The sequence below is a fragment of the Kitasatospora sp. NPDC101155 genome (genome assembly GCF_044768305.1).
Classification (GTDB): domain Bacteria; phylum Actinomycetota; class Actinomycetes; order Streptomycetales; family Streptomycetaceae; genus Kitasatospora.
In genome coordinates this window covers 1-54,376 of record NZ_JBIWPN010000043.1, presented here as the reverse complement: position 1 = coordinate 54,376, position 54,376 = coordinate 1, and the positions used below count along the sequence as shown (strand labels likewise).

Below are 54,376 nucleotides of genomic sequence, written 5' to 3'. Positions count from 1 at the left end.
CGAACGCGCCGAGCGCGTCGCCGGTCAGGCCGGACAGGCCGTCGGCCTCCTGCTGTCAGCCGCCGGCTGGATCGAACTGCTTTACGGCAACGGAGCCGGAATCTGGTTCGTCCTCATCGGCCTGTTCATGTGGTCCTCCGCCACGGCCGAGGTCCGCCGCGCCGCGCTGGTGGCCGCGCTACGCGGCGTCCGGATCGGCCAGGCCATGATCCCCGCGACCGCCGCGCCCGACTGGCTCACCGCGGACCGCCTCCTCGCCGACCCCGCCGCCCGCGCCGCTCACCAGCCGGTGGTCCCCCTGGTCGACGTCGAGGGCCGAGCGAGCGGCCTGCTCGACCTGCGCCGCCTCACGGCGGTCCCGCCCGCCCACCGTGGCGAGGTCCGGGCCCGCGAACTCGCTACGCCCCTGTCACGCTGCCTGACCGCCGCACCGCAGGACGATCTCGTCGAGGTCCTGGACCGTGCGGCCGCTCCGCCACCGGTCCTCGTCCTGGACGACGGCCGACTGGCCGGGATCGTCACCGTCGACGTCCTCGACCGGATCGCCCGCAGACGCCTTGCCGCGACTGGGACCACCCCGCGCTGATCCCGGCGTGCGACCGGTCGGCGATCTCCACGGATACCGCGGGGCGGGGCGCAGAACCGGCATCGGAGCACATGCCCGCCACCGCCGACGGCCTTGGCCTGCCCGGGAATTCGTGTCGCGCGAGCCGGGTCGGGGCCCGAGGCGCCGCCGGACATGGGGCCGGGTGACCCTGGCCCGCGGAGGCCACCGGGCCGACCTACGGGGCGGCCGAGGAAGCCAAGCAGTGACCCGCGATTGGCACGCGCGGCGGCTCTGCGTCAGCGACCGCGCACGATCACGACTGGACACGGCGCGTGCTGGGCGCAGTGCTGGCTGACGGAGCCCAGCAGGGCGCCGGTGAAGCCGCCGACCCCACGGCTGCCCACCACCAACAGCCTTACGTCGTCAGCCGCGGCGGCCTTCAGTAGCGCCTGAGCCGCAGTACCCTCCTCCACCCGGGTGGTGATCTCCACCGGGGCCTCGGTGCCCACCGCCTTCTCGATGCTCTCGGCCAGGACCTTCCCCGCGATGTCCGCGAGCGCCTGCTCCTCGACAGCCGGGACCTTGCTGCCCCACCCGGAGAACGGCGGCTCCCAGGCGAGGACGGCCTCCACGCCTGCGCCAGTCAGCTCCGCCTGCCGAACCGCCCAGCGCAGTGCCCGCCGGGACTGCTCGGAGTTGTCCACCCCGACGACGATCCTCCCCCGAGTCTGCTTGCCGGTCATGGCTTGCCCTTCCCGTCAATCCGAGGGTGTCCTGGCAGTCATCGGAAACGCGGGCTGCCCGGCGCGCCCCGGCACCTTCTCCTGGCAGCATCGGCCGGATCCATCTGACCCGCACGCCGACGTCGGGTAGCTACTCAGGCAGCCGAGCGGGCATCGTGTGCCCGCTGAGTCGGGTCAGCCCGGCCATGTGCCCGGAGCTGCCGCCTCGACGCTCCGCAGCCGCTCCTCTGGACGCGGCGGGCCGGTCCGGCGCCCGCCCGCCATGACCTGTTCCAGCAGCGGGCGGGTCCCGGGCGACGCGGGCTCCTCGCGCAGCGCGACCGTGTCGGTGAAGCCCGGGCCGCGGAAGCCCTGCTTGGCACCGGGCGCGGTGACCTCGGCCGAGGACAGCTCCATCATCGGCCGCCCGTCGCACTCGACCAGCTTGTACGCGGCGTCCAGGTACTTCGGCGTACTTCGGCAGCTCGGCGGCATCCGGCAGCACACGGCCGCCCGGCCCGTGGGCTGCGTGCCGGACGGTTGGCGCCGACCGGCTCGGGACCGGTCTTGGCCGGCTCCCTGCTCATCCCTCCGCGCCGGGCCCAGCACGCCCCGCGTCCCGCGCGGGAACCCTGGCGTGGTCCGGCGGCTTTCGGAGCGGTCCGGACGGCGGCTCCGTGCCAAGGATGGCGAGCACGACCTTCCCGTCCACCGTCTCCTCCGCCATGAGCAGCGCGGCGAGTTCGTCCAGGTGGCGGCGGTGTCCGCGCAGGAGAGCCACCGCCCGCTGCTCGGCCTGGCGCAGCAGCCGGGCGACTTCTTCGTCGACCGTGCGCTGGGTCTGCTCGGAGTAGGGGCGGTGCAGCCGGTCGTCGGGGTACTCGCCGAGGTACTGGGGGGTGCCGGCTGCGTAGCCGACGGGTCCCAGGGCTGAGGAGAGGCCGAACTCGCGGACCATGCGGGTGGCGACCGAGGTGGCGTTGGCGAGGTCGTTGGCGGCGCCGCTGGAGCCCTCCCCGAAGACCACCAACTCTGCTGCCCGGCCGCCGAGTTGGACGGTGAGCAGGTCCTGCAGGTAGCCCTGACTGTAGAGGTGCCGTTCAGCCTCGGGGAGTTGCTCGGTGGCGCCGAGGGTCGTGCCGGCGGGCAGGATGGTGACCTTGGCGACCGGGTCGGCGTGCTCGCACAGGGCGGCCATCAGGGCGTGGCCGGACTCGTGCACGGCGACCGCATGGCGCTCCTCCGGGAGCAGGGCGTTGGAGGACTCGCGGCGGCCGAGCAGGACCCGGTCGCGCGCGGTGTCGAGGTCGCGCGCGGTGATGACGGTGCGCTCGGCCCGTACGGCGTTGATGGCGGCCTCGTTGACCAGGTTGGCCAGGTCCGCGCCGGAGAAGCCGGGGGTGCCCCGGGCGATGCGGTCCAGGTCAACGTCGGCGGCGAGGGTCTTTCCGAGGGCGTGGACGGCGAGGATCGCCGAGCGCTCGGCCTGATTCGGCAGCGGGACGGTGACCTGCCGGTCGAAGCGGCCGGGCCGCAGCAGGGCCGGGTCGAGGGAGTCGGGGCGGTTGGTCGCGGCGAGCACCACGATGCCGGTGCTCTGGTCGAAGCCGTCCATCTCGGCGAGCAGCTGGTTGAGGGTCTGTTCCCGTTCGTCGTTGCCACCGAGCCGCGCGCCGCCGGCGCGCCGGCCGCCGACCGCGTCGATCTCGTCGATGAAGATGATCGACGGTGCGCGCTTGCGGGCCTCGTCGAACAGGTCGCGGACCCGGGAGGCGCCGACGCCGACGAACATCTCGACGAACGCGGAGCCGGTCACGGAAAGGAACGGCACCTCGGCCTCGCCGGCGACGGCGCGGGCGAGCAGGGTCTTGCCGGTGCCGGGCGGGCCGACCATGATCACCCCGCGCGGCCCGTTGGCGCCGGCGGCGGCGTAGCGGCCGGGGCTGCGCAGGAAGTCGACGACCTCGCTGACCTCCTGTTTCACTCCTTCGTAGCCGGCGACGTCGGCGAAGCGGGTGTTCGGCCGCTCCGCCTCGATGATCTTCGCGCGGGACCGTCCGACCGTGCTCAGGCCGCCGCCCATCGCTCTCGTCGCCGTCCGCCCTGACCAGAGGAAGAGCCCCAGGAGGATGAGCATCGGCAGGAACGCGAGCAGGGCGGTCAGCGCCGATCCGCCGCTGGTGGTCTTCGCCGTGATCACGACGTGCTGTGACTGCAGCTGCCGGGTGAGCCCGCCAGTGTCCAGCGCGGTCGGGATCTGGGTGGTGAACTTCGTGCCGTCCTTGAGGGTGCCGCTGACCGCGCCCTTGTCGGTGATCTCGACGGTCTTGACCTGGCCCGCGTCCACCCTGCCGGTGAAGTCCGTGTAGGCGTAGCGCGTCCCCGTTCCGGACGGAGCCCGGGACAGCAGGACGAACAGCGTCACGGCCACGGCGATCGGCAGGATCCACCGCCGCCAGCTCGGTGGATCCTGCGCCGACTTCGGCGCGGGCTTCGGCGGGTCGGACGGTGGCCCGGATCCGGCCCGCCCGGTCGGATGCCGGGCGGGGAAGCGACTGCGCGTGATCATCACGTACCTCCGCCCCCATCGTCCGCCACCGGGAACACCGCAGGCAGGGCCGACCGGACCACCCGACCGGGCCCGCCGACCCTGCCGCACTCCGGGAATGTGGCACTGGGCCGAACCGCCGGAGGGTTTCCCGTGGACCTGCGGATGGGCGAGCACCTCATCCGGGTCGAGGAGTCCGAGGAGGACGGGGCCTACGTGGTGAAGGCCGAGCTTCGGGGGATCGACCCGGACAAGGACGTCGAGATCACCTTCGAGGGCGGGGTCCTGACCGTCCACGCCGAACGCAGCGAGGAGAAGAAGGAGAAACAGCGGTCCGAGTTCCGTTACGGCTCCTTCACCCGCAGCATCCGGCTACCCGAAGGCGTGAAGGAGCAGGAGATCACGGCCAGTTACGACAACGGCGTGCTGACCGTGAAGGCCCGATCGGTGAGGTCGAGAAGCCGACCCGACGGATAGAGATCTCCAGAGGAACCTGACACACGACCAGAGCGGGGCCTGGCCGGACCGCTTCCGGGGCCGGCGGGGCCCGCTCGTCCGCCCGCCTCAAGCTGTCGGGAGGTGCTCTGGCCGGTCGCGCTCGGACATGCCGTTCCCCAAGTTCGCGGGCCGGTCGACCCGATCCGACCGGACAGCGACGGTCCGATCCTCGGCCACGCCGCCTCGCTCAGCTGGGAAGCCGCTTGGACCAGCGCGGCTCGACCTGGCTCCACTGCGCGTCCCACTGGGCGTAGCGGTGGTGGTCCAGCACGCGGGCCGAGCCCTTCCAGGCGGCCAGGCACAGGAGTGAGACGGTTCCGGCGGTCATGGCGGCGGCCGTCCAGGCGGCCGCGGCGGCCTGGCCGCGGGTGATGGGCGCGGAGGCGACCGCGTCCTGGTGGTCGACCCACAGCGGGACGGGGGTACCGGCCCGTTCTCCGGGCCACACCCGGACGGTGGCGGAGTGGGTGGTGCCGTCGGCTGCCGTCCAGGCGGCGGTTGCCGGGACCTGGCTGTAGTCGTTGTTCGAAGGCACGGGCGCGTCGGCAGTCAGGTGCGCGGTGACGGTGTGCCGGGCCGAGGACTGGACGTGCCCGGCGTGCATCTGGGCTCGGTAGGTCAGTAGGCCGGCACTGACCGCGGCGGCGGGAAGGCCGACGACCATGACGACGAGCAGGATGCGGGCGAGCCACCACTGGATGCGGTCCGAGGTCCGCCGTACCGGGTTGTCCCGGCTCGGATGCGTGGACATGGCGTCCGCCTCCCACCGTTCCTGGGGCATCGCCTGAGCTGTCTTCCATCCTTGACCTCAGGCCCTCGCCGGTCATGGTCCAGGTGGCCCATATCGGACCGAAAACCGGCCCTGAACGGACAGGGCCGACTGTGCGAACAAGACCTTGTCACGCGCTGATAGGGCCGGTGGGTCCCTGTCCGCGTGGCAGTCCGTCTGGCGACGGGGGCTACGCTCGTCCGTCTTCCGGCCGGTTGCGGACGTGGGCGGGTGTGTAGGTGCGGCCCTCGCTCCCCCATTCGCCCCACGGTGACCGGTGGCCGGCATCGATCGCACGCAGGCTGGGGCGGCCGATGTGGGCGAACACCAGCCGCCGCACGCCCCGCCGCTGGGCTTCGGTGGCGACATCGCGGACGCTCATGTGCCCGCCGACGCCGCCGCCGCGAAAGCGGATCGGCCGATCCCAGCCGGCGGCCTCGGCGAGCATCAGGTCGGCTCCGTCGGCCCAGGCGGGGAACTCGCAGAACTCCGGTGCCCACACGGCCACCAGGCCGTCAGCCTCGATCCGGTAGCCCCAGGCGGGATGCGAGGTGTGCACGACCGGACACGCCCGGACGGCCAGCCCGTCCAGGTCGAGGTTCCCCGTGTGGGGGACGAGTCCGTGCTCGGCTGCCATCCGGCGCAGGGCGGACCGGAGTTCCGCGTGTTCGTCCGTCACCAGCCAAGCGTCCAAGCGCACTGGGGGTTCGGCGCCCGGGCCGTCGTCGAAGGCCACGGCACTCGGCCCGTGGCGCAGCAGAAGTCCGGCGGGCGCATACCGGGGGGAGTTCATGGCGCCCACGCCCAGCAGCGTCAGGCGCGGGCCCTGTCCGCGCGACCTGCGGGCAGGGGATGTCAGCATCGCCGTGCCTGCCAAGCGGCGTGGCGATCCGGGGCAGGGGTACCGCGCGCGGTCACTTCGGGTGGTGGGCGGCGGAGTACGGCCCGGGCATGCCGCGTGTCGCGGCGGCGCTGATGTCGATGTGGCTGTCGTCGGACATGTAGTGGAGCGTCTGGTGGACGGCCACGACTCCGTCGACGCCGCGGCACAGACGCTCGATGATGGGGACGAGGCCCTTGCGTTCGACCGTCCCGGTCAGGGTGACGACCCCGTCGTCGACGGTGACGTCGACGGCATCCGGCGGGAGCCAGAGCGTGTGGTCGAGGATGTCCTCGACGATCTCCTTCCGCAGCATGTCGTCCGGGCGCAGGAACGGCCGCAGCAGGTCGCGGCGGCTGAGGATGCCCACCAGGCGGCCGTCGCGGTCGGTCACCGGCAGATGCTTGACGCCGCGGCGGTCCATCAGCCGGGCGGCCTCCACCAGGGTCCATTCGGGCCGTGTCGTGACGGCCGGGCTGCTCATCAGGGTGTCGGCGTTCTCGGCCTCGGCACGGGACCTGCCGTGGGGAGGGAGCCAGCGCGCCTCGGGGCGGCCGGTGGCGTCCGGTCGGTGGGCCTGCGCGCGGATGAGGTCGGCCTCGGAGACGATGCCGACCGGATGGTCGGCGTCGTCGACGACCGGGACGGCGCTGATGTCGTTCCGGTCGAGCAGGTCGGCGATCTCCTTGAAGGCGGTGTCGCGATGCGCGACGACCACCTCCCGGGTCATCACGTCCTGGACGGTGCGGTGCATGGTCTTCGCTCCTTCTCCGGCACGGACGCCGTCGGCTCAGTCGTGGGGGACGACAGCGAGCGGGCAGGGCGCGTGGTGGATGGCAGCCTGGGTGACCGGGCCGATCCGAGGTGCCAGGGTGGTCCGGTACCCGCCGCGGCCGACCATGAGCAGACGCGCTCCGGTCGCGGCGTCGACGACGGCCCGGGCGGGGCTGTCGTGGCTGAGCCGCTCCACCACGTCCACCGCCGGGAACTTCTCCCGCCAGGGGCGCAGCGTCACGCTCAGTTCGTGGCGGTCGGCCTGCTGGACGGTCTCGTCGGGCGAGCCCTGCCAGGTGGTCAGGGACGGGCGGCGGCTGGTGGCGTGGACGGCCAGCAGTGAGGTGTGCCGTCGGTCGGCGGCGTCGAAGGCGAGTTCCAGGACGTGGTCGTAGCCGGAGCGCTCGCTCACAGCGACGGCGACTGGCCCGGACTGAGCGGCCGGGGTCAGGGTGCCGTCGGGGTGGTCGTGGGCGCGGACGAGCACCACTGGGTGCTCGGCGCGGGCGACGGTGTACAGGGCGAGCGAGCCGATCAGGTAGCCCCCTCCGGTACCGATGTCCTGTGAGCCGAGTACCAGCAGTTGCTCGTCGCCCGCGGCGGACAGCAGGGCGGCGGGAGTGGCGGCGGGCAGCAGTTCGGTGGTGAAGGGAACGTCCGGGTAGTGCTCGCGCAGCTCGCCCTCCGCGTCCCGGAGGATGCGCTGTCCAACAGCGGTCCCCGCTTCCCCGCTCGGGAGGTGCGGCGCCGCGCCAGGGCTGAGCAGCCACAGGTGCAGCAGCCGTACGGGCAGTGCGCGCAGTTGGGCCTCCCGCGCTGCCCACCGGGCGGCCGACAGGCTTTCGGCAGAGCCGTCAAGACCCACGGTGATCTCCGGTCGCATGCGAATTCGCCTCCTCCTACGAGGTGCCCGAGCCGACGAGGCAGGGCGGCGGACGGCTGGGCTGGCCGCCTCCCCGTGCCGACCGAGACGCCAGCCGGCCTGCTTCTCATCGTGGCCCTGCGGATCCCCCTCGGCATGGGCCGGTGGGCCCATACCCGGACGGTGATGGACCTTGCCCGGGGCAGGTCAGAGCCGGCGAGCTCGTCCGGCCCGGGTGGCCCGCCCCATGGTCACCGGCACACCGGTTCAAGCGGGCGGCTCGCCCGGCACGACGACGACGGGCAGGTGGGCGTGATGGACGATCTCGGTGCTCGTCGAGCCGAGCGCGAGACGGCCCCAGAGGCCGGCGCCGCGGGATCCGACCACAAGCAGGCTCGCGTCCTGGCTCGCGGCCAGCAGGACCTGCGCAGGGCGGCCGCGCTCGCAGTGGACCTCGACCTCGACGAACGGCTCGCCGACCTGTCGGCGCAGTTCCTCGACGGAGTCCGTCACCTCGCGGGCGACCACGTCGTGCAGGTGGGTCGGCGGCTCGCCGCTCGTGCGGGGCCAGACGGGCGTGCCCAGGTCGGACGGGTCTTCGTGGCCGGAGCCGTAGGCGCGTACAGCCCGCACGGCAACGCCGCGCACCTGAGCCTCGCGCAGAGCGAAGAGCACGGCTTGACGGGCGGGCTCCGAACCATCCGTGCCGACCACGACAGGCCTGGCGGGGCCGGCGGGGCCCGGTGTGGGAGTGCTGCTCACGGGGACCTCCAGGGCGTGCGTCCACTGTGCGGACTGCCCGGCTCGGCGGATCCGGATGCTCCGAGGGGGTGCGGTCGCCGAATCGCCCGCTCGCTTTCATGCTCCCCCGCCGCTGCCGCCGCGGCACGTCCGTCCCCGGCGCACGGGGTCCTTCCTGGAGTCAGCGGACGGCGGAGCGTCGACTCGGTCGCTCGCGCGCGTCCGGTGGCAGGAGGATCGTGGAAAGCGGGCCGCCCGGCGCGGGGTCCGGGGCCGGTTGTGGTCCTCGTATCCGGAGGAGGGCGGGTCATGTACTTCGTCGACCGTATGGACGCGGGGCGTCGCCTCGCCGAGCGGGTCGGGCACCTGACGGGCGAGGACGTGGTGGTCCTCGGGCTCCCCCGTGGTGGTGTTCCGGTGGCGGCCGAGGTCGCGAAGGTGCTGCACGCGCCGCTGGACGTGATCGTGGTGCGCAAGCTCGGCGTGCCGTTCCAGCCGGAGCTGGGCATGGGCGCGATCGGCGAGGGCGGGGTCCGCATCGTCAACGAGGCGGTGATGCGCGCGACGCGCACCTCCGAGCGGGACCTGGCCGCGGTGGAGGCGCGGGAACGGGTCGAGCTGGACCGCAGGGCACAGCGGTACCGCGGTGACCGGCCCCGCTCCGAGCTCATCGGCCGCACCGCGGTCGTCGTGGACGACGGCATCGCCACCGGTTCGACCGCTCTCGCGGCCTGCCTGATCGCCAGGAACCAGGGCGCGGCCCGCGTGGTGCTCGCCGTCCCCGTCGCCCCGCCGGGCTGGACCCGCGGGCTGATGGACGCAACGGACGAGCTGGTGGCGCTGTCGACGCCCGGGGAGTTCTACGGGATCGGGCAGTTCTACGAGGACTTCGCGCAGACCACCGACGCCGAGGTGATCGCCTGCCTGGACGAGGCCGCCGTCCGGATGGGCGGCGGCCAGCCACCCGACCCCGCCTCGCGGCTGCCCGCTCGGTCCGTTCCGGCGAGGGCCGACGACCCGGAAGTCGTGGTGGACTCCGGGCCGGTGCGGCTCGGCGGCCAGCTCACCGTCCCCGAGGGGGCAACGGGGATCGTGGTGTTCGCCCACGGCAGCGGCAGCAGCCGACACAGCCCGCGCAACCGGTTCGTCGCGGGCGAGCTGAACCGGGTGGGCCTTGCCACCCTGCTGTTCGACCTGCTCACCGAGGAGGAGGCGTTCGACCGGGCGAACGTCTTCGACACCGCGCTGCTCGCCCGACGCCTGACCGACGCCACCCGCTGGCTGCGCGACCGCGACGACGTCGGCGACCTCGCCATCGGCTACTTCGGCGCCAGCACCGGAGCCGCCGCCGCGCTGTGGGCCGCGGCGGAGCCGGACTCCCCCGCCCGGGCGGTCGTCTCCCGCGGCGGGCGGCCCGACCTCGCAGGCCCCCGCCTACCGGCCGTCACCGCACCCACCCTGCTCATCGTCGGCGGCGACGACCACGTGGTCCTCGACCTCAACCAGCAGGCCCAGGCACGACTGCACTGCGAGAACCAACTCGCCGTCATCCCGGGCGCCACCCACCTCTTCGAGGAACCCGGGACCCTCGAAGAGGCCGCGAACCTGGCCGCACAGTGGTTCACCACCCACCTCGCCCCGGTGTCAGGCCCCGCCCGCTGAGGCCCATGCCCCGATGCCCACCCGATCAGGAGCAGGGCCGATCGGCCGGTGCGGATCTCGACCCAGTCGCCACCGGGGGATCTCGGACCCGCCGATTCCCTCGGCATCACTCCGGGTTCGCGGACGGACCCACGGTGGCCGACCGGCTCCTCGGCACCCGCCGCGCCGAGGGCCGGCGGCGGCACAGGAGGTGCAGGCTGAGGGCCGCACAGAAGAGGGACACGAGCAGGACCTGGGCACGCTCGGGAACACCGACCACCCGCGCGTCAGCCAGCACCATCGCGATCTCCCCGAGCCCCAGGGCCCCCACCGCGAGCCCGGCTGCCAGGGTGAACAGGCCGAGCGGATGGTGGCCCGGCAGCCGGAGCAGCACGGCGCCGAAGAGGACGGCGGCGATCACCGCGGCCGTGAACTCCAGCAGACCGGTCAAGGTGTGCGCCTGGGCGAGCTGCGACGAGAGGGTGCTCCGGTCCAGGGCACGGCAGACCGGGTCGGCCGACGGCGCGCACGGCATCGGCCACACACCGTCGGCGGCCGAGCCCAGCCCGGTGACCGCGAGGGCGATCGCGCCGGCCACCGCCCACCGGCTCCCGCGCACGCACGAGGCCGCGAGGCCCGCGGCGAGAACGACCAGGCCCACCCCGCCGATCGTGTCGCCCACGCGGAACACCACGGCCCCGGACTGGCCCGCCACGGACAGCTCGCTGACGTACGACCGGATCACGCTCAGCCGCGAGCCCACCACCCACTGCAGCGGGAACGAACTGTAAGCAACGGATGCGAACAGCCCCACCCCCGCGGCCACGGTCACCCAGGGGCCACCCCGGGCACACGGGGCGCTCGCCCGCAGCGACGACTCGTCCATGATCGCGGCTCCCGTCCGGCACGCTCACCCAACACTCACCACCCTAGGAGGTGGACGGTCCAAGGTCGTTGCCCGCAAAGGAGTGGGAGGTTGGGGGTTCTGGTCGGTGAGCGGGAGGTCCGGGCCGATCAGGTCGATCCGGATGACCGGCCGGGCGGGCCGGTTGAAGACGGTCGGGTCGGCGGCCTCGGCCCGGGAGAGGCCGCAGTCGGGCAAGTTCAACGCAGCTGGTGATGGTGACGCGCCGCCCTTCGGCGCCAGTCAGGCGGGTGCGTACGTCAGGCAGTCGATGTCGCTCTGGTGGAACCCGACCGTGATGCCGGTGGCGCGGCACTCAAGGCCGACGTTGTGACGGCAGTCCGACATCTTGCACGCACCGACCCTGCCGTTGACGGAGGGGTCGCCGCCCTTGGGTGGGGCCTGCAGGTAGGTGTCGCAGTGCGCGTGACGGGCGTCGCCCACGGTGATGGCCAGGGCGTGGCAGGCGAGGCCCTGGTTGTAGGCGCAGCCTTCGACCGCGCATCCGGTGATGACGGGCATTTCCATGGCGAGGGTCCTTCGGTCGTGGCCTGCCCAGGTGGCGTCACGCGGTGGCCGGTGTGGGCACGCGAGCCTTCCGTTCGAGCATGAGCAGTGGTGTGATCGGCGGCCACTTGCGTTAGCCCAGCGGGAGCCGCGCTGCGGCTCTCCGTCTCGCCGCAGCGTGACACGTGAGCGGCGGCGGGGTCGGCATCCGGTCTCCTGTGGCAGGCTCCGCCCGCGAGGCGGAGCCTGGAGAGGGGCGAACGAAACGGTCGTCCGCGCGGGACGTCCGTCCGCGTCGCTTCGGGAGCTTGGCCGAGATGGCCGGGCAAGTCGGCTGCGATGGGTCTGAAGCCCAGGAGCGGCCTGCTGCCGGGAGCGTGTCCGGGGCAGGAGGAGTGATGGTTGATCCCGTGATCGTGGGAGTGGACGGCTCCGGACGGAGTCTGCGTGCGCTGGTGTGGGCCGCGAGCGACGCGGCGCGGCGCGAGTGCCCGTTGCTGATCGCCCATGTGCTTCCGGCCTGGGAGTTCGATTTCCCGTTCTTTCCCCCGGGTCGTGCCCAGGGCCTCAATCGCCGGGGCGCGGAGATCCTGACCGAGGCGGTGGCGATCGCCAAGGAGAGCCATCCGGGCCTCGAAGTGGAGTCCGACCAGGTCGCGGGCTCCCCAGCCGAGGTTCTTCGTGCGGCGACCGAGCGGGCGCGCTGCATGGTGCTCGGCGCCCGCGGCGAGGGAGGGCTCGGCAACCTGCTGATGGGCTCGGTGAGCCTCCAGGTCGCCGGCCACGCGGCCTGCCCAGTGGTCGTGGTCGGCGAGATCACCACCGGTCACGGACGCATCCTCGTCGGCACCGACGGCTCCGAGCACTCCACCGCCGCCCTGGAGTTCGCCTTCGAGGAGGCGTCCCTGCGCGGCGACCGCATCCACGCCCTGCGGGCGTGGAGCATGCCGACCACGCCGGAACCGTCCGAGGCCGAACCCGACCCGGACGAGGTGGAAGCCGGGCAGCGCCGCCAGCTCGACGACCAGCTCGCGCCCCTCCGGCAGCGGTATCCCGGCGTCGAGGTCGAGACGACCCTGGTCCGGGGGAAACCGATGGTCGAACTCGTCCGTGCCTCCGACCGGGCGGACCTCGCCGTGGTCGGCTCACGCGGCAAGGGCGGCTTCCACGGCCTGGCCCTCGGCTCGGTCAGCCACGGCCTGCTCCACTACGGCATCTGCCCGGTCGCCGTCGTGCGCCCACGGCCTCGGCACACACCGCCGGCGTGATCGCCAGCCCTTTCCAGAACAGAGCTGCTTCCTCCACGCTCCACAGCCTCAACGGTCCTCAGCATCACCCGGGCCATAGATCCCACCGAACGGCCTGCCCTGTCGCCATCGTCCCCTCCCCCTCCGGCCACGATGCCTGATTTGGCCGCTCGCCCCGCCCGTATCGTCGTCTCAACTGCATCTCGACGGCGTCCCCGCCGGGCTGCTCCTGGCGGTCTGCGGCGTCCTTGTCGGTCTCGACCCCGACCGGGGGCGCGTCGGCATGGCCCGTTGGAACAGATCCTCCTGACGGACCGCCAGTACGGAGCACCCCGGGGAAGGCGATCCGGGCAGGCCCGCCGAAGCGCTGATCAATGCCCGCGACGATGCCCAGGGGTCCGCACGCTCCCACGGCAGGCGATGGCCGGAGGCCAGCCAGTGTGACCGCGACCAGGCGGTGGACGGCGTCGGGGGTCGGGAGGCTGGCGGCGGCGGTGAGGGCTCGACTGACCGGACCTTCCTGGGGACGTACAGCGGTTCGCGGCACCGAGTCGGCCACCCGGGTACTCGTCGGAGTGCGGGCGAGTACCCGCGCCGGAATTCGGGGGACACGCCACCCCAGTGACCTGACCCACCAGCCGACCGGCACACCCCAGCCCCGGCCGAACCCAGGAGCCCCTCCCACCATGACCGAGACGACCCGCGCCCTGCCCCGCCACACCGCACTGGCCACCGCCGTGGCCGCCGTGCTCGTCCTTGCCGCCTGCGGCAGCAGCCACACCAGTGGAGCCGGGCCCGCTCCCGCCACCGCAGCCGCCCTGGCATCGGTCAGCCCGGCCCCGCACAACCAGGCCGACGTCACCTTCACCCAGAACATGATCTTGCACCACCGTCAGGCCATCGAGATGGCCCAGATGGCCCAGACCCGGGCCTCTTCCAGCGACGTGAAGGCTCTCGCGGCGAAGATCGAGAAGGAGCAGGCCCCAAAGATCGAGACCATGTCCGGCTGGCTGACGTCCTGGGGCGAGAAGGTCCCCGAGAACATGCCGAGCACGGCCTGCAGTGGCCCCTCGAGTATGCCCGGCATAGCGGGGCCTTCGTGCGTGCCCGGCATGATGGACAGCCAACAGATGAACCAGATGATGCACGCATCCGGCCACACCTTCGACACCATGTTCCTGACCATGATGATCCAGCACCACCAGGGCGCGATCGAGATGGCCCAGGCCGAGCAGGCCCAGGGCGCCTATGACCCCGCCAAGTCGCTCGCCGCCGGCATCGTCACCGCCCAGACCGCCGAGATCGCCCAGATGCAGAAGATGCTCGGCACCGGCTGAGCGTGTCTCGCGCAGCATGTGGGCATCCTCGGCAGGCTGATCGCTGGAATCGGACAGCACCAGATGACGGTGCGTCCGGCGGCGCGCGTTGGGGTCGGCGAAGACTCAGGACCTGGTGCAGGTCTTCGCGGTCGACGAGGTGCAGGCGCTGCCGGGTGGCGAAGGCCGCCGCGGGGTCGGTGAAGCCGTTGAGCGCCACAACGACCGGGACCGCAGCCCCGTGCACCGGCCGGGCAGTGCCGTTGAACCTCTGCACGGCCTCCGACCTGATTTCTTCGGGGTGGTTTGGGGCCTGGCGCAGGTTCTGTGACTGGTGACACTGGGTGACGGATCCTGGGCGTTGGCGGGGTCTGGAGATCGTCCGGAACTGGTCGGCCGAGCCACCTGGACGGCTGACAGTCGGCGGCTGTGTCGCAATCGTGGTCGTGGCTAGGTGAGTTGCTGTTCCCGTCGCTGCCTCAGGTGGAGGTCGTCGGTGTCGAAGCGTCCGGTGCGGTGGTGCGGATCGCTGCCCGCGTAGCACTTCCCGGTCATCGCGCAACCAGGACCCGAAACCGTTGACGACTTCCATACGCGAGCTTCGCGGCCAGCCGCTCTCGCCGGGGCGGTGACGAGGGCGCAACCCAGCGGCGGATCGACACGCTGGGGGCTGGGGGGAGAGAACAGCGTGCTGACGGTGGTCGGCTACAGGAGGATCCGGAACTCACACCGGACGTCGGCGGAACGCGGGTCAGCCCGGTCCATCCCGTACGGCCTGGACCTGCGCGCGGGCCAGGATCTCGCCATCGCCTGTCGGGGGAAGATCGACCAGTTCGACCTCAGCGGCGGTGAATGCGTCGCGGGCGCGGCCGGGCGCGAGGTCCAGTTGCAGGTGGTAGTCGCGGGTGTGGCCGTCGGGGACGTCGGTCCGGTACTCGCGGACCCCGTTTCCGACCACGTGTCCGCGCCCGGTCAGGTCGTCCATCGTCGGGGCGACCCGCATGAGGCGGCGTACCCGTACCCCGTCGGGCGCGATGATGCGCAGGGCTAGTTCCCTGGCCGTCGCGCGGCGGGTGCCCTCCAGGATCTCGGCCAGCTCCCGGGCCAGGCCCTGGGACGGCAGCGCGACGATGTCGACGGTGCCGCCGAGCGCTCGGGCGACGGCGTTGCCCTGGGAGACTTCCCAAGCTGTCCCGAGGCCGCGCACATGGCAGGTGAACCGGCCGGAGCTGGAGGCCAGGGCGGCGGCCAGTTCCTCGGGGCTCTCCGCCTCGTCGCGCATGTCCATCAGCAGGACGGCCGTGCGCACCGCGTCCGCGTGGCCCGAGAGCAGCCGGTCCGCCGTCCGGATCCAGCGGCCGAAGGCCGCCTCGCGAACCGGCTCCAGAGAGGCGAGCGCGGTGCGGGCCGCCGCCTTGGCGGCCGGAGTGGCGCGGACCAGGCGCAGGGTGTCCGGGTAGAGCGGCCCGGCGTACCTCGAACCCGCGATGACGGCGAACCTGGCGCTCTCGTCCAGGTCGTCCACGGCCCGCGCGACGGCCTCGGTCGAGGCCCGGAACTCCTCCTCGGGCAGCGCCGTGGAGAGCCCGATCAGGAACACCAGTGCTCTCGGCGCCGCTACGGCTGTCTCCCGTGCGGGGGCGGTCAGGGTCAGGATCGCGTTCGCCTCGACGGCGTCGGGGGCCAGGTACTCGTTCTGGAACACCTCGATGCGGTACCCCGGCCCGGCCTGCGGGTGAGCGTGGTCGAGGGACGCGGCGCGCAGCCGCTCGGCGACGTCGTCGGCGAGGAGCGGGCGGTCGTCGGGGTCCTTGGCGAGCAACTGTGCGGTCAGGAGGGCTAGTTGCGCCGGGACGTCCGGGCGCAGTGCCGTGAGGGACGGTGGCGGCGTGTACAGGTGCTCCAGCATGACCGCCCAGGCATCGCCGCGGGCGGGGAACGGCGGACGCCCGGTGAGCAGCGCGAAGAGCACGCAGCCGAGGGCATAGAGGTCGGCCCGGCCGTCGACCCGCAGGCCCCGGCACTGCTCGGGCGCCATGTATTCGGGCGTGCCCATGATGACGCCCGGTGCGGTCAGGGCGGAGGCGGTCCGGAGGTGGCCGGCCAGGCCGAAGTCGCACACCTTCACCCGGTCGTCGGCGAGCACCATGACGTTGGCGGGCTTGATGTCGCGGTGCACGATGTCCGCCGCGTGCGCGCTCGCGAGCGCGTCCGCGATGCGGGCGGCGAGGTCGACCGCGCGGGGCAGCGGCAGTCCGGTGGGATGTTCGCGCAGCAGCGCGCGCAGGTCCTGCCCGTCGAGGAGCTCCATGACGAGGTAGAGGCGCCCGTCCTGCTCTCCGCTGTCGAAGACCTGGACGATGCCCGGGTGCTGCAGTGCGGCCATGACCCGCGCCTCGCGGTGGAACCGGGCAACTGCCTCGCCCTTCCCGGCCGCCTGGTCCGCGGGCAGCAGCTTGACCGCGACCTGCCGCCCGAGCCGCCGGTCCGCTGCCCGCCAGACCTCGCCCATGCCACCCCGGCCCAGCATCGTCTCCAGCCGGTAACGGCCGTCGACCTCAGGCATTGGGCCACCCGTCGGCGCGTGCGGCCGCGACCGCTGGGGATCCGCCGGACAAGGTCGCGGTCACGTCCTCTCCCTCCGCTGCGAGCAGGCCACGTGGAACGAACCTACGGCGAGGATCCGCCCGGGAGGCGGGTTTCCGAGAACCAGGTGCACCGAGGGGTGGCGCCGCGAGCAGGACCACAGCCACTTCGCCGCGCCGTGGCCAGGCCCGGCGGATCACGCCTGCGTGGGGTGGTCAGCTGTGGTCGACGACCTGGGTGACGGTGAATCGGTTCAGGCTGTCAGGGCTCAGCCGGTGGCCCTCGACCACCAGGTATTGGTCCGCGCCGACCTGCAGGATCCGGGCGTCCTTCGCGGCCGGCGCGAAGTCCGGGTGGCCGCCGCGAGCCGCCTCCAGCGCGAACGCCCGCGCCTGCTCGCGCGACATCGGCCCGGAGGTCCTGATCTCGGCGCCGTAACGGTTCTTGGTCAGGCCGATCTCGGCTACCACGATGTGGTCGTTCATGGGAATCCTTCCAGTCATTTCTGGCCCGACCGACAGGGTGCCGGCCGATTGAGGGGGTGGTTGGAATACGGCATATGGCAGGCGGCCGGTGGACCGAGATGGAGCCCGCGGAGGCTTGCCCCCACCACGGGTCGGTGGTCAGTTCGTCAGCAGGTAGGTCGCCAGGCTGATCACCCCCGAGACCACCGCGATCACGGCGAGGGCCTTGAACAGGGCCACGGCCGCTCGCCTCAGCGCCCGCAGCAGGCGTCCCTCGCGCCAGCGTGCCGCCCGCCGTGGAGCGACCATCTCGATGGCCTGCGCGACGCCAATGGGGCCAGCGACCGCGGCGAACAGCCCGGTCGAGATGCCGAGCACCCGGACACCGGTGTAGGCGACGCCGACCCGATAACAGTCGTCCTCGGACTCGACGTACTGCACGGGCAGCCGGGCGCCGACCCGCAGACTGCCGTCGTACGGGACCGGACGCGCCGTGATCGTGCCCGAGTCGGAGGTGAACCGGCCGTAGCAGGTGGTGTGCGCCCCTTTGCCGGTGCCTTCGGCGAGGCAGCCTGTGACGGTCAACAGGCCCGGCTGACCGGCGAGTCGGAGCGGGTAGGCGATGGTGAGCACGCAGACGGTGGTCAGGGCCGCACCGGCCAGCATCACGGCGAGACCCGCGAACGCCAGGACCGGCGCGGCGCACCACCGCCCAACCCTGGACTTCGGGTCCCTCAGGTACACGGGTCCGCCGTTCCGCATCCTTGATCGCGACCGACCTGCTCCATCACGTTCCCGGTCACCGCACGTCCGCCTCTGCCTTCCAGGGCCGGCGGCGCGACCACCGGGCCGCGACCGCGCAGCCCAACAGCGCCAGGGCGCCCAGGAATCCCGAGAACACCAGCCCGGCCACTCCGGGGGTGCCGGTCCAGGCCCACCTCACGACGTTGGTCGTCCAGGCCACGATCACGCCGCAGACGAGCCAGAGGGTGCGGCGCCTGGGCCCCCGATCGACGAGTGGGACCAGGGGAAGCAGGTCGTCGGACGGCGGGATCGGGCCGGCTCCGGGGGGCCAGCCCGGTGGTGTCCAGAGGGACGGCGTCCGACCGTCCGTCCAGAGGACCGGGGAGGAGGCCTCCGGCCGCAGGTCGGGGTTGCGCATCCATTCGGCCCGGTGCCGAGCCGCCGGGTCCGGGTCCAGGACCAGCACGGTCCAGGAACCGGATCCGGCGACCGCCGGTCGGTGTTCCACCGGCCGGTAGCCGTACAGCTGCGCGACCCACAGCTCGCGGCGGAGCCCCGTGCCGGTGTTGGTCGTCGACACGACCACCCTCGGCCTGCCGTCGAGCCGGTCGGCCAACCAGGTGAAGTCCATGCCCACAATCGAACCAGCCACGCAGGGCCCGAAATGTTCTTTTGACGGTACTCTGACGGCCTCGCTTCAGGCCGCGGTCATCCGACTGTCCGTCAGCTGCCGGTGCAGACCCCAGAGGTCGAGCTGCGCCCACTGTCCCGTGACCTTGCCGTCCCTGACGTGGACGATACGGATGGCGTCGAAGGAGACCCGCCGGCCGGTAGCGGGAACGCCCATGAACTCGCCGATGTGAGAGGCCTCCACGCGGAAGCGGATGGTGACGGCGTCCCGCCCCTCGACCACCTCCTCCTCGGACATCTCCAGTCCCTCCCACGGCTCGACCATGTTCCGCGCGTAGTGCGTGAGCGCAACCTGGAAGTCGGTGAGCCAGCCGGTCAGTCCGAGGCACTTCTCGGTCCACCGGGCGGGATCGATCAGACGGGTGGCCCCCTCGATGTCGCCCGCCAACAGACAGTCGTTCCAGGCCCGGTAGATTTCGAGCGGTGTCGCGTTGGCCGGCGGCTCCGGACGGAACGAGGCCGTCTGCCGCCAGATCCGGCCGTCCTTCATCACCATGGTGCCGACTGAGTCCTTCCTTTCACCAGCGACCACCATGACCGCCCGGTAGCAAATCGTGTCGCCGTGCTCGGCGTACTCCACCATTTCCATCAGCTTCGGCCCAAGGGCGAGGTACTCGGAGAACGCCTCGCGAATTCCGTCCGCGCCGGTGAAACTACGGTCGGAACGGACGAGCACGGCGTCCTCGGTGTAATGCGCGACAACCGATTCGAGATCGCCGGCGGCCACCGCCGCGAGCTGCTTCTCGAAAACCGCCCGCGCATCCGTGGTCGTGATTTCCTTCATTCGAGATCCTTTCGGGTCGGTGCGGGAATTCGCACGGTGAACCAGGTGTCGCCGGGAGCCGAGCGGGCGGTGAGCGATCCGCGGTGCCGCTGGGTGACGATGCGGTAGGAGAGGTGCAGGCCGAGGCCCGTCCCCTTCCCGACGTCCTTGGTGGTGTAGAAGGGCTCGAAGATCCTCGTGAGCGCGTCGGCGGGGATGCCGCCACCGGTGTCCCCGATCTCGACGGTCAGACAGGTGCCCTGGAGGCCGGTCCGGACGGTGAGCGTCCCCGTGCCGTCCATGGCGTCAACCGCGTTGTCGATCAGGTTGGTCCACACCTGGTTGAGCTCGGTCGGGTGGCCGACCGCGTCCGGGAGGTCCGGCGCGTACTCGCGGACGACCCGCACGCGGGCCAGCTTGGGTCGCAGCATGGTCAGGGTGGCCTCGATGCCGGCGACCACGGAGAACCGCCCCTCCGGGGCCCGGCCGAGGTTGGCGTAGTCGCGGGCCGCAGCCACCAGCGCGGAGATGCGCGGGCCCGCCGTACGCAACTCCCCCGTGAGCGCCCGGGCCTCCAGCAGGGCGGACAGCTGCTCCAGGGCCACCGGAAGAACGCCCGGGCACAGCCCGTACAACCGGCGGGACAGCCAGCCCGTACCCAGGCCGCGTTCGGCCATCACGCAGGCGAGGCCCATCGGCCTTGCGGCGCCCTGCCGTTCGGCCCAGTCGAGCACCTCGTCCTCCAGGTCCGCCGACGCGACCGGATCGGACTCGGCGGTGAGCGGTGCCCGCTCGATCTCCGCCGCGAGCCGGTCGAGCGCCTCGGCCTCCCGGGCGACGGCCGCGGCGCCCCAGCGCCGCGCCGTACCGGCGAGCCGGTCGATGGCCGGGCCCAGCTCCTGGGCGGCGCGCGCCACGGCCGCGGCCGGGTTGTTCAGCTCGTGGGCCAGACCGGCCGCGAGCGTGCCCATGGCCGTCACCGTCGCCCTTCCCCGGGCCTGGGCCTCCGAGGAGGCGATCCGCCAGGCCAGGACGGGCAGCAGCACCCGGGCCACCCCGGGGCAGCGCACCAGCATGTCGAGGAAGACCTGCTTGGGATAGCAGGCGACGACCGTGCGGCCCGCCGCGGTGACGGTGGCCACGTAGGCGCCGTCGGTCAGCAGTGCGAGCTCCCCGGTGAACCGGTGGGCGGCCGGGGGCTTGGCGTCGTGCTCCCCGGCGGCGGGGCGGGCGCGGTGGCGGGTGAGCAGTTCCTCGCGGCCGTCCACCGTCTTGGTGACGAGCAGTTCGCCGTCGAGCAGGACGTAGAAGTGGGTGGCCTCGTCGCCGTCGCGGAAGAGGGTCTCTCCGTCGTCGAGCACCCGTTCCTCGGTCACGTCGGCGAGCCACTCCAGCTGGCGGCCGGTCAGATCGGCGAAGAGCTCGATCCCACGGAGCCGCTCGCCGCGGTCCTGGGCCGTCGTGGTCACCGCGATCCGATCAGCGGCAGGCGTCGCTGTGACAGCAGCCGTCCCGGTTGCCGGGGCAGCCCGGCCAGGACGGAGATCGCGTGCGCGATCGAGACGAGTGTGGCGTGGTGGTGCCAGCCGCGGTAGGAGCGCCCGGCGAAGTCGCGGATGCCGACGCCGTCGCAGACGTCCCGCAGGTCGCGGGAGACCCGCCTGGTCAGCTTGGCGATCCGGAAGAGCGCCGACGAGGAGAGGTGGCCGATGTTGGAGAGCCAGAGCTCCGCGGGCCGCACCTGGTTCGGGTCGGTCCACGCACCGATCAGGAAGAGCGGCGGCATGCCCACGGCGCGGTCGTGGACGGCCGGCAGCGCGACCCGGACCCCGACCACCTTGGCCACCCTGCGCCTGGCGTGCCGACTGTCCCGCCACTCGACCGCCGTACTCAGGTCCCGTACGGACGCCAGGAGGTGCTCCGTCGGCAGCCGCCGCCCGTCACCGGCGGGCAGCCTCGGGTCGGCGGAGGTCACCTGCAGGGAGGCGTCGACACTCAGGACGAAGGGGATCCGGCGCGGCACGAACGCCCTGAGGACCTCGACGAGGTCGTCGCCGGTCGCGGTCATCACCACCGGACGAGGCGTCAGGCTCCAGTCACGGGCGATCGAGACGACCGAATCGACGGCGCACTGCACCGGCGTCTGGGATCTCACGTGATCGGGGACGGCGGCTCTTCTCCGCTGCTCGCTGCCCGGGACCCAGGTGGCGGGCAACGCGAGCTGCCAGTCCACCGGGCAACTCGCCTCCTCGGAGGCCAGCCAGACGCCGGCGCTCTGCTGACAGTTGGCCATCCGACCGAGGCCGGGGACGAACTGGCGCTCGACGCCGACGGAGTGCCGGCCCGCCTTGGGCACGGCGAGCGGCTCGACGATCCAGGCGACCGGCTGGAGCTGCCGGTCCACGAAGCGGGCCAGGGACTGGCGCACCGGCTTCCACTCCCACGGGGAGGTGGTGATGAACTGCTGGAGGCTCTGCATCGCGCCGGCGTCGGCGGCCTCGGCGATGCCCTTCATGGTCTTGCGCCCTTGCGCGGACAGCAGCCCCCGGACGTACAGCTCGCCCCATCGCCGCTGGTCACTGCGCGGTACCGAGGCGAGCAACTGCCCGCACATGCGGTCCACCTGATCCTGAGAAAGGTCCTGCGGATCGAAGCCATCGAATCCGACGTCCACACCCATCCCTCCTCGAAGCAATGCGTGAATACCACGGCCCGGCGGAATTGCTCGCCATTCCGGGCATGACAGAGCGGGAGAAATCGTCAATCCGGACGGACTTCCCGAAAAACCATCTGCACTGCTGAGCTCGACCGCCCATTAGAGCAGAGAAGCGACTCCGGCAGAACTGTTCGACGGCGGTTTAGCGAGTTCCATATGCGGGTGCGCGCCGACCGGGCGCGACCGGGAAAGCCGTACCCACGGGTAATTGTTGGCACAGCGTACGGACAATTTCCGGTCGGGCCGGTTCTCCGGTCAGGTCCGCGAGAGCGCCGCCTCCTCCAGGTCGAGCTCGTGCATCACCCTCCGCAGCACCTCGTCGTGGATCCGACCCTCGCGACAGAGCCGGACGAAGACGCTGCGCTCGGTGGCCAGCATCTCCCTTCGCAGCCGCCGGTACGCCGCGGTGGGCGGCTCGGCCCGCGGCGAAGCGCCGTCCGAGCCGCCCGTCCGGATCCGCTCCCAGGCGGTGGAACAGCGGTGCTCGGCCAGGTCCCGCAGACGGTCGAGCACGTGGCCGGGCGCGTCCTCGTGACCGCTGGTGATCCTCTCCTCCACCCGGGCCCAGGCCGCTCGGACCGCTACCTCCTGCGCCATGGCCTCGGCGAGGTCGTCCTGGCGCTCCTGGCCCTCGTCCCGCAGGCGCAGCCGCCGCGCCACTGCGGGGAACCCGACGCCCTGGACCAGCAGGGTGCCGAGCACGGCCGAGAAGGCGAGGAAGAGCACCAGGTCCCGGTCCGGCAGGTCGGGCGGCACGGCGAAGGCCGCAGCGAGTGAGACCACGCCGCGGGTGCCGGCCCAGCAGATCGCGGCGGGGTGCTGCCACGGGGGCGCCGGGTCGCGCCCGCGCAGCCTCGCCGACAGCCGGCGGGGCAGGTAGGTGGCGGGGAAGACCCAGACGGTCCTGGCCAGTAGCATGGCGGCGAACACCACGGCCGCGTACCAACCGAGCGCCGCCAGGTCGGTGGTGTGCAGGGCCCGGAGCACCGGGCGCAGCTGCAGGCCGATCAATGCGAAGGACACCGCCTCCAGCACGCAGGTGGCCAGCCGCCAGGTGGCCTTCTCCTGCAGCCTGGCCTCGTGCGAGGCCCCGGCGAAGTGGTGCCCGAGGTACAGACCGGCGGCGAGCACGGCCAGCACTCCGGAGGCGTGGAGGGACTCCGCGATCGCGTAGGCGCCGAAGGGTACGAGCAGCATCACGGCGTTCTCCGTGACGGCGTCAGCCAGCCAGCCTCGTAGCCGGCGGACCGGGAGCGCGAGTGCCAGGCCGACGGCGAACCCTGCCAGCGAGGTGTACGCGAACTCCGCCGCACCGTCGAGGAAGGTGGTGGTGCCGCCCAGGGCTACCCCGAGGGTGAGCCGAAAGACGGTCATGCCGGTGGCGTCGTTGACGATGCTCTCGGCCACCAGGATGGTGACGATTCGTCGTGGCAGTCCGAGCCGCCGGGCGATCGAGACGGCGGCGACCGCGTCGGTGGGGGCGAGGATCGCGCCCAGGACGAAAGCGTCCGCCCACGGCATCCCGGGGACGACGGCGTGCGCCGCGGCGCCGACGACCGCGGTGGTGAACAGGACGAGCCCGACGGAGAGCAGGCCGATCGGGCGGGCGTTGGCCCGCAGGTTCAGGTAGGAGCTCTCCACCGCGTCGGAGTACACCAGCGGGGGCACGAAGACGATCAGCGCGAAGTCCGGGTCGAGGTGGTAGTCGGGGACACCGGGGACGAACGAGATCAGCAGTCCGGCGACGACCGCCGCGATCGGTGGGGAGACGCCGGTACGGTGGGCGGCGGCGGAGACCAGGGTCGCGCCGACGACCAGGAGCAGGATCTCAGCCACGCCCGGCCTCCCCGCCCTGCGGACGCAGCCAGAGCGCGCCGAGCGGCGGCAGCACGACGTCGGCACGGGCCGGCAGGCCCTGCCGGGGCCGTGCCTCGACCGTGACCGCACCGAGGTTGCCGACGCCGCTGCCCCCGTAGCACTCGGCGTCGGTGTTGAGCACCTCGCTCCAGTCGCCGGCGCGGGGGAAGGCCAGTGCGAACTGGGCGCGGACCACCGGCGAGAAGTTGTACACGCAGACCAGGGGTTCGCCGTCGGCGTCGTGGCGGATGAAGGAGAGCACGTTCTCGTCCGCGTCGTCGGCGTCGATCCAGCGGAATCCGCCGGGTTCGCCGTCGCGCTGCCAGAGTGAGGGGACGGTGCGCTGGAGCCGGTTGAGGTCGCGGACCAGGTCGCGCATGCCCCGGTGCTCGGGTGTGTCGAGCAGCGGCCAGTCCAGCGATCCGTCGTGCCACCACTCGGACGGCTGGGCGAACTCCTGTCCCATGAACAGGAGTTGGCTGCCGGGGTGGGCCCACATGAAGGCCAGGTAGGCACGGACGGAGGCGAACCGCTGCCACCGGTCGCCGGGCGGCTTGGCGAGCAGTGAGCCCTTGCCGTGGACGACCTCGTCGTGGCTGACGGGCAGCAGGTAGTTCTCCGCGTGGGCGTACATCATCGGGAAGGTCATGCCGGTGTGGTGGTGGCGCCGGTGCACCGGGTCCTGGCGGAGGTAGCCCAGGGTGTCGTGCATCCAACCCATGTTCCACTTCTGGTCGAAACCGAGCCCGCCGGCCTCGACCGGCCGGGTGACGCCCTCCCAGGCGGTGGACTCCTCGGCGACGGTGAGCACGCCGGGAAGGCGGCGGTGGAGGGTGGTGTTGAGTTCCCTGAGGAAGGTGACCGCCTCCAGGTTCTCGCGGCCGCCGTGGGCGTTGGGCGTCCACTGGCCGTGGCCGCGCGAGTAGTCGAGGTAGAGCATGGAGGCCACCGCGTCCACCCGCAGGCCGTCCACATGGAACTCCTCGCACCAGTACAGGGCGTTGGCGATCAGGAAGTTTCGCACCTCGGGGCGGCCGAAGTCGAAGACCAAGGTGCCCCAGTCGGGGTGATCGCCCCGGCGCGGGTCCGGGTGCTCGTAGAGGGGGGTGCCGTCGAACCGGGCCAGCGCCCAGTCGTCCTTGGGGAAGTGCGCGGGCACCCAGTCGACGATCACGCCGATGCCGGCTCGGTGGAGGGCGTCGACCAGGTGCCGGAAGTCGTCCGGGGTGCCGAACCGGGCGGTCGGGGCGAAGTACGAGGTGACCTGGTACCCCCACGAGCCGCCGAAGGGGTGCTCGGCGACGGGCAGGAACTCGACGTGGGTGAAGCCCAGGTCGCTGACGTAGGCGGGCAGTTCATCGGCGAGCTGGCGGTACGTCAGGCCCGGCCGCCAGGAGCCGAGGTGGACCTCGTAGACGCTCGTCCGCGCCGGACGCGCCGACCGGGCCGCCATCCAGGCGGCGTCGGTCCAGCGGTGCCAGGAGGTGTGGATCCGGGACGCTGTCCCCGGCGGGCACTCGGCGGCGAAGGCGAACGGATCCGCCTTCTGCCGCCAGCTGTCGTCCGCGCCCAGGACCTCGTACTTGTACAGGTCGCCCTCGCGCGCCCCGGGCACGGACAGCCACCAGACGCCCGAGGAGCCCATCGGCAGCATCTCGGTCCCGGCGCCGTGCCAGCCGTTGAAGTCGCCGATCACCCGTACCGCCCGGGCGCCGGGGGCCCAGACGGCGAAGTCGGTGCCGTCGGCGCGGGGGTGGGCTCCCAGCACCTGCCAGAGCCGCTCATGCCGACCCTCGCCGATCAGGTGGAGGTCGAGTTCCCCGATTGTTGGCGGAAGCTGGTCGAGTCGCGGGGTCACCGTGAAGTCCTCGTCAGGGATCGGATGGTGAAGACGTGGGCGACCTGGCCGGCGAGTGGGTCGAGCCGGACGCGGTTCTCATCGCCCCAGCGGTAATCGGCTCCGCTGAGCTCGTCGTGGACGTCGAAGGCGGTGCCCGGCTCCAGCCCGAGTTCGGCGAGGTCCAGGGTGAGGGTGCCCTGTTGGGCGCGGTGCGGGTCCAGGTTGAGCACCACCAGGACGGCGTCGTCGCCGAGCCGTTTGGAGTAGGTGAGGATCTGCCGGTTGTCGCATGAGTGGAAGCGCAGGTTGCGCAGGTGCTGGAGGGCCGGGTGCCGCTCCCTGATCTGGTTGAGCGCCGTGATCAGCGGGGCGAGCGTGCGCCCATCGGCGCCGTCCCAGTCGCGCGGCCGGTACTGGTACTTCTCGGACTGGGCGTACTCCTCGCCACCGGGCACGGCTGCGGCCGCCTCGCACAGCTCGTAGCCGGCGTAGACGCCCCAGGCGGGGCCGGCCGTCGCGGCCAGCACCGCCCGCACCGCGAAGGCGGCGCGTCCGCCGTGCTGGAGGTAACCCGGGAGGATGTCGGGGGTGTTGACGAAGAGGTTGGGCCGCAGGTAGTCGGCCGCCTCCTCTCCGTCGAGCCCGGCCAGTTCGCCGAGGTACGACTCGATCTTCTCGCGGGTGTTGCGCCAGGTGAAGTAGGTGTACGACTGGTGGAAGCCGACCCGAGCCAGGGCGTGCAGCATCGCCGGGCGGGTGAACGCCTCGGAAAGGAAGAGCACGTCCGGGTCGGTGGCGTGGACGTCGGCGAGCAGCCGCTCCCAGAAGCCCAGCGGCTTGGTGTGCGGATTGTCGACCCGGAAGATCCGCACACCCCGGTCCATCCAGTGCCGGAGCACCCGTAGGCAGGCGTCGTGGATGCCGTCCGGGTCGGCGTCGAAGTCGATCGGGTGGATGTCCTGGTACTTCTTGGGCGGGTTCTCGGCGTGGGCGATGCTGCCGTCGGCCCGGTGGCGGAACCATTCGGGGTGTTCGCGGACCCAGGGATGGTCGGGAGAGCACTGCAGGGCGAAGTCGAGGGCGACCTCCAGACCGAGGCGGCGGGCGGTGCGCACGAAGTGCCGGAAGTCCCGGTCGGTGCCGAGGTCCGGGTGCAGGGCGTCGTGCCCGCCGGCGGGCGATCCGATGGCCCATGGGGATCCGGGGTCGTGCGGTCCGGCGGTGAGGCTGTTGTCGGGGCCCTTGCGGTGGGTGGTGCCGATGGGGTGGATCGGCGGCAGGTAGACGACGTGGAAGCCCATTGCGGCGACGGCGGGCAGCCGGCGCGCCGCGGTGCGGAAGGTGCCGGATCGGGGCGGCCGTACGCCGGCCGGGTCGAGGACGGCGCCCTCCGAACGGGGGAAGAACTCGTACCAGGAGCCGTAGAGCGCCCGCTCGCGCTCCACTCGCACCGGGAACTCCGGCCCGACGGTGAGAAGTTCGCGCAGCGGTCCGGCTCCGGCCGCGGCCGTGACATCGGGCGCGAGGGCGGCGGCCAGCCGTTCCACGGCGGGGCGGGCGGTGTCCCGTACGGCGGCCGCCGCCCAGGCCAGTACGGTCTGTGCGGAGGTTCCGACGGCGAGCGGTCCGAGGGCGGCGCGGGCGAGCAGGGCGGCCCCCTCCTCCAGGGTCAGTTCGACGTCCACACCGGCCGGGACCTTGACCTCGGCCGCGTGCCGCCAGGTGGCCCGCGGGTCGCTCCAGGCCTCCACGCGAAAGGTCCACTCCCCCAGCTGGTCGAGGACGACCTCGGCGGTCCAGCGGTCGGTGCCGCGCAGCTTCTCGGCCATCGGGATCCCGGGGCGTTCGAGGCCGTCCGGGTCAGTGAGCACCACCTGGGCGCCGATCTCCTCGTGGCCCTCGCGGAAGACGGTGGCGGAGACCTCGAACGGCTCGCCCGGCACCGCCCTCGCGGGCCGGCGGCCCTGGTCAACCGACGGCCGCACTTCGGTGATCGGGATCCGCCCGACCGGGGACGGGAGTTGGTGCGGGCGGAGCTCCTTCGCGGGCAGGATCGACTCCACGGTCATCGGACTTCCGGCCTTTCCCTCATTGATCGGTAGACGTCGTGGACCTGTCCGGCGATCGCCGCCCAGGAGAAGTGTTCGGCAGCCCGGCGGCGTCCGGCCCGGCCCATCCGGCGGGCCCGGTCCGGGTCGGCCAGCAGCTCGTTGATCCGTAGCGTGAACTCCTTGGCGAAGAGCTCCGGCTCGGCGGGTTCGCCGTCACCACCGAGTGGGACCAGCAGGCCGGTCTCCCCATCGGCGACCACCTCCGGGATGCCACCCACGGCGGTGGCAACCACCGGGGTCTCGCAGGCCATCGCCTCCAGGTTGACGATCCCCAGCGGCTCGTAGACCGAAGGGCAGGCGAACACGTCGGCGTACGAGAGGAGTTGGCGCGCGGCCGAGCGGCTCAGCGGCTCCTCGACGTACACCACGTCGGCGCCCAGCCCGCGCGCCTCGCGGACCGCGGCGGCGAACTGCCCGGCGATCTCCGGGGTGTCGGGGGCGCTGACGCACAGGACCAGTTGGGTGCCGGGGGCCAGGTGCGGTGCGGCGCGCAGCAGATGGGTCAGGCCCTTCTGCAAGGTGAGGCGGGCGACGCAGGCGACGGTGGGCCGGTCGGTGCGCACGCCCAGGCGGCGCAGCTCGGCGGTGTCGGGGTCGGGGGCGAACTCGTCGGTGTCGACGCCGTTGTGGATCACCACGACTCGGTCGGGGTCGAGTTCCGGATAGCAGCGCAGGACGTCCTCGCGCATCGCGTCGGACACGGCGATCACCCGGTCGGCGCCGAGGAGTGCGACGCGCTCGCAGAACGAGGAGAGCGCGTAGCCGGCGCCGAGCTGTTCGGCCTTCCAGGGGCGCAGCGGTTCCAGGCTGTGCGCGGTGACCACGTGCGGGATGCCGTACAGCAGTTTGGCGAGGTGGCCGGCGAGATTGGTGTACCAGGTGTGGCTGTGCACGACGTCGGCTCCGGCGGCGGCCGCGGCCATGGCGAGGTCCGTGCCGAGGGCTTGGAGGGCACCGTTGGCTCCCGCCAGGTCGGTGGGCGCCCGGTGGCCCATGATGTGCGGAGCGGGCCGGGGACCGTCGAAACACTGGACCCTGAGGTCCACCAGCTGCCGCAGCTGCCGGGCGAGTTGCTGAACGTGGACGCCGGCTCCGCCGTAGACGTACGGCGGGTACTCGCGGGTGAGGAGGTCGACGCGCATCATGCCGCCCTTCCGTTCGGGGGCGTCTCGCCCAGCCAGTGCAGCAGGTCCTTGAGTCCGGAGAGGCTCGCCCCGGCGGGTATCCGCGCCTCGCTCCCGATGTCGAGCCGGGGGAACACGCTGACTCCGCGCAGGTAGGTACCGGCGCCGACCCGCACTTCGTCGCCGAGGGCGCAGAACTCCTCCAGGACGACGGGGCGCCCGAGGGTGGAACGGATGTCGACCATGGCGCCGAGGAAGGCGTCGGAGATCCGGGCGCCCGGGCCGACGATGCTGTGGTCGCCGCAGGCGACGCCGTACAGCGAGCTGCCCTCGCCGAGGTCCACGCCGTCTCCGATGTCGGACTCGGCGAGGACGACGCCGGGCCCGATCTCCACGTCCCGGCCGATCCGCACGTTCGGGCCGATCCGGACGGTGCCGTCGGCGACCTTCTCCGCGAGGGTCCGGCCGGTGGTCTCGTCCTTGAGGTACAGGCTGCTCTCGTGGATCCGGGCGCCGGCCAGGGTGCTCACCGGCGGGTCGATCCGGTCGCTCAGCATCGGGTACTCGTCGCGGAGGACCTCGCGCAGGGTGGTGAGGTAGTCGCGGGGGCTGCCCAGGTCGCCGAACTTGGCGATGGGGTGGGAGGCGATCCGGTGGCCACGCGCGGCCAGGTACGGCAGCAGGTCACCGCCCCAGTCGAGGCTGCGGCGGGCGAGCGCGGCCAGGGCCGGCTCGCGGGCGATCACCCGCAGCCGGTCGCAGTCGACCAGGTACATCCCGGCGTTCGTCTCGACCCGGCCGGCGCCGTCGAGCGCAGCGGCCGCCCGCAGGGTGGCCAGGTCCGGCTTCTCCAGGAAGCCCGTCACCCGGTCGTCGGGGCCGCGCAGCACCACGCCGTACTTGCCCGCGGCCTCGGCGGCCGGGCGCAGCACGGTGGCGAGGGTGATCACGGCGTCGTGCGCCCGGTGGGCGCGGGCCATGGCGGCGAGGTCGAAGTCGAAGACCGAGTCGGAGGGGAAGACCAGCGCGAGGCCCGCGAGGTCCCAGTACTCCAGGCAGCGCAGGGTGGCCTCGCCGGAGCCGGTGTTGCCGCTGTCGAAGCGGGTTCGGGAGTAGCGGACGGAGACGCCGAGCTGTTCCCCGTGCTCCAGGATGGCCTTGGTCTGGGCGCGGTTCTCCCCGCCGTTGGCGGCGACGTAGAAGTGGTCGACCCCCTGGGCCCGCAGGATGCCGACCGCCCACTCGATCAGGCTGCGGCCGGCCAGGCTCATCGCGGCCTTGCTGCGCAGGTAGTCCGGGGAGTTCAGGGTCAGCGGCCGCGCCCGCACTCCCCGGCCTCCGACCAGGGCGATCGCGGACAGGGTCTCCATCGTTGCCGTCACCTCCGGCGTACCAGGGAAGGGATGATCATGCGGAAACGTTTCATCAGCGGGTGATCGGGGTGGGCGTCGACGAACAGCCGCGCTCCGGCGGCCATGGCCAGCTCCGGCGTGTACGGGAGGGCGGCCTCCGCGGGCGATCCGTACGCCGCCTCGGCCCGCTGCGCGGCCAGTTCCCGCGGCACGCCCGGCGGCACCATGTTCACCAGCAGTACGCGGCGCGGGCAGCCGAGCTGGCCGGCGAACTCGATCGTCTCCCCGGCGCCGCTGAGGTCGAGCCGGCACGACCTGGTCACCACGGCCAGGGTGTCGGCGCTCGCCACGGCGGTCACCGTCTCGTTGTTGATGCCGGCGTGCGTGTCGAGCAGCAGGACGTCCAGGCGCAGCGCCTCGATCAGCCGGTCGAAGCCCTCACGCAGCAGGCCGACGTCGTACCCCTGCGCGATGATCTCGTGGATGCCGGAGGTCTCCGCCCGGGCGGGGACCAGGTACAACTCCGAACCCCCGGGTGCCGCGGGCAGCGCGAGGGCCGCGTCCTCGACCTCGCAGCGGCCGACCAGGTAGTCGGCCAGGGTGCGGGCCGGTGGCTCAGTGCCGCCGAACAGCACGTGAGCGGCGGGTGACTGGATGTCGGTGTCCACCAGCGCCACCCGGTGGCCGGCGTCGGCCATCAGCCGGGCCAGGTTGGCCGCGAGGGTGGATCGTCCGGTACCCCCTCGGTGCGAGTGCATCGCGATGATATGTGCCATCTCTCCTGTCCGATCGTGCTGGAATCCCGGTGGGGCGGGGTCCGCGCCGGGTCAGCCCGGTCCGGCGGTCCGGTGGACGGCCATCATGGTGATGTCGTCGTGCTGCTCGGCGGCGCCGGTGTGCTCCCGCAGCGCCGCCTCCATCCGCTCCAGCAGCGCCCGTCCGGACGGCACGGGCTCGCGCAGCAGGTCGAGCACACGCTCGTCGCCGAAGAACCCGCCCTCCGCGTCGCGGGCCTCGGGCACGCCGTCGGTGTAGACGAACAGCGTGTCGCCCGGGCGCAGTTGGGCGTACCCGAGGGAGAAGGCGCAGTCCGGGATGACGCCGACGGCCGGCCCGGTGGGCTCCAGCGGCGTCGGGTCCCCGCCCTCCCTGGGGACGAGCATGGGCGGGTTGTGGCCGCCGTTGATGTAGACCAGGCTGCCGGTGGCCGGGTCGAGGACGGCGAAGAAGAGTGTCGCGAAGTAGCCCTGGCCGCTGTGGTTGCGGGTGAGGTAGCCGTTGGTACCGACCACGGCGTTCAGCAGCGGGGTGGCCCCGACCACGGGGATGACGTGCGCGGGATCAGCCGCCTGGTGAGCCGTCATCGGGCTCTGCAGGCCGCTGTGCTCGGCCGTGTGCCGCAGCAGGCTGCGGATCAGCGCCATGAACAGCGCCGCGCCCACGCCCTTGTCGCAGACATCCGCCACCACCAGGGCCAGCCGGCGCCGGTTGACCAGCTCGAACACGTCGTAGAAGTCACCCGCGACATTGCGCGCGGGGCAGAAGCGGACGTCCAGGTCCCAGCCGTCGGGGGCCGGCAGTTCCTCTGGCAGGAAGCCCTCCTGGATCTGCCGGCCGATCTTCAGCTCCCGTTCGTAGCTGAGGAGTTCGGCCTGAGCCTCGACCTCCTCCATGGCCCGGCCGAGCTTCGCCCGCTCGTAGCAGCTGCGCAGCCGGGCCCGCACCAGCGGCGGGAGGAACGGCGGGACGATGTAGTCGTGCCCCAGCCTGGTGTGCTGCTCGATGTCGGTGAAACCGTCCTCCGCGTACACCACCGTGATCGGGGTCGTCCCGCTCTCGGCGAGGCGCCGGCTGATCTCCCGCACGGCCCGCGGCGGCATCGCGGCCGGGGTCAGCAGGACTTCCGCCCGGGGTGCCTCGCCCTCCAGGGCGTCGTGGGGGGTCCGGACCTCGACGGCCACGTCCTCATGGGTCAGCGCGGCCAGCAGTTCGGGGGGCGGGTTCCGCTCCTGGTCGACCAGGAGCGCGGTCACGTCGGGCATGGGGTCCTCATTCGGTTCGGTGCCGCCGGATCACGAGGGCGCTGCGGTTGTGACCGTCGGCGTAGCGGTAGTTGAAGGCGTCGAGCGCGGTGAGGGCGAGGTGGATCCCCAGTCCGCCGATCGGGCGCCGCGCCAGCGGCACGTCGGGCGTCGGGGGTCTGCACCCGGCGGCGGGATCGAAGGGCGGGGCGTCGTCCTCCAAGCGAATCCAGACGGTGTCCTCGTCCATTCCGCCCGTGAGCCGTAACTCCCCCTCGCCGCCCCGGTAGCCGTGCATCACCACGTTGGTGGCGAGCTCGTCGGTGGCGAGCCGGAGGCGGTACGCGGCCTCGGGACCAAGCCCGGCCCGCTCGGCGAGCTCGTGGCAGAAGTGCGCGACCTCGTCCAGGGAGGTCAGCGCGGCAGCGATGCGCAGGGCGGTCATCCGTGTGGCCCGTCCGGTCTCACTCGTCGACGAGCGTGACGCTGCGGTCGAAGCCGGCCTGCCGGATGGTCCGGGCCACCGGCGCGCTCGGGCCGGACACGGTGATCCTGACGTCGTCGCCCATCTTCTGGCGGGCGAACACCAGGGACCGCAGGCCGGCGCTGGCCATGTACGTCAACCGGCGGGCGTCGATGACGACATGGGTGATCCCGGCGGCTGCGGCCTGCTCGATGGTGCCGTGGAAGGCCGGGGCGCTGGCGGCGTCCAGCTCTCCGACGAGGCTGATGGTCGCGGTGTCGCTGGACGTGGTGACCGAGACGGTGAGGGCCATGGGGTGGGTTCTCCAGTTCTTTCGGGTGTCAGCGCGCGAGCAGGATGACCGTGGAGCGCGGGGCGAGCCGGTAGCCGCCCGGGTCCTCCAACGGCGGCTCCGTGCCGGGCCGGTAGAGGTCCTGCGGTCCGTCGGCGGCGGTGTCGGCCACCAGGCGCCAGGCCGTGCCGGGGCGCGGCAGCGGCAGTTCGAGGTCGTGCGGCTCCCAGTGGGCGTTCATGGCGACGTAGATCTCCTCGTCGCCGCTGCGCAGCACCGCCAGCAGCCGGCTGTCCGGAGACCAGTCGGGCTCCCCGGCGCGGACACCGTGCCAGCTGACCTCGCTGCCCGGGTGGTCGGCGCCGCGCAGCAGTGGGTGGGCGCGCCGGAAGGCGATCAGGCCCCGGACGAAGCGGTGCAGGTCGGCATTGGCCTCCAGCAGGCCCCAGTCCAGCCAGGACAGCTCGTTGTCCTGGCAGTAGGTGTTGTTGTTCCCGGCCTGGGTGCGGGCCAGTTCGTCGCCGGCCAGCAGCATCGGCACGCCCTGGCTGGTGAGCAGGATCGCCATGGCGTTCTTCATCTGGCGTCTGCGCAGTCGCAGGACCTCCGGGTCGTCGGTCGGGCCTTCGGTACCGCAGTTCCAGCTGTTGTTGTCGTTGGCGCCGTCGGCGTTGCCTTCGCCGTTGGCCTCGTTGTGCTTGTCGTCGTACGAGACCAGGTCGTGCAGGGTGAAGCCGTCATGGGCGGTGACGAAGTTGACCGAGGCGGCGGTGCCGCGGCCGCGGTAGAGGTCGGGCGAGCCGGCCAGGCGGGTGGCGAGTTCGCCGACCGTGTCCGCGTCCCCCTTGAGGAACCGGCGCACGGTGTCGCGGTACTTGCCGTTCCACTCGGCCCAGCGCCCGTAGTCGGGAAAGCTGCCGACCTCGTACAGGCCGGCGGCGTCCCAGGCCTCGGCGATCAGCTTGCAGTGCCGCAGCACCGGGTCGTGGGCGAGCTGCTCCACCAGCGGCGGGTTGGCCAGCGGGGTGCCGTCTGGTGCCCGGTCGAGGATGGCCGCGAGGTCGAAGCGGAAGCCGTCGACGTGGTACTCGGCGACCCAGTGGCGCAGGCAGTTGAGGATGAAGTCGCGCACCACGGGGTGGTTGCAGTTGACGGTGTTCCCGGTGCCGCTGAAGTTGTAGTAGTGGCCCTGCGACGTCAGCATGTAGTAGGTCGCGTTGTCCAGGCCCCGGAAGGAGACGGTCGGGCCCTGTTCGTTGCCCTCGGCGGTGTGGTTGAAGACCACGTCGAGGATCACCTCGATGCCGGCCGCGTGCAGGTCCTTGACCAGCGCCTTGAACTCGTCGGCCTGCATGCCGAACCGTCCGGTGGCCGCGTAGCCGGCCTTGGGGGCGAAGAACCCGACGGTGTTGTAGCCCCAGTAGTCCAGCAGCGGTTCGCCGGTCGCCGGGTCGCGGCGCGGGTTGTCGTGCTCGTCGAACTCGAAGACCGGCATCAACTCGACGCAGTTGATGCCGAGTTCGCTCAGGTACGGGATCTTGTGGCGCAGCCCGGCGAAGGTGCCGGGCGCGGAGACTCCGCAGGACGGGTGGCGGGTGAAGCCGCGCACGTGCAGCTCGTAGACGACCAGGTCCTCGGTGGGGATGCGCGGCGGCGCGTCGTCGCCCCAGTCGAAGTCGTCCCGCACCAGCCGGGAGCGGTACGGGCAGAGGCGGTCGCGGTCCGGCGGGGCGCCCCACACGTCCCTCCCGGAGATCAGCCGGGCGTACGGGTCGGTGAGCACGTGGCTCGGGTCGAAGCGGTCGCCGTGGGTCGGGTCGAAGGGGCCGTCGGCGCGGAAGCCGTACTCCAGGCTCTCGGCGTCCAGGCCGAAGACGGTCATCGCGAAGACGCTGCCGACCCGGAACTCCGCGGGGAACTCCAGCTCGGTCTCCGGTTCGGCCTCCCCGGGCCGGAAGAGCACCAGCCACATCCGGGTGGCCCGGTCCGAGTACACCGAGAAGTTGACGCCGCCGGGCACCGGCGTGGCACCGAAGGGCAGCGGGCGGCCGGCGCGGACACCGTAGCCGGCGATGGTCCGGGTCGGGTAGGCGTCGATGCGTTCGCCGGTGCTCATTCGCGGGCCGATCCGAGGACGGCGGACGCGCTGTCCCGGACGTCGAAGAAGTCGAGGAAGCCCGTGGAGGCCATCACGAACCGCACCTCCTCCGCGAGCCCGACGAGCACGGTGGCGCTCTGCCGCCGCAGCGCTTGCCGGTGCACCAGCAGCAGCGTGCGCAGGCCCGCGCTGGAGATGTACGGCACCCCACTGAGGTCGATGACCGTGGTCGCGGTCCCGCCGATCAACGGCAGGATGCTGCTTTGGAGTTCGGCGGAGGTGACGCTGGTGATCTCCCCTTCCAGCTCCAGGACGGTGACGCCGTCCTGCTCGCGGGAGCGGACCGAGACGGTCATGACGCCTTCCCCACCGGTTCGAGGCGGACCCTGACCTTCACCCGGCCCCGGCCGCGCGGCAGCCGGACGGTGAGCGCGTCGGCGTCGTGGTCCGGGTACGGCACGCCGTCGAGCTCCACCTCGGCGATCCGCACCGAGCCGGCCGGCAGCAGGTCGGGCGAGACGCGCAGCAGGCCGTCCGGAAGGCCGTCGGGGTCGGGCTTGAACCAGAAGTCCATGCCCCGGCCGGCGATCAGCAGGTTGTTGTAGACCGCGGCGAGGTAGCACAGCTCGGCCGAGTGGTACATGCTCATCGAGTGGCTGCCCTTGAGCCGCTCGGTGCCGAGCAGGTAGGGCGTGCCGGAGGCGAGCACGTTGAAGTAGACGGCGCCCTCGTCGTGGTCGAGGAAGAAGGTGTTGTAGAACGCCTCGGCGTGGCGGGCGTCGCGCAGGAACTCCGCCCGACCGGTGGTGCCGTGGAGGATCAGGTAGGCGAGGATCGCCTGCTCCTGCTGCCACCAGGCCTTGCGGTCGTGCCAGGCGAAGCGATGGTGCTCCTGCCCGTCGGCGAGGACCCGCTCGACCACGTCGTACCAGCCGCCGCGCTGACGGTCGCTGCCGACGGCCGGCATCAGCTCGCCGATCTCGGCGGCCGTCTCCAGGTACTCCCGTTTGGGGCGCAGCGCGTGCATGCGCATCAGGTTCCAGGCGATCTTCAGGTTGTGGCCCACCACCGCACGGTCCTGCTGCCAGCCGTGGGTGGTGTCGTGCGACCAGTCGCGGTGGAAGCGCTCCTGGACGAAGGGACTGTTCTTGCGGTCGGGGAAGCGCTGGACGATGGTGTCGAAGGTGTACTCCAGCATCCGGGCGTAGGTCTCGTCGCCGGTGGCCAGGTAGAGGTTGATCAGGTAGGCGGGGGCGTGGTCGCCGACCGAGTTCCAGTTCTTGCGCGCCTTGTTGGGCCCGAGCGAGGGGTGGTCGGCGCGGAACAGGATCGGGTCGATGTGCGAGTAGTAGCCGCCCTGCTCCCGGTCGAGGAAGAACTTCTCGAACAGCCGCAGGGTGGCGTCGGCGTCGCTCTTGATCCGCGGGTCGCCGGTGACCCGGTAGGTCTGGATCGGTCCGGCCAGCGCGTAGATCTGCTCGTACATCGGGATGGCGTCGTAGTCGTCGGAGAACTCCGAGGTGAAGAGCTTCTTCTCGGTATCCCCGTCCACGCTGAGCCCGTGGTACCAGTAGACGACGTCCTCCTCCGGGTCTACCACGCGCATGTGCTCGCGCAGGTACTCGGTGCCCCGCTCGGCGACCTCCAGGTACGCGTCGTCGCCGGTGAGCATGAAGGCGGAGGCCATGCCGTACACCAGGCGGGAGATGGTGTCGGTCTCCTGGATGTGGCTGGCGGTCTTGTCGCCGCCCAGGCGCAGCTGGGTGCGGTACCGGGTGTAGTCGATCGGGCCGTCGCCGAACTGGGCGCGGCGGTAGAAGCCGGCGATGGACTCCAGTTGGCGGATCCACCAGTCGGTTTCCTCGAAGCGGTACGCGCCGGCCTGACGGCCGAGGAAGATCAGGCGCTTGGCCTCGATCCGCGTCGTGCCGCCCTCCGGGTAGTAGAGCACGTGGGCGAACAGGTAGCGGCCGGGTTCCAGCATCGCGTCGAGGTGACCGCCGGCGTCGGCGTACGGCTCCTCCAGGTTGCGCAGCAGTTCGGCGGAGACCTCGCCGGCGGTCGAGATCTCGAGCTCCCGGCCGTCGGCGGTGCGGAGGGTGAAGCGCCCGGTGTCGCGGTCGTGGGCGGTGACGTAGCCCGCGACGGTGTCGGAGAACGTGAAGTTCACCGTGTCAGACATTGATCTTCCTTTCAGCGGTCTCGACGGCTTCCTGGTCCCGGTACCCCTGGCTGACCTCGACGACCACGCCGTCCGGGTCGCGCAGCCAGACCGTTCGCCAGCCGTCCAGGACCTCGTCGAAGTCCAGCGGGCCGAGGGTGACGTGGGCGATTTCGCCCATGGCGGCGAGCAGTTCGTCGACGCTGTCGGTCTGGAAGGCGATGTGGCGGACGGCACCGGGCTGCGCGGGGCCGTCGGCCAGGGCGCTCGGGGCGGCCGACTCGCCCGGGGCCGGGAAGAGTTCGAGGTGGGCGTCACCGTTGCGCAGGAAGAGGATCTCCCCGTCGCCGACCGGCACGGCGCGGGCCCGGTGGAAGCCGAACCAGCGGGTGTAGAACTCCTCGGTCGCCCGCTGGTCGCGGCAGTTGAGGCCGACGTGGGCCCAGCGCATCACCGGCTCCTCCGGTCGGCGAGCAGGTCGATGACCGTCCTGGCGAGGAGGTGGTGGTGCTCGCCGGTGCGCGCGGTGACCAGGTCGCCGTCGATCACGACGTCCTGGTCGACGTACTCGGCGCCCATGTTCCGCACGTCGCCGATCAGGTTGTTGTGGCAGACGACCTTGCGGCCCTTGACGGTCTGCGGGATGGCTGAGGCCAACCACAGGCCGTGGCAGATGATGCCCTTGACCACGCCCGGTTCGGAGAACGCCCAGCGCAGCAGCCGGGTGGCGGGGGCCAGCCGGTTGACGTCCTCGCTGTAGCGCAGCCGGTCGGCCACCATGCCGGAGGGCACGATGATCGCGGCGTACCGGCGCGGGTCGATGCCTTCGAGGCTGCGGGTGACGGTGAGCGGTGCGCGGAACTCGTGCCCGGTGAAGGTGAGTTCACTCTCGCCCCAGAGGCGGCTGAGGAGGTCGACCTCGGCGCCCTCCTCGGCGAAGCGGTGCCGGTAGTAGGTGATCTCGGGTTCGTAGTAGTCGCTCTCCACCAGCACCGCGATGTGGGTACCGGACAGCGGTCCTTCCCTGACGGCGACGTCAGACATGGGTCCCTTCCCTGATCAGGTCGGCCGCCCGTTCGGCGATCATCACCACGGCGGCGTGGGGGTTTCCGGAGGGCACGGCGGGCATCACGCTCGCGTCCGCGACGCGCAGCCCGCGCACCCCGTGGACGCGCAGGCGCGGGTCCACCACCGACAGGTCGTCGGTGCCCATCCGGCAGGAGCCGGCGTGGTGGTGGTAGCTGTCGGCGGTGCGCCGGACGAAGGCACGCAGCTGCTCGTCGCCGCGCACGGCGGGCCCTGGCCACAGCTCCTGTTTGTGCCAGGGCGAGAAGGCCGAGGTGACGATGATCTCCCTGGCCAGCCGCACGCCCTGGACGAGCCGCTCCAGATCGGAGCGGTCGCCGAGGTAGTTGGGGTTGACCAGCGGCGGGGCGAGCGGGTCGGCCCGGGCGAGCCTGACCCAGCCGCGGGAGGCGGGCCGGACGACGCCGGGCAGGACGCTCACCGTCTCCGGGTGTTCCTCGCCCACGGCCGGGTCGAAGGGGGCGTGCACGAAGGCGAGCTGGAGGTCGGGTGTGGGCAGTCCCGGTTCGGAGGCAAGGAACAGGGCCGCCTCCGAGAGGTTGTGCCGGGCGGCCGGGACGGGGGTGCGCGATTCGGACATCACCGCGGTCAGCACGTGGTTGTGGAAGTTCTCTCCGACCCCGGGCAGCGCCGCGTTGGCGGAAATGCCGAAGTCCCGCAGGCGGTCGGGGCTCCCGATGCCGGAGAGGAGCAACAGCTTCGGCGACTCGATCGCGCCGGCGGCGACAATCACCTCGGCCGCGGCGTACGCCTGGTGGATGCCCGCGCGGAGCTCCCTGCCGTGCACGTCGCGCACCGCGCGCCCGTCGAGGCCGGGCGGCTCCGGGCGCTGGAGGTAGTCGACGCCGACGCAGCGGCCGCCGATCACCACCAGCCGCAGCGCCTGGGCGTTGCTGCGCAGCGTCAGGTTGGCGCGCTTCAGGGCGGGTTCGAGGTACGAGGCGAGCGCGCCCCGGCGTCGACCGCCCGCGGTGTCCAGCCGGTGCCAGGCGACGCCGTGCCTCGGGCCGTCGGCGAAGTGCGCGAGCCGCGGGTACCCGAGCTCGGCGCAGGCGTCGACGAAGGCCCGGGAGGCCGGGTTGGGCCCGTTCAGGCCCGCGTGGGTGAGCGGCCGCTCGGCTTCCATCCGGTCGAAGTAGGGCCGGACGTCGCGGTACGACCAGCCGGCCGCGCCCTGGTAGGCCCAGTGGTCGAAGTCCGCCGGGTGGCCGCGGAGGTGCATCATCAGGTTGAGGTTGCTGCTGCCGCCAGGGGCCCGGCCGCGCGGTTCGCGGGTGACCCGGCCGTCCAGGCCCGGCTGCGGAGTGCTGCGGTAGCGCCAGTCGATGCGGCTGCCGAGCAGCCGCATCCAGGCGGTGGGGTCGTCCACCTCGGCCGGGATGCGGGCCGCTCCGGCTTCCAGGAGCAGCACGCGTACGTCCGGCTCCTCGGTGAGGCGGTGGGCCAGGACGCTGCCGGCCGTGCCCGCGCCGACGACGACGTAGTCGAACTCCTCCCTCATCACGACCGCCGGCTCTGGGACAGCACCTGGAACGGCAGGGTGTCGTGGAAGTTGGACATGTAGGTGATCCGACCGTCGCGGATGCGGAAGTAGTTCATGACATCCGCCTCGATCGGCCTGCCGGAGGAGCTGCGGGCCGAGATGTGGGACACCACGGCCGCCTCCTCGCCGTCGGCGTCGACCAGGAAGTAGCGGGGGAGGTTCTCGAAGGCGGAGTACATCTCCCCCATGCCCCGCATCATCGAGCGGAGCCTGCCGCGCCCCTCGATGCGGCCGGCGAGCTGTTCGTCCATCACCATGTCCTCGGCGAAGAGGTCGCACCAGCTGTCCCAGTCGCCTTCGTTGGCGTGGACGTAGTAGTTGGCCAGCACCTCACGGGCGTTCATCGCTTCTCTCCCGGTCACAGGGCGGCGGAGCCCGGCATGGGCTCCAGCGCGTTGCAGGTGTAGGTCTTGATCAGCGGCGTGCGGCCGTCCTCGCCGGCCACCACGGTCCAGGTCTGGTCGGCGTCGAAGCCCAGCCACCGACTGTCGGCGGCCGGTGCCTCCCACACCCGGGCCTGCCAGTTGACGTTGACGCGGACCACGGCCACGGCGCCGTCGACGGCCGCACGGACCCGGAGCACGGTGTGCTCCTCGTCGAAGAAGCGGTGGACGACGGCCGCGTACCACTCGGCGAAGCCCGTGTGTCCGCGGAAGACGCCCTCGGGGAAGCGCAGTTCGAGGCCGTCGTCGACCAGGAACCGCTTCGCCTCCTCCGGGTCGCCGTGGCGGTCCAGGACGGCGTACCACTGCTCGACGAGGGTGCGGACGGCCCGCTCGGTGAGGCGAGGCCCTGCGGAGGTGGGCTCCGACATCGCGATGACTCCTTGGGTGTCGTCAGACCTGTCAGACCTGGAGGTCGACCAGGAAGGGCCCGGTGGCGGCGAGCATCCGCTCGACTGCGGCCGAGGCCTCCTCGGGTTTCTCCACCCGGATGCCGTCGGCGCCCAGGGCGCGGGCCAGCTCGGCGAAGCGGATGTCCGGGCGGGAGAGGTCGAAGGAGGAGGGGAACTCGTGCTCGGGGATGTCCCGCTCCTTCCAGTACTGGGCGATGTTGTCGTCCAGCAGCCGGTACTTGCGGTTGTTGCAGACCACGAACTTGGCGGCGATGCCGTACCGGGCCGCGGTCCACAGCGCCTGGTACGTGTACATCGCGCCGCCGTCACCGGTGAAGCCGACCACGGTGCGGGCGGGGTGGGCCAGTTTGGCCCCGATCGCACCGGGGATGCCGACCCCGAGCGAGCCGCCCCGGGTGAGGAAGTAGTCGCCGGGCCGGTCCGGCGGCAGGTGCCTGACCACGGCCGGCGAGGAGGTGAGCGCCTCGTCGAAGACGATCAGGTCTCCGCCGGTCTGCCGGGCGAGCTCCTGGACGAACCTCTCCAGCGTCGGCTCCCCGGCCGTGACCGGCCCCTGCTCAGCCGTGCGCGCGGCCAGCCTGGCAGTGGCGGCACGCTTCTGACGCATGCTCAGGCGCGCCTTCAACTCGGCGGCCAGGGCGGCCAGGGTCGGCTTCGGGTCGGCCACCAGACCGAGGTCCACCGGGTGGTTCTTGGCGATCTCGTACGCGTTGAGGTCGATGTGCACGATCCGCGCGTCCGCCCGGAACGGGCTGGTGAGCACCGGGAAGACCTCGGGGAAGACGTACGTGCCGACGATCAGCACGGCGTCCGCCTCGGCGACCGCGGCCGCGCTGCGCTCGCCGAACATGTGGCCGAGCTGGCCGCGCGAGAGGGGGTGCGAGGCCGGCACGTTGACCTCGGAGGAGTCGACGGACCAGACATCGGCGCCGAGGGTCTCGGCCACCCTGACCAGCTCCGCCTGCGCTCCGGCGACCGACACGCCGTCACCGACCAGGAGCAGCGGCCGGTCGGCGCCCGCGAGCAGCCCGGCGGCCCGGGCCACCGCCTCCGCCGGCGGCGCGGAGGCGGTGACCGGCACGGAGGCGGGCAGGACGGGCTCGTCGTTGATCTCGTCGAGGACGTCCATCGGCACGGCCACGAACACCGGGCCGCGCGGCTCGGTCATCGCGGTCTTCACCGCGCGGCGGACCACCCGCAGCAACGAGCGCGAATCGGTCACCCGGGTCGCGTACTTCGTCACCGGCCGTGCCATCGCGACCAGGTCGGACGCCATCTGCGCGTCCATGGCGTCGTAGCGCACCCCGGCGTCGCCGGCGATGACGACCAGCGGGGTGTGCCCGCGCAGCGACTGGTAGAGCATGCCGATCCCGTTGCCGAGGCCGACGCCCGAGTGCAGCTGCAGCAACGCCGGCCCGCCGGTCGCCCGGGCGTAGCCGTCGGCGATCCCGGCCGCCACGGTCTCCTGCAGCGCCAGCACGTACCGGAACCCCTCGGCGTGGTCCGCCGCGTCCAGAAGTCCCTGCTCGACCGTTCCGGGATTCCCGAACATCAGACGGATGCCGTCGGCCTGGAACTGCTCGATGAGTTTGACGTTTCCCGTCTTTCCCGTCTTTCCCGTCACCGAATTTCTCCCGCCCTTTCTCGGCGATCGCGTTTCCTACCAGCCGAACCTGGTGAGGCCGTCCTCCAGCATTTCGACCATCTTCTGGCCGGTGAGGAAGGAGTCCGGGGTCGACCGACCGGTGACGAACGGGTGGTCGACGATGACCGAGAGCGGCTTCCCGAAATTGCCGTGGTAGGCCCCGTCAGGCCCGGTGGCGTCACGCAGGATGTACTCCAGCGGGTACGGCGGCGGGCCCATCACGAAGTCGGTCCCGAGGAAGCCGGTGCCGTCCTTGTAGTCGTACTCCTTGCAGTGGCCTGTCACGTGCTTGCCCCGGATGATGCTCTTCCGATCGTCCCAGTCACGGGCGAAGGCCAGGCAGGCGACGCCGTAGCACTCGGCGCCGATCGGCTTGCCGGCCCGCAGGAAGGCCAGGATCAGGTCGTGCACGCGCTCGTTGTTCGCCAGGTCGACGATCGGGCCGCTGCCGCCGACGATCAGTAGGGCGTCGTATCCCCTCAGGTCAGCGTCGATCCGCTCCAGCGAGCGGTGGTAGTCCTCCAGCTCGCGCAGGTGGTCCGGCGAGCTGGTGTAGGGGCGCTCGGGGAGCCAGGCGCTGAGGTCGACCGGGTCGTCGAGCCGGTTGCCGCCGTCCAGGGCGCGCCCCAGGGCGGCCACCTCGGCGGTGGTCACCCCGCGGCCGAGCGGCGGGTCGACGTATTCCTCGTCCAGGCTCGGCGGCAGCGCGCGGGCCCGCTTGCCGTTCGGCGTCGCGAAGGTGACGCGGTAGCCGCGCTGGTCGAACTCACTCAGTGGGCCGACCAATTCCTCGGCCCAGTAACCGTATTCCGAGAGAACGATCAGAATGTGCTTGGGCACTTCCCGTTCCTCCTTCACTCTGACGATTGTTCGACATTGAGACTGGCGGTCGGAGAACTCCCTGTCAAAGGACCTGGATCCAGTTTGTGACGTTGCCGCGAGTTGGTGAGGTCGCGTTCGGACGGCGTCAAGAAACCGCCCCGCCGGCAGAGTTTGTTAGGTCGCCGCATGGACCCGATCGGCCCCGGATAATCTCTCGGTCGCCGACTCGGCAGAGAAGAAGGCAGGCGAATACGAGAATGACGAGAAATCCGTCCGAGGAATTCCTCGCGGCCGTACACCGAGGTCACACCGCCGGCGTGCGGAGGTGGCTGTCCGTCGGCGCCGATCCGGGCGCCCGCGACCCGAGGAGCGGTCTGACCGCCCTGATGATCGCCGCGGGCCGCGGGGACGTCGCGCTGGTCCGGCAGCTGCTGGAGGCCGGCGCCGACCTCTACACCGCGGACTCGCGCGGCGGCGGCACCGCGCTGCACAAGGCCGTCCAGGGCGGCGACCCGGAGACCGTCCGGGTGCTGCTGGAGGCGGGCGCCTTCGTCGACGCCGTCGCGGCCACCACCGGGCACACGCCCCTGATGGACGCCCTCTGGTACAAGTGGCCGGCCGTGACGGCCGTCCTGCTGGAACACGGGGCAGGGCTCAACCTGTCGACGCACTACGGCTTCTCGATGCGCGAGCACTTCGAGTACGAGCTCCGCGTCAACACCCGCGGCAAGGACCGGCTGCTGGCGGCCGAGCGCCTGCTGACCGCCCGTACCCAGGCGGACCAGGAGGCGGCCGAGGACCAGCAGTTGATGGCCGCGGTCGCCGCCGGCGATCTCGGCACGGTCCGAAAGTTGCTCGCTGGGGGCGCCGAGGTGGACGCCCGGTACCCGGTGGTCAACGGCTTCAACGACGCGCACACCCCGCTCCTGGTGGCCTGCCGCGACGGCCACGAGGAGATCGTCCGCGCGCTGCTCGCCGCCGGAGCCGACGTCAACGCCACCGAGCCCACCTTCGGTGCGGTGCCCCTGCACAAGGCCGTCTACAACGGCCACGCCGGGATCACCGCGCTGCTGGTGGCCGCTCCCGGCACCGACCTGGACTACCAGGGCATCACCAACGGCTACACCCCGCTGCACGACGCACTCTGGCACGGCTACCAGGAGTGCGCCCGGATCCTGATCGACGCCGGCGCCCGGCTCGACCTGGTCGGCCACGACGGCAAGCTGCCGGCCGACATCGCCCGCGAGAGCCTCGGCGCCGAGCACCCCCTGACCCGCGTCCTGACCGACGACCACTGAGGAGCGCAGCATGCTGTTCTACGTCCAGATGAAGTGGAAGCACGAGGGCCGGATCTCACTCGACGAGCTGTGGGAGGTCGAGCGGGAGGAGGCCGAGCACGCCGTCGACACCATCAACTCCGGCTTCTGCGTCGGCATCTGGAAGGTCGCGGCGCAGAAGCGGGTGATCGCGGTCATCGACTCCCCCGACGCCGAGGAGCTCGACCGCACCGCGCTGGGGCGACTGCCGATGCGCGAGTACCTGGAGTTCGAGGAGGTCTGGCCGCTGCGCGACTACCTCGGCTTCGCGGAGGACGTCAAGAAGCGCTACCAGGTCTGACGGCGCCCATCACCCCTGGAGGACGACATGATCCATCAGATCATCCTGGCCCACCCGAAGCCCGGGATGTCCGAGCGGGAGTTCCAGCGCTACTGGGTCGAGGAGCACGCGGTCCGGTATGCCGCCAAGATCCCGCAGATCAAGCGGTACTGCGTCGACACCCGCGTCGCGAGGCCCGGCGACGAGGAGGACCCGCTGTGGAGCGGGGTCGCCGAGATCTGGCTGGAGAACGAGCGGGAGCAGCTCGCCTCGCTGCAGACCCCGGAGTTCCTGGAGGGCGCCCGCCTCGACGAGCCCAGGTGGGCGGCGTTCTGGCGCACGGTCGTCCTGGACACCGACGCGCACGTGGTCGTGCCCGGCGTCGGTGAGACGGCCGCGGTCAAGGTGATGATCCTGGTCAAGCGCCGCGAGGGCCTGCCGCTCGCCGGTTTCCGGGCCGACAGCCTCACCCGGCACGCCCCCCTCGCTGGGAAGGTCCCGGGCCTGCGCCGGTACGTGCAGAACCACACGCGCGACGCCTTCTACGGCGTGGGCGAGGCGGTCCTGGACGCCGCGTACCAACTCTGGTTCGACGACGCCCAGGCGTACGAGGCCGCCCGGAAGACCCCCGAGTACCAGGCGCTGCTCACCGACCTCCACCGCATCGCCGAACCCCGGTACGTCCACACGCTCCTGCTGGAGGAGCACTGGATCCTGGGCCGCGAGGCCGGCGCATGACCGGCGACGGGCTCAGCGACCGCCTCGACGTCGTCGACGTGTGCACCCGGATGTGCTGGCACACCGACAAGCGCGAGTGGGACCGGCTGCGGACGGACGTCTTCGCGGACGAGGTCCTGGTCGACTACACCAGCCTCAACGGGGGCGAGCCGACCGCGCTGGCGGCGCGGGAGCTGATCGCCGCCTGGCGCGACCTGCTCTCCGGCCTTACGGCCACGCAACACCTGCTGACCAACCACCTGGTGCGGACCGAGGGCGACACCGCCCTCGCCACGGCCGACTTCCAGGCCACGCACCTGCTCCCCAACGCGCTCGGCGGCCCGCTGTGGACGCTGGGCGGGCACTACCGGTTCACGCTCCGCCGCACGGCGGCGGGGTGGCGGATCGACGGCCTGACGATGACCGCCGTGTGGGCCGAGGGCAATCGGCACATCCTGGAGCGGCACAGCTTGGAGAGGACCAAGGGATGAGTACGACGCGGGAGACCGCCACCGGCTGGTTCGACGCGCTCACCAGCGGCGACTTCGAGCGGGCGCTGGGCTACCTGGCGGACGACGTCGAGTGGATCAACTACACGCCGGTGCCCGGCTGGAACGACGCGATGCCGTGGATCGGCACCCTGCACGGCAAGGCGGCCGTCATGGACAGCCTCGGCGTCTTCGCCGGCACGGTCGAGCTCGGGAAGGAGGAGCTGATCGAGCTGGTCGTCGAGGGCGATCAGGCGATGGGCGTCCTCCACGAGCGGTCCACCGTCAAGAGGACCGGCATGGCGTTCGAGATCGAGTTCATCCAGTGGCTCACCGTCAGGGACGGGAAGATCGTGCGCTGGAAGTCGTTCACCGACCCGTCGCAGATCCTGCGCGCCATCAAAGGGGCGGCGGTATGACCGCAGCGACCGTCCACACGGAGCACGTCTCCTTCGACAGCGACGGCACCACCCTCGTCGGGACCCTGTACAGCCCCGAAAGCCAGGGCCAAGGGCCGGCGGTCGTGGTCCTCGGCTCCTGGACGACCGTCAAGGAGCAGATGGCCGCCGGGTACGCCCGGCGGATGGCCGAGGCCGGCTTCCACACGCTGGCCTTCGACCCGGCCGGCTACGGCGAATCCGGAGGACGGCCACGGCAGTTGGAGTCGCCAGCTCGCAAGATCCGGGACATCCACAGCGCCGTCACCTTCCTCGGCGGGCAGCACCGGGTCGATCCGCGCCGGATCGGCGCCCTGGGGATCTGCGCCGGGGCCGGGTACACCGCCGTGAACGCCGCGAACGACCCGCGCGTGCGCAGCCTGGCGTTGGTCGCGCCGTGGCTGCACGACGCCGCGCTGGTGCGCGACATCTACGGCGGCGCTGAGGGCGTCCGGCAGAAGATGGAGCTCGGGCTCGCCGCGCGGACCAGGTACGAACTGGGCGAACCGGTGGACTACGTCCCAGCCGTGAGCACCACGGACCCCGATGCCGCCATGTTCGGACCCTTCGACTACTACCTGGACGCGCGGCGCGGCGCCGTGCCGGCCTGGGACAACCGGTTCGCGGTGATGTCCTGGCCGCAGTGGCTCACCTTCGACCCGCACCCGGCGGCGGCCCGGATCACGGCGCCCACGCTGATCGTCACCAGCCGCGACGCGGCCATCCCCCAGGGCGCGGAGAAGTTCCACGCCGATCTGGGCGGCCCGAAGAACCTCGTCTGGACCGAGGGCGACCAGTTCGACTTCTACGACCGGGACTCCACCGTCGACGAGGCCGCTGCCCTCGCCGCCTACCACTTCGCCGAGACGCTGGCCTGAGGCACCGGGCGACCTGTCAGGGGCGCGGGGAGCCTCCGGGTTCCCTGCGCTCCGAAGGCCCCTCACCTGCAAAGGAGCTCCCATGCCCACCTGCTCCCACCTCGACACGATCACCGTCGAGCCCGCAGGCCCTGCCGAGCCTGCCGTCTGCCAGCAGTGCCTGGAGGCCGACGCCGTCTGGGTCCACCTGCGCCGCTGCCTGACGTGTGGTCACATCGGCTGCTGTGATTCCTCCACCAACAAGCACGCCAGCCGCCACTACGAGGCGACCGGCCACCCCCTGATCGCCTCCCACGAGCCGGGCGAGAGCTGGCTCTGGTGCTTCCCCGACCGGTTGTTCCTGGACTCCGTCGAATGACCGCCGCAACGGCCGAAGCGGCTCACAAGCCGGTGATCCTCGCGGTGGACGACGATCCCCAGGTACTCCGCGCCGTCCGCCGCGATCTGCGCTCCGCTTACGCCGAGGACTACCGGGTGCTGAGCGCCTCGTCCGCCGCCGAGGCGCTGAGCGTCCTGGACACCCTGGACGAGCGCTCCCAGGACCCGGCGCTCTTCCTGGTGGACCAACGGATGCCGGACATGACCGGCGTCGACTTCCTGCTGGAGGCCGTCAGCCGCTTCCCGGACGCCAAACGGGTGCTGCTCACCGCGTTCGCCGAGACCGACGCCGCGATCACCGCCATCAACAGGGTGCGGCTCGACTACTACCTGATGAAGCCCTGGGACCCGCCCGCCGAGCGGCTCTTCCCGGTGCTGGACGACCTGCTCTCCGATTGGGCCGCCGCCTACCGCCCCGCCTACCGGGGCATCCGCGTCGTCGGGCACCCGGTCTCCGCCGGGACGCACCTCGTACGGGACTTCCTGACCCGCAACGGCGCGCCCTTTCGCTTCCTGAACGCGGAAACCGACCCGGAGGCCCGGCTGCTGCTGGCCGAGCACCCGCAGGCGCGGCTGCCGTTGGTGGTGTTCCCCGAGGGAGTTCCGCTCCACGCCCCGGGCGCCGCCGAACTCGCCGTCCGTCTCGGCCTGGCCACCACCGCGTCCCGGCCGCACTACGACACGGTGATCGTCGGCGCCGGCCCGGCCGGTCTCGCGGCCGGTGTGTACGCGGCCTCGGAGGGCCTGTCCACCCTGCTGCTGGACGCCGACTCGCCCGGCGGGCAGGCCGGTACGTCGAGCCTGATCGAGAACTACCTGGGCTTCCCGGCCGGCCTGTCGGGTGGCGACCTCGCCCGCCGCGCGGTCAGCCAGGCCGCCCGCTTCGGCGCGGAGCTGCTCCATCCGGTGGACGTCGTCGGGCTGCAACGGGACGATCCCGCCCGGATCCTGACGCTGGCCGACGGCTCGGAGATCAGCGCCGAGACCGTGCTGGTGGCCACCGGGGTCTCGTACAACCGCCTGGAGGTGCCGGGCGCGGAGCGGTTCGAGGGCGAGGGTCTCTACTACGGGGCCGCAACCACCGAGAGCAGTTCCTGCCTCTCGCACCACGTCCACATCATCGGCGGTGCCAACTCGGCGGGACAGGCCGCCATCCACTTCTCCCGGTACGCGGCGAGGGTCACCGTGCTGGTACGGGGTGACTCGCTGGAGGCCGGGATGTCTCGGTACCTCGTCGACGAGATCCGTCGGACGCCGAACATCGAGGTGCGCCTCGCCACCCGGGTCCTCGCGCTGGACGGGGCGGATCGACTGGAGCGCATCACGCTCCTGGACGACGCCACCGGCCGTAGGACCGTGGAGCCAGCGAACTTCGTCTTCACCTTCATCGGGGCGCGGCCCCGCACCGGCTGGCTGGACGGTGTCGTGGACTGTGACGACCACGGCTTCGTCCTGACCGGGCCCGACCTCATGGGCTCCGGCAAACCGCCGGCCTCCTGGCCGCCGGGACGCGACCCCTACCTGCTGGAGACGAATGTCCCGGGCGTGTTCGCGGCCGGAGACGTACGCGCCAATTCGATCAAGCGCGTCGCCTCCGGCGTCGGCGAGGGCGCCATGGCCGTCGCCTTCATCCACCGCTACCGGGCGGTTGGCTGACGCGCTGCCACACCCCGCGGAGCCGGCCGATGCGGAATTGACGATTCCCTGACTCGCCCAACTGGTGTGCCTGGTGTGACTATTGGGGCGATCGCCGGCCAGTGTCCGGCGTGACATCACATGGGGGTTGAATTGAAGAGCGTTGTGAGGCGTGCGTCCCTTGGTGGAGTCGCACTGATCGCGGCCACCGGTCTGCTGATGACGATCTCGCCCGCGGCCTCGGCCGCTCCGGTGAGCTCGCGGCAGGTGCAGGCCAACTCGAAGACGCAGCAGGGGCCGGCGACGGGCAGCCGTCTGCCCAGCGACGAGGTCGCCCCGAAGTCCAGCCCGCTGCACGTGCTCAACGGGTACGTCACCTTCTCCAAGTCCGGGTACTCGATCGACGCGCCGGCATCGGTGCTGAAGCAGGTGCCCGCGGCGCAGCTCATGCAGCTGCGGTCGTACGTGGCGGACGTGAACGCCAACATCAAGAGCGGGAAGCTCGCGATGTCGCCGGAGGGCGTGGCGGTTCCCACCGACGCCCTCACGGACGAGATCGGGCAGCCGACCGGCCAGACCGGCCACCCGAGCCCGAACGCCACCTGGCGCGGTCGGCACGGCTACATCAAGACGCACTGGTACGGCGTCGAGGTCGGCCTGGACTCCTGGCTCACCAACAAGGTCGAGGGCGGCTTCTGGACCGGTGCCGGCATCTCCGGGCTGGTGGCCGCGCTGGGTGGCGGCCCGTACGCCGGAGCCGTCGCCGCCGCGCTCGGCGTGATCGCTGGCGGGATCCAGGTCTGCCAGCACCAGAACGGCTGGACCTACATCTACTGGATCGGCGGCATCGGGGCGGGCGGATTCGTCTGCAACCCCTTCGGGTAGTCCGGTCCCCGTCGGACTCGGCGGATCTCAGCGGACGGATCGGCGAAAGGCAGACTCCGTGAAACAGGCGACCGCCGCGGTCGTCGTGGGTCTCCTGGCCCTCGCGGCCCTGATCGCCCTCATCGCGGAGTGAGACTCCTCCCGGAATGACGCCGGCCTCCTCGGAGGAACGGCATTCACCTGATTCTGCCGCTTCCTCCCGGGGCTTCAGCCCCGGGAGGAAGCGGCTCCTTGTCTCGGAGCCGCGAAGCGGCGGAGTGAGCTCGGGAGTTCTGGACGGGGCCGTTGTCAGTGGGCCTCGGTAGGTTGGTCTCGTGCATCTTCCGGTACTCGTATCGCATCTATCCGACGGAGGGTCAGCGCGCTGTGCTGGCCCGGACGTTCGGGTGCGCGCGGGTGGTGTACAACGACGCTCTCGCGGCACGGAAGGAAGCCCGGAAGGCCGGGCAGTCGTATCCCAGGAGCACGGATCTCCAGAGGCTGGTGATCACGGCGGCGAAGAAGACCCCGGAGCGGGCGTGGCTCGCTTCGGTCGGGGTGGACCCGCTGATCCAGTCCCTTCGGGATCTTGACACGGCCTGTCGGAACTTCTTCGACTCGGTGTCGGGCAAGCGTGCCGGGCGTCCGGTCGGTCTGCCCCGGTTCAAGTCGAAGCGGGACAACCGGCAGTCGTTGCGGTTCGCCCGTAACGGGTTCCGTATCCGTTCGAACGGAAAGCTGAACCTGGCGAAGATCGGTGACGTGCGGGTGAAGTGGTCCCGCGCGCTTCCGGTCGACCCGTCGTCGGTGACGATCGTGCTCGACCCGGCAGGCCGCTACCACGCCAGCTTCGTCGTGGACGTGGAGCCCGATCCTCTGCCCGAGGTGCCCGCGGAGATCGGTATCGACCTCGGCCTGACCACCTACGCCGTCCTCTCCGACGGCACCGTGATCGACAACCCGCGCTTCCTCCGCAAGGCCGAGAAGAAGCTCAAAGCCGCGCAGCGGGCGCTGTCCCGCAAGGCCAAGGGCAGCAGGAACCGGGCCAAGGCCCGCCTCAAGGTCGCCAAGGCGCACGCCAGCGTGGCCGACACCCGCATGGACTGGCTGCACAAGCAGACCACCAGGATCATCCGCGAAACCCAAGCGGTGTACCTGGAGGATCTGAACGTGCGCGGCCTCGCCCGAGGCCGACTCGCCAAGTCCGTCCACGACGCGGGATGGTCCACCTTCCGGCGACTCCTCGAAGAGAAGGCAGCCAGGTACGGGCGGCATGTCGGCATCGTGCACCGCGCGTTCCCCTCCTCCCAGCTCTGCTCGGCGTGCGGACACCGCGACGAACCCAAACCCCTCGCGGTGCGCCAATGGGCCTGCACCGCATGCGGCGTCCTGCACGACCGTAACCTCAACGCTGCTCGTAACATCCTGGCCGCCGGGCAGGCGGACAGGCTAAACGCCCCTGGAGGGCCGGTCAGTCCCGGTGTGGCGATCCCACGCCAGGCACGGCCCGTTGAACGGGGAACCCACCTCGGCGACCTGCGACCCACGGGTGTCCGTGCCGCAGGCGCGGGAGGAATCCCCCGGCTTTAGCCCAAGGCCATGAAGTTAAGGGCTTGCTGGCGTTGACGAGCCTGGTGGAGTTGCGAGGATGTCGATGCTGAGGGTGGCCTTGTAGGTTCGGCGGTCGACTCTCAGGCTCTTGTACGCATAGCGTGACAGTGGTCGTTTGACCGCGCGGGGGCTGACGCGAAGGCGTCGGTCGGGCATCAGATGGGCCAGGACGTGGCGGCCGATGGTGCCGATGAGGTCGATGGTCTCGTCGGCGACGATGCCCGTGGCCTGGATGACCTGGTCGCGGGCGGCTTCCAGGGCGATGGTGAAGCTGCCCCGGTCCGGGGAAGCCGTCGTGTCGGTGTCGGTGGCGTCGGTGATCGCGATCCGCAGGGACTGGTAGACCGTCAGCAGGGCGTAGATCTCCTGGGCGATGCCGGCGGGGGTGCGGGCGCGCAGGACTCGGCGGCCGAGCATGGTCTTCTTGATCTCGAAGTAGGCGGACTCCACCTCCCAGCGCTGGTGGTAGAGCCTGACCAGCTCGAAGGCCGGGTAGCGGCGGTGATCAAGAAGAGTGGTGGCGAGCCGGTAGAGGCCCGTCTGCCGGCCCGCGCTGGTGGCGATGGTGATCTCGCACTCGATGACGCGCACGGGTATGCCGGCGACGACGGAGCGGTAGGAGCCGTCCCGGTGGAGGCGTATGACGGGTGTCTTGCGGACGGCTGTCAGGCGGGCGAGCAGATCGGCACCGGTGCCTGCGATGGCCGCGAGGAAGGCGTTGGTGGCGAAGCCCCGGTCGAGCAGGACGATCATGCCGGAGTGCAGCGAGCGGGTGAGCCGCAGGCCGTAGGTGGTCTCACCGTTGCTGCGGGGGCCGAACGCGGCGTCGATGACGGCCCGGGTGCCGCAGGCGACCAGCGTGGTCAGGCAGATCTGCGGATAGCCCGCGGTGGCGTACTGGTTGGTTCCCTTGCCGAGGCGGTGGCGGGTGCGGGGGTTGTCGGGCACGTCCAGGTAGGTGCCGTCGATGGCGCACACGAGCATCCCGGCCCAGCGGGAGCCGCTGGTCAGCGTACTGGCGGCCGGGCCGCGCAGCAGGTCGAACAGCGCCCGCAGCGGGCGGGAACCCAGCCGGGCGCGGGCGTGCCACAGAGCAGTGGCCGTGACCGTCGGGATCGGCAGGCGATCCAGCGCGCCGTCAGCTTGCGCCACACGACCGGATATCCGCTCTGCTCGAAGAGGCCGGCGGCCAGCAGGAGGTAGACCACGACCCGGGCGGGCAGCTTGCGGACTCGGCGCTGGATCCCGCTGGTGGCGGCGAGGGCCTCGTCCACCATCTCGAACGGCACGATCCGCGTCAGCTCACCCAGATGACCTGGAGCGAACACGCCCTCCGCTACCGCGATTTGTCGACTGATGACAGACTGTCCAAACAGCGGAGCTCCCTCGGTAGAACCGGTTGGTCTTGGTCGACAGACCGTTCTACCGGAGCTCCGCTTCCCACGCCCGGTGATCTATCCAATCGCCCGCACACCCCTTGTGATCAGGCTCGAAGCCTTAACTTCATGGCCTTGGGCTAACGCCGGGGGAGGATGTCAAGGCTTCGGTCGTGTTCTTCGCAATCGGCTGGACGAAACGGAAGAAGACCCGCTGAGCGACGGGGCGTCGACGAATCCAGGTGGCTCCCGGCCTCTTACAGGCCGGGAGCCACTCACGCCGCCGTGACGTGGCCCGCGGTGGTCTCCAGGGCGGCGCCGGCCTGGTCGGCGAGGGTGCTGGCAACGAGGAGAGCCTGGCGATCGGGGACGGGGACGGGGACGGGGACGGGGACGGGGTGAGCATGAAGCGGCCGACGTACCTGCCGTGGGCGAACACACGCAGTTCCACGTCCTCCGCGGGCATGCCCAGGTCCTCGGTCGGCCACGGCTTGCGGCCGACGACGATCGAGCCGTCGTATCCCGACGAACTCACCCTGCGCCCCTGTCCTCGTCCCCGAAACCGGCGCCATCGAGGCGGCGACAGCGCGAAAGGCCATGCGACCAGCCACTTCGCCCCCGGCAGCCGCCCGAGTCGGTTCGCCCCGTTGGCCCAGCGGCCCGGCAGGCAGCCACCCGGCTCGTGTGTCGCCCGGGTCAACGCCCCGTCAAGGAGGCGGGCAGGATCCGTCAAGGTCGAAGACCGGCGTGAAGCCGATCATCGGCATCGAGGCGTACGTCGCGGCCCACACGGCTCATCGTCGCCCGGCCCACCTCCGCCGGCCGCCGGGGCCGCGGTCCTCCAGCATGTTCATGCGTTTGGCGGTGAAGGCGCCGGTGAGTCTGCGCCGCAGCCGGGTGTGGTCCGGCGGGTCCATGCTGATGAACATGCCCGGAACCTGCGGGGACGGTTCGGCGACGGCGGGCATGCCGGAGGTCTCGTACGGCAGATGGAGAACCCCGACCGCCGACGCCGCCGAGTACTTCGGCCTCCCCCGCGACCGCACGGTCATCATGGGCTCGCACATCGAGGTGTAACCGGGCCGGCCGACGAGGCGTCAACGTCGCTGCACGGCGCCGGGCGCGCGCCGGCCACCCCGCGGCGGGGGGGGGGCCCCCCCCGCCGCCCCCCCCCCCGCCGCCCCCGCCGGCGCGCGGCGCGCCGGC

Annotated in this window: 55 protein-coding genes and 1 pseudogene (1 of these 56 cut by a window edge); 16 read left to right on the top strand and 40 right to left on the bottom strand. The window is 71.7% G+C overall.

Annotated elements, in window-relative coordinates:
• On the top strand, positions 1–586 hold the 3' portion of the coding sequence (locus ACIRYZ_RS37075) for a site-2 protease family protein (RefSeq protein WP_402952784.1). 542 nt of this gene lie to the left of the window's left edge; the window shows 586 of its 1,128 coding nt (coding positions 543–1,128); the start codon falls outside the window, past its left edge; it ends in the stop codon at positions 584–586.
• A 257-nt stretch (positions 587–843) separates the two neighbouring features.
• On the opposite strand, the gene ACIRYZ_RS37070 is transcribed toward ACIRYZ_RS37075, so the two are convergent.
• From ACIRYZ_RS37070 to ftsH, 3 genes are all read right to left on the bottom strand, one after another.
• Positions 844–1,290, bottom strand: coding sequence for a universal stress protein (locus ACIRYZ_RS37070; RefSeq protein WP_402952783.1), 447 nt, complete (start codon positions 1,288–1,290; stop codon positions 844–846).
• A gap of 174 nt (positions 1,291–1,464) precedes the next feature.
• Positions 1,465–1,764 (bottom strand): hypothetical protein, encoded by a 300-nt coding sequence (locus tag ACIRYZ_RS37065; protein WP_402952781.1) that lies wholly within the window; start codon positions 1,762–1,764, stop codon positions 1,465–1,467.
• Positions 1,765–1,852: 88 nt separating this feature from the next.
• Positions 1,853–3,838, bottom strand: a complete 1,986-nt coding sequence (gene ftsH / locus ACIRYZ_RS37060) for an ATP-dependent zinc metalloprotease FtsH (RefSeq protein ID WP_402952779.1) — start codon at positions 3,836–3,838, stop codon at positions 1,853–1,855.
• Positions 3,839–3,982: 144 nt separating this feature from the next.
• On the opposite strand from ftsH, the gene ACIRYZ_RS37055 reads away from it, so the two are divergent.
• Positions 3,983–4,294, top strand: a complete 312-nt coding sequence (locus ACIRYZ_RS37055) for an Hsp20/alpha crystallin family protein (RefSeq protein ID WP_402952778.1) — start codon at positions 3,983–3,985, stop codon at positions 4,292–4,294.
• Positions 4,295–4,502: 208 nt separating this feature from the next.
• Here ACIRYZ_RS37055 and ACIRYZ_RS37050 read toward each other — a convergent pair whose 3' ends face one another.
• From ACIRYZ_RS37050 to ACIRYZ_RS37030, 5 genes are all read right to left on the bottom strand, one after another.
• Positions 4,503–5,066, bottom strand: coding sequence for a hypothetical protein (locus ACIRYZ_RS37050; RefSeq protein WP_402952776.1), 564 nt, complete (start codon positions 5,064–5,066; stop codon positions 4,503–4,505).
• A gap of 208 nt (positions 5,067–5,274) precedes the next feature.
• Complete coding sequence (locus tag ACIRYZ_RS37045) at positions 5,275–5,877, bottom strand: MBL fold metallo-hydrolase (RefSeq protein WP_402952803.1); 603 nt, start codon at positions 5,875–5,877, stop codon at positions 5,275–5,277.
• Between the two features lie 121 nt (positions 5,878–5,998).
• Complete coding sequence (locus ACIRYZ_RS37040; RefSeq protein WP_402952775.1) at positions 5,999–6,718, bottom strand: CBS domain-containing protein; 720 nt, start codon at positions 6,716–6,718, stop codon at positions 5,999–6,001.
• Between the two features lie 36 nt (positions 6,719–6,754).
• Entirely contained in the window at positions 6,755–7,621 is an 867-nt protein-coding gene (locus ACIRYZ_RS37035; protein ID WP_402952774.1) for a universal stress protein, read from the bottom strand.
• A gap of 246 nt (positions 7,622–7,867) precedes the next feature.
• Positions 7,868–8,362, bottom strand: a complete 495-nt coding sequence (locus ACIRYZ_RS37030; protein ID WP_402952772.1) for a universal stress protein — start codon at positions 8,360–8,362, stop codon at positions 7,868–7,870.
• Between the two features lie 288 nt (positions 8,363–8,650).
• Between ACIRYZ_RS37030 and ACIRYZ_RS37025 the strand changes: the two genes are divergently transcribed.
• Positions 8,651–10,003 (top strand): phosphoribosyltransferase family protein, encoded by a 1,353-nt coding sequence (locus tag ACIRYZ_RS37025; protein ID WP_402952771.1) that lies wholly within the window; start codon positions 8,651–8,653, stop codon positions 10,001–10,003.
• A 106-nt stretch (positions 10,004–10,109) separates the two neighbouring features.
• On the opposite strand, the gene ACIRYZ_RS37020 is transcribed toward ACIRYZ_RS37025, so the two are convergent.
• Together ACIRYZ_RS37020 and ACIRYZ_RS37015 are read right to left on the bottom strand one after the other, a co-directional pair.
• Positions 10,110–10,868: a DUF998 domain-containing protein gene (locus ACIRYZ_RS37020; RefSeq protein WP_402952769.1), complete on the bottom strand. Its 759-nt coding sequence runs from the start codon at positions 10,866–10,868 to the stop codon at positions 10,110–10,112.
• 261 nt (positions 10,869–11,129) lie between these two features.
• Positions 11,130–11,414 (bottom strand): DUF1540 domain-containing protein, encoded by a 285-nt coding sequence (locus ACIRYZ_RS37015; RefSeq protein ID WP_402952768.1) that lies wholly within the window; start codon positions 11,412–11,414, stop codon positions 11,130–11,132.
• A gap of 377 nt (positions 11,415–11,791) precedes the next feature.
• On the opposite strand from ACIRYZ_RS37015, the gene ACIRYZ_RS37010 reads away from it, so the two are divergent.
• Together ACIRYZ_RS37010 and ACIRYZ_RS37005 are read left to right on the top strand one after the other, a co-directional pair.
• On the top strand, positions 11,792–12,661 hold the full coding sequence (locus ACIRYZ_RS37010) for a universal stress protein (protein ID WP_402952767.1): 870 nt from the start codon (positions 11,792–11,794) through the stop codon (positions 12,659–12,661).
• Between the two features lie 665 nt (positions 12,662–13,326).
• Positions 13,327–13,977, top strand: a complete 651-nt coding sequence (locus ACIRYZ_RS37005) for a DUF305 domain-containing protein (protein ID WP_402952765.1) — start codon at positions 13,327–13,329, stop codon at positions 13,975–13,977.
• Here the strand turns inward: ACIRYZ_RS37005 and ACIRYZ_RS37000 are convergent.
• The 27 genes from ACIRYZ_RS37000 to ACIRYZ_RS36870 all read right to left on the bottom strand — a co-directional run bounded on the left by ACIRYZ_RS37000 (position 13,922) and on the right by ACIRYZ_RS36870 (position 43,208).
• Entirely contained in the window at positions 13,922–14,203 is a 282-nt protein-coding gene (locus ACIRYZ_RS37000) for a restriction endonuclease (protein ID WP_402952801.1), read from the bottom strand. The genes ACIRYZ_RS37005 and ACIRYZ_RS37000 overlap by 56 nt on opposite strands.
• 504 nt (positions 14,204–14,707) lie before the next feature.
• Entirely contained in the window at positions 14,708–16,522 is a 1,815-nt protein-coding gene (locus ACIRYZ_RS36995; protein WP_402952764.1) for a protein kinase, read from the bottom strand.
• A gap of 235 nt (positions 16,523–16,757) precedes the next feature.
• Positions 16,758–17,027: a hypothetical protein gene (locus ACIRYZ_RS36990; protein WP_402952763.1), complete on the bottom strand. Its 270-nt coding sequence runs from the start codon at positions 17,025–17,027 to the stop codon at positions 16,758–16,760.
• A gap of 138 nt (positions 17,028–17,165) precedes the next feature.
• Entirely contained in the window at positions 17,166–17,750 is a 585-nt protein-coding gene (locus tag ACIRYZ_RS36985) for a hypothetical protein (RefSeq protein ID WP_402952761.1), read from the bottom strand.
• Positions 17,751–17,805: 55 nt separating this feature from the next.
• Positions 17,806–18,381, bottom strand: a complete 576-nt coding sequence (locus ACIRYZ_RS36980) for a hypothetical protein (RefSeq protein ID WP_402952759.1) — start codon at positions 18,379–18,381, stop codon at positions 17,806–17,808.
• Positions 18,382–18,447: 66 nt separating this feature from the next.
• Entirely contained in the window at positions 18,448–19,224 is a 777-nt protein-coding gene (locus tag ACIRYZ_RS36975; RefSeq protein WP_402952757.1) for a nuclear transport factor 2 family protein, read from the bottom strand.
• Positions 19,221–20,672, bottom strand: coding sequence for an ATP-binding protein (locus tag ACIRYZ_RS36970; RefSeq protein ID WP_402952756.1), 1,452 nt, complete (start codon positions 20,670–20,672; stop codon positions 19,221–19,223). Before ACIRYZ_RS36970 ends, ACIRYZ_RS36975 begins: the two co-directional genes overlap by 4 nt.
• Complete coding sequence (locus ACIRYZ_RS36965; RefSeq protein WP_402952754.1) at positions 20,669–21,877, bottom strand: IS701 family transposase; 1,209 nt, start codon at positions 21,875–21,877, stop codon at positions 20,669–20,671. The genes ACIRYZ_RS36970 and ACIRYZ_RS36965 overlap by 4 nt, the downstream gene beginning before the upstream one ends.
• 297 nt (positions 21,878–22,174) lie before the next feature.
• Positions 22,175–23,755, bottom strand: coding sequence for a Na+/H+ antiporter (locus tag ACIRYZ_RS36960; RefSeq protein ID WP_402952752.1), 1,581 nt, complete (start codon positions 23,753–23,755; stop codon positions 22,175–22,177).
• Positions 23,748–25,634: a 1,4-alpha-glucan branching protein GlgB gene (gene glgB / locus ACIRYZ_RS36955; protein WP_402952750.1), complete on the bottom strand. Its 1,887-nt coding sequence runs from the start codon at positions 25,632–25,634 to the stop codon at positions 23,748–23,750. The genes ACIRYZ_RS36960 and glgB overlap by 8 nt, the downstream gene beginning before the upstream one ends.
• A complete protein-coding gene (locus ACIRYZ_RS36950) occupies positions 25,631–27,685 on the bottom strand; it encodes an alpha-1,4-glucan--maltose-1-phosphate maltosyltransferase (protein WP_402952749.1) in 2,055 nt (684 codons plus the stop codon). Before ACIRYZ_RS36950 ends, glgB begins: the two co-directional genes overlap by 4 nt.
• Positions 27,682–28,869 (bottom strand): glycogen synthase, encoded by a 1,188-nt coding sequence (glgA, locus tag ACIRYZ_RS36945; RefSeq protein WP_402952800.1) that lies wholly within the window; start codon positions 28,867–28,869, stop codon positions 27,682–27,684. The genes ACIRYZ_RS36950 and glgA overlap by 4 nt, the downstream gene beginning before the upstream one ends.
• Positions 28,869–30,221 (bottom strand): sugar phosphate nucleotidyltransferase, encoded by a 1,353-nt coding sequence (locus tag ACIRYZ_RS36940; RefSeq protein WP_402952747.1) that lies wholly within the window; start codon positions 30,219–30,221, stop codon positions 28,869–28,871. The genes glgA and ACIRYZ_RS36940 overlap by 1 nt, the downstream gene beginning before the upstream one ends.
• Positions 30,222–30,229: 8 nt before the next feature.
• Positions 30,230–30,979 (bottom strand): MinD/ParA family protein, encoded by a 750-nt coding sequence (locus ACIRYZ_RS36935; protein WP_402952746.1) that lies wholly within the window; start codon positions 30,977–30,979, stop codon positions 30,230–30,232.
• Positions 30,980–31,030: 51 nt separating this feature from the next.
• Positions 31,031–32,245, bottom strand: coding sequence for a PP2C family protein-serine/threonine phosphatase (locus ACIRYZ_RS36930; protein ID WP_402952745.1), 1,215 nt, complete (start codon positions 32,243–32,245; stop codon positions 31,031–31,033).
• Positions 32,246–32,252: 7 nt separating this feature from the next.
• The gene (locus ACIRYZ_RS36925; protein WP_402952744.1) at positions 32,253–32,669 is read right to left on the bottom strand and encodes an ATP-binding protein; all 417 of its coding nucleotides are present in this window, start codon (positions 32,667–32,669) and stop codon (positions 32,253–32,255) included.
• Between the two features lie 19 nt (positions 32,670–32,688).
• Positions 32,689–33,000, bottom strand: a complete 312-nt coding sequence (locus ACIRYZ_RS36920) for an STAS domain-containing protein (RefSeq protein WP_402952742.1) — start codon at positions 32,998–33,000, stop codon at positions 32,689–32,691.
• Between the two features lie 28 nt (positions 33,001–33,028).
• Positions 33,029–35,095: a glycogen debranching protein GlgX gene (glgX, locus tag ACIRYZ_RS36915; protein ID WP_402952741.1), complete on the bottom strand. Its 2,067-nt coding sequence runs from the start codon at positions 35,093–35,095 to the stop codon at positions 33,029–33,031.
• Positions 35,092–35,433: an STAS domain-containing protein gene (locus ACIRYZ_RS36910; RefSeq protein ID WP_402952739.1), complete on the bottom strand. Its 342-nt coding sequence runs from the start codon at positions 35,431–35,433 to the stop codon at positions 35,092–35,094. Before ACIRYZ_RS36910 ends, glgX begins: the two co-directional genes overlap by 4 nt.
• Entirely contained in the window at positions 35,430–37,259 is a 1,830-nt protein-coding gene (locus tag ACIRYZ_RS36905) for an AGE family epimerase/isomerase (protein ID WP_402952738.1), read from the bottom strand. The genes ACIRYZ_RS36910 and ACIRYZ_RS36905 overlap by 4 nt, the downstream gene beginning before the upstream one ends.
• Positions 37,252–37,689 carry a VOC family protein gene (locus tag ACIRYZ_RS36900; RefSeq protein ID WP_402952737.1) on the bottom strand — a complete coding sequence of 146 codons (438 nt, stop codon included), beginning with the start codon at positions 37,687–37,689 and terminating at the stop codon, positions 37,252–37,254. Before ACIRYZ_RS36900 ends, ACIRYZ_RS36905 begins: the two co-directional genes overlap by 8 nt.
• Positions 37,689–38,282 carry a DJ-1/PfpI family protein gene (locus tag ACIRYZ_RS36895; RefSeq protein WP_402952735.1) on the bottom strand — a complete coding sequence of 198 codons (594 nt, stop codon included), beginning with the start codon at positions 38,280–38,282 and terminating at the stop codon, positions 37,689–37,691. The genes ACIRYZ_RS36900 and ACIRYZ_RS36895 overlap by 1 nt, the downstream gene beginning before the upstream one ends.
• On the bottom strand, positions 38,275–39,825 hold the full coding sequence (locus ACIRYZ_RS36890) for a GMC family oxidoreductase (protein ID WP_402952734.1): 1,551 nt from the start codon (positions 39,823–39,825) through the stop codon (positions 38,275–38,277). The genes ACIRYZ_RS36895 and ACIRYZ_RS36890 overlap by 8 nt, the downstream gene beginning before the upstream one ends.
• Positions 39,825–40,211, bottom strand: a complete 387-nt coding sequence (locus ACIRYZ_RS36885; protein ID WP_402952732.1) for a nuclear transport factor 2 family protein — start codon at positions 40,209–40,211, stop codon at positions 39,825–39,827. Before ACIRYZ_RS36885 ends, ACIRYZ_RS36890 begins: the two co-directional genes overlap by 1 nt.
• Before the next feature lie 14 nt (positions 40,212–40,225).
• Positions 40,226–40,681: a nuclear transport factor 2 family protein gene (locus ACIRYZ_RS36880; RefSeq protein WP_402952731.1), complete on the bottom strand. Its 456-nt coding sequence runs from the start codon at positions 40,679–40,681 to the stop codon at positions 40,226–40,228.
• A 31-nt stretch (positions 40,682–40,712) separates the two neighbouring features.
• Positions 40,713–42,347, bottom strand: a complete 1,635-nt coding sequence (locus ACIRYZ_RS36875; protein WP_402952729.1) for a thiamine pyrophosphate-binding protein — start codon at positions 42,345–42,347, stop codon at positions 40,713–40,715.
• 36 nt (positions 42,348–42,383) lie between these two features.
• Positions 42,384–43,208 carry a type 1 glutamine amidotransferase domain-containing protein gene (locus tag ACIRYZ_RS36870; RefSeq protein ID WP_402952727.1) on the bottom strand — a complete coding sequence of 275 codons (825 nt, stop codon included), beginning with the start codon at positions 43,206–43,208 and terminating at the stop codon, positions 42,384–42,386.
• 239 nt (positions 43,209–43,447) lie between these two features.
• On the opposite strand from ACIRYZ_RS36870, the gene ACIRYZ_RS36865 reads away from it, so the two are divergent.
• The 10 genes from ACIRYZ_RS36865 (at position 43,448) to ACIRYZ_RS36820 (ending at position 51,773) form a co-directional block, all read left to right on the top strand.
• The gene (locus ACIRYZ_RS36865) at positions 43,448–44,488 is read left to right on the top strand and encodes an ankyrin repeat domain-containing protein (protein WP_402952725.1); all 1,041 of its coding nucleotides are present in this window, start codon (positions 43,448–43,450) and stop codon (positions 44,486–44,488) included.
• A gap of 10 nt (positions 44,489–44,498) precedes the next feature.
• The gene (locus tag ACIRYZ_RS36860) at positions 44,499–44,807 is read left to right on the top strand and encodes a muconolactone Delta-isomerase family protein (protein ID WP_402952723.1); all 309 of its coding nucleotides are present in this window, start codon (positions 44,499–44,501) and stop codon (positions 44,805–44,807) included.
• A gap of 27 nt (positions 44,808–44,834) precedes the next feature.
• Positions 44,835–45,524 (top strand): EthD family reductase, encoded by a 690-nt coding sequence (locus tag ACIRYZ_RS36855; RefSeq protein ID WP_402952722.1) that lies wholly within the window; start codon positions 44,835–44,837, stop codon positions 45,522–45,524.
• Complete coding sequence (locus ACIRYZ_RS36850) at positions 45,521–45,994, top strand: nuclear transport factor 2 family protein (RefSeq protein ID WP_402952720.1); 474 nt, start codon at positions 45,521–45,523, stop codon at positions 45,992–45,994. The genes ACIRYZ_RS36855 and ACIRYZ_RS36850 overlap by 4 nt, the downstream gene beginning before the upstream one ends.
• Positions 45,991–46,410, top strand: a complete 420-nt coding sequence (locus ACIRYZ_RS36845) for a nuclear transport factor 2 family protein (protein ID WP_402952718.1) — start codon at positions 45,991–45,993, stop codon at positions 46,408–46,410. The genes ACIRYZ_RS36850 and ACIRYZ_RS36845 overlap by 4 nt, the downstream gene beginning before the upstream one ends.
• A complete protein-coding gene (locus ACIRYZ_RS36840) occupies positions 46,407–47,306 on the top strand; it encodes an alpha/beta hydrolase (protein ID WP_402952717.1) in 900 nt (299 codons plus the stop codon). The genes ACIRYZ_RS36845 and ACIRYZ_RS36840 overlap by 4 nt, the downstream gene beginning before the upstream one ends.
• An 82-nt stretch (positions 47,307–47,388) precedes the next feature.
• The gene (locus ACIRYZ_RS36835) at positions 47,389–47,664 is read left to right on the top strand and encodes a UBP-type zinc finger domain-containing protein (RefSeq protein WP_402952715.1); all 276 of its coding nucleotides are present in this window, start codon (positions 47,389–47,391) and stop codon (positions 47,662–47,664) included.
• Complete coding sequence (locus tag ACIRYZ_RS36830; protein WP_402952714.1) at positions 47,661–49,340, top strand: FAD-dependent oxidoreductase; 1,680 nt, start codon at positions 47,661–47,663, stop codon at positions 49,338–49,340. Before ACIRYZ_RS36835 ends, ACIRYZ_RS36830 begins: the two co-directional genes overlap by 4 nt.
• Before the next feature lie 198 nt (positions 49,341–49,538).
• A complete protein-coding gene (locus ACIRYZ_RS36825) occupies positions 49,539–50,204 on the top strand; it encodes a hypothetical protein (RefSeq protein ID WP_402952713.1) in 666 nt (221 codons plus the stop codon).
• A 306-nt stretch (positions 50,205–50,510) separates the two neighbouring features.
• Positions 50,511–51,773, top strand: a complete 1,263-nt coding sequence (locus tag ACIRYZ_RS36820) for an RNA-guided endonuclease InsQ/TnpB family protein (RefSeq protein ID WP_402952711.1) — start codon at positions 50,511–50,513, stop codon at positions 51,771–51,773.
• Positions 51,774–51,788: 15 nt separating this feature from the next.
• Here the strand turns inward: ACIRYZ_RS36820 and ACIRYZ_RS36815 are convergent, their stop codons facing one another.
• The 3 genes and pseudogenes from ACIRYZ_RS36815 to ACIRYZ_RS36805 all read right to left on the bottom strand — a co-directional run bounded on the left by ACIRYZ_RS36815 (position 51,789) and on the right by ACIRYZ_RS36805 (position 54,099).
• Positions 51,789–52,946 (bottom strand): IS4 family transposase, encoded by a 1,158-nt coding sequence (locus tag ACIRYZ_RS36815; protein ID WP_402952710.1) that lies wholly within the window; start codon positions 52,944–52,946, stop codon positions 51,789–51,791.
• 41 nt (positions 52,947–52,987) lie between these two features.
• Positions 52,988–53,071, bottom strand: a pseudogene (locus ACIRYZ_RS36810) (transposase domain-containing protein); the annotation flags it as partial.
• 893 nt (positions 53,072–53,964) lie between these two features.
• A complete protein-coding gene (locus ACIRYZ_RS36805) occupies positions 53,965–54,099 on the bottom strand; it encodes a hypothetical protein (protein WP_402952708.1) in 135 nt (44 codons plus the stop codon).
• Here ACIRYZ_RS36805 and ACIRYZ_RS36800 point away from each other — a divergent pair.
• A complete protein-coding gene (locus tag ACIRYZ_RS36800) occupies positions 54,098–54,247 on the top strand; it encodes a hypothetical protein (protein WP_402952706.1) in 150 nt (49 codons plus the stop codon). The two genes, ACIRYZ_RS36805 and ACIRYZ_RS36800, sit on opposite strands and share 2 nt — an antisense overlap.
• The last annotated feature ends 129 nt before the right edge of the window (positions 54,248–54,376 follow it).

What these genes read in the sequence shown, in the direction of transcription:
- ACIRYZ_RS37070 (WP_402952783.1), bottom strand. Translation starts at nt 1,290, where the DNA reads ATGACCGGCAAGCAGACTCGGGGGAGGATCGTCGTCGGGGTGGACAAC.
- ACIRYZ_RS37065 (WP_402952781.1), bottom strand. Translation starts at nt 1,764, where the DNA reads ATGCCGCCGAGCTGCCGAAGTACGCCGAAGTACCTGGACGCCGCGTAC.
- ftsH (WP_402952779.1), bottom strand. Translation starts at nt 3,838, where the DNA reads ATGATCACGCGCAGTCGCTTCCCCGCCCGGCATCCGACCGGGCGGGCC.
- ACIRYZ_RS37055 (WP_402952778.1), top strand. Translation starts at nt 3,983, where the DNA reads ATGGGCGAGCACCTCATCCGGGTCGAGGAGTCCGAGGAGGACGGGGCC.
- ACIRYZ_RS37050 (WP_402952776.1), bottom strand. Translation starts at nt 5,066, where the DNA reads ATGTCCACGCATCCGAGCCGGGACAACCCGGTACGGCGGACCTCGGAC.
- ACIRYZ_RS37045 (WP_402952803.1), bottom strand. Translation starts at nt 5,877, where the DNA reads ATGAACTCCCCCCGGTATGCGCCCGCCGGACTTCTGCTGCGCCACGGG.
- ACIRYZ_RS37040 (WP_402952775.1), bottom strand. Translation starts at nt 6,718, where the DNA reads ATGCACCGCACCGTCCAGGACGTGATGACCCGGGAGGTGGTCGTCGCG.
- ACIRYZ_RS37035 (WP_402952774.1), bottom strand. Translation starts at nt 7,621, where the DNA reads ATGCGACCGGAGATCACCGTGGGTCTTGACGGCTCTGCCGAAAGCCTG.
- ACIRYZ_RS37025 (WP_402952771.1), top strand. Translation starts at nt 8,651, where the DNA reads ATGTACTTCGTCGACCGTATGGACGCGGGGCGTCGCCTCGCCGAGCGG.
- ACIRYZ_RS37020 (WP_402952769.1), bottom strand. Translation starts at nt 10,868, where the DNA reads ATGGACGAGTCGTCGCTGCGGGCGAGCGCCCCGTGTGCCCGGGGTGGC.
- ACIRYZ_RS37015 (WP_402952768.1), bottom strand. Translation starts at nt 11,414, where the DNA reads ATGGAAATGCCCGTCATCACCGGATGCGCGGTCGAAGGCTGCGCCTAC.
- ACIRYZ_RS37010 (WP_402952767.1), top strand. Translation starts at nt 11,792, where the DNA reads ATGGTTGATCCCGTGATCGTGGGAGTGGACGGCTCCGGACGGAGTCTG.
- ACIRYZ_RS37005 (WP_402952765.1), top strand. Translation starts at nt 13,327, where the DNA reads ATGACCGAGACGACCCGCGCCCTGCCCCGCCACACCGCACTGGCCACC.
- ACIRYZ_RS36995 (WP_402952764.1), bottom strand. Translation starts at nt 16,522, where the DNA reads ATGCCTGAGGTCGACGGCCGTTACCGGCTGGAGACGATGCTGGGCCGG.
- ACIRYZ_RS36990 (WP_402952763.1), bottom strand. Translation starts at nt 17,027, where the DNA reads ATGAACGACCACATCGTGGTAGCCGAGATCGGCCTGACCAAGAACCGT.
- ACIRYZ_RS36980 (WP_402952759.1), bottom strand. Translation starts at nt 18,381, where the DNA reads ATGGACTTCACCTGGTTGGCCGACCGGCTCGACGGCAGGCCGAGGGTG.
- ACIRYZ_RS36975 (WP_402952757.1), bottom strand. Translation starts at nt 19,224, where the DNA reads ATGAAGGAAATCACGACCACGGATGCGCGGGCGGTTTTCGAGAAGCAG.
- ACIRYZ_RS36950 (WP_402952749.1), bottom strand. Translation starts at nt 27,685, where the DNA reads ATGACCGTGGAGTCGATCCTGCCCGCGAAGGAGCTCCGCCCGCACCAA.
- glgA (WP_402952800.1), bottom strand. Translation starts at nt 28,869, where the DNA reads ATGCGCGTCGACCTCCTCACCCGCGAGTACCCGCCGTACGTCTACGGC.
- ACIRYZ_RS36940 (WP_402952747.1), bottom strand. Translation starts at nt 30,221, where the DNA reads ATGGAGACCCTGTCCGCGATCGCCCTGGTCGGAGGCCGGGGAGTGCGG.
- ACIRYZ_RS36935 (WP_402952746.1), bottom strand. Translation starts at nt 30,979, where the DNA reads ATGGCACATATCATCGCGATGCACTCGCACCGAGGGGGTACCGGACGA.
- ACIRYZ_RS36930 (WP_402952745.1), bottom strand. Translation starts at nt 32,245, where the DNA reads ATGCCCGACGTGACCGCGCTCCTGGTCGACCAGGAGCGGAACCCGCCC.
- ACIRYZ_RS36925 (WP_402952744.1), bottom strand. Translation starts at nt 32,669, where the DNA reads ATGACCGCCCTGCGCATCGCTGCCGCGCTGACCTCCCTGGACGAGGTC.
- ACIRYZ_RS36920 (WP_402952742.1), bottom strand. Translation starts at nt 33,000, where the DNA reads ATGGCCCTCACCGTCTCGGTCACCACGTCCAGCGACACCGCGACCATC.
- glgX (WP_402952741.1), bottom strand. Translation starts at nt 35,095, where the DNA reads ATGAGCACCGGCGAACGCATCGACGCCTACCCGACCCGGACCATCGCC.
- ACIRYZ_RS36910 (WP_402952739.1), bottom strand. Translation starts at nt 35,433, where the DNA reads ATGACCGTCTCGGTCCGCTCCCGCGAGCAGGACGGCGTCACCGTCCTG.
- ACIRYZ_RS36905 (WP_402952738.1), bottom strand. Translation starts at nt 37,259, where the DNA reads ATGTCTGACACGGTGAACTTCACGTTCTCCGACACCGTCGCGGGCTAC.
- ACIRYZ_RS36900 (WP_402952737.1), bottom strand. Translation starts at nt 37,689, where the DNA reads ATGCGCTGGGCCCACGTCGGCCTCAACTGCCGCGACCAGCGGGCGACC.
- ACIRYZ_RS36895 (WP_402952735.1), bottom strand. Translation starts at nt 38,282, where the DNA reads ATGTCTGACGTCGCCGTCAGGGAAGGACCGCTGTCCGGTACCCACATC.
- ACIRYZ_RS36890 (WP_402952734.1), bottom strand. Translation starts at nt 39,825, where the DNA reads ATGAGGGAGGAGTTCGACTACGTCGTCGTCGGCGCGGGCACGGCCGGC.
- ACIRYZ_RS36885 (WP_402952732.1), bottom strand. Translation starts at nt 40,211, where the DNA reads ATGAACGCCCGTGAGGTGCTGGCCAACTACTACGTCCACGCCAACGAA.
- ACIRYZ_RS36880 (WP_402952731.1), bottom strand. Translation starts at nt 40,681, where the DNA reads ATGTCGGAGCCCACCTCCGCAGGGCCTCGCCTCACCGAGCGGGCCGTC.
- ACIRYZ_RS36865 (WP_402952725.1), top strand. Translation starts at nt 43,448, where the DNA reads ATGACGAGAAATCCGTCCGAGGAATTCCTCGCGGCCGTACACCGAGGT.
- ACIRYZ_RS36860 (WP_402952723.1), top strand. Translation starts at nt 44,499, where the DNA reads ATGCTGTTCTACGTCCAGATGAAGTGGAAGCACGAGGGCCGGATCTCA.
- ACIRYZ_RS36855 (WP_402952722.1), top strand. Translation starts at nt 44,835, where the DNA reads ATGATCCATCAGATCATCCTGGCCCACCCGAAGCCCGGGATGTCCGAG.
- ACIRYZ_RS36850 (WP_402952720.1), top strand. Translation starts at nt 45,521, where the DNA reads ATGACCGGCGACGGGCTCAGCGACCGCCTCGACGTCGTCGACGTGTGC.
- ACIRYZ_RS36845 (WP_402952718.1), top strand. Translation starts at nt 45,991, where the DNA reads ATGAGTACGACGCGGGAGACCGCCACCGGCTGGTTCGACGCGCTCACC.
- ACIRYZ_RS36840 (WP_402952717.1), top strand. Translation starts at nt 46,407, where the DNA reads ATGACCGCAGCGACCGTCCACACGGAGCACGTCTCCTTCGACAGCGAC.
- ACIRYZ_RS36835 (WP_402952715.1), top strand. Translation starts at nt 47,389, where the DNA reads ATGCCCACCTGCTCCCACCTCGACACGATCACCGTCGAGCCCGCAGGC.
- ACIRYZ_RS36830 (WP_402952714.1), top strand. Translation starts at nt 47,661, where the DNA reads ATGACCGCCGCAACGGCCGAAGCGGCTCACAAGCCGGTGATCCTCGCG.
- ACIRYZ_RS36825 (WP_402952713.1), top strand. Translation starts at nt 49,539, where the DNA reads ATGACGATCTCGCCCGCGGCCTCGGCCGCTCCGGTGAGCTCGCGGCAG.
- ACIRYZ_RS36800 (WP_402952706.1), top strand. Translation starts at nt 54,098, where the DNA reads ATGCCCGGAACCTGCGGGGACGGTTCGGCGACGGCGGGCATGCCGGAG.
- ACIRYZ_RS36805 (WP_402952708.1), bottom strand. Translation starts at nt 54,099, where the DNA reads ATGTTCATCAGCATGGACCCGCCGGACCACACCCGGCTGCGGCGCAGA.